This is a genomic window from Sabulibacter ruber (assembly GCF_017355955.1).
Classification (GTDB): domain Bacteria; phylum Bacteroidota; class Bacteroidia; order Cytophagales; family Hymenobacteraceae; genus Nibribacter; species Nibribacter ruber_A.
Genome location: NZ_JAFFID010000005.1, coordinates 1 through 57671 on the forward strand (window position 1 = coordinate 1; position 57671 = coordinate 57671).

General features: G+C 51.8%; 51 protein-coding genes (1 of these 51 running past the window's edge). 20 read left to right on the forward strand and 31 right to left on the reverse strand.

The features are described from left to right. Positions 1–269: 269 nt before the first annotated feature. Both JT719_RS20035 and JT719_RS20040 read right to left on the reverse strand, forming a co-directional pair. On the reverse strand, positions 270–683 hold the full coding sequence (locus JT719_RS20035) for a hypothetical protein (RefSeq protein ID WP_207435534.1): 414 nt from the start codon (positions 681–683) through the stop codon (positions 270–272). A gap of 109 nt (positions 684–792) precedes the next feature. Continuing rightward, positions 793–2031 carry an HD domain-containing protein gene (locus JT719_RS20040; RefSeq protein ID WP_207435535.1) on the reverse strand — a complete coding sequence of 413 codons (1239 nt, stop codon included), beginning with the start codon at positions 2029–2031 and terminating at the stop codon, positions 793–795. A gap of 134 nt (positions 2032–2165) precedes the next feature. Between JT719_RS20040 and porX the strand changes: the two genes are divergently transcribed. From porX to JT719_RS20055, 3 genes are read left to right on the forward strand one after another with little or no spacing between them, the layout of a single operon-like run. Continuing rightward, the gene (porX, locus tag JT719_RS20045) at positions 2166–3728 is read left to right on the forward strand and encodes a T9SS response regulator signal transducer PorX (RefSeq protein ID WP_207435536.1); all 1563 of its coding nucleotides are present in this window, start codon (positions 2166–2168) and stop codon (positions 3726–3728) included. After that, a complete protein-coding gene (tsaE, locus tag JT719_RS20050; RefSeq protein WP_207435537.1) occupies positions 3721–4200 on the forward strand; it encodes a tRNA (adenosine(37)-N6)-threonylcarbamoyltransferase complex ATPase subunit type 1 TsaE in 480 nt (159 codons plus the stop codon). The genes porX and tsaE overlap by 8 nt, the downstream gene beginning before the upstream one ends. Further along, positions 4166–5404, forward strand: coding sequence for an alanine dehydrogenase (locus tag JT719_RS20055; protein ID WP_242693403.1), 1239 nt, complete (start codon positions 4166–4168; stop codon positions 5402–5404). Before tsaE ends, JT719_RS20055 begins: the two co-directional genes overlap by 35 nt. Before the next feature lie 291 nt (positions 5405–5695). Here JT719_RS20055 and JT719_RS20060 read toward each other — a convergent pair whose 3' ends face one another. The 4 genes from JT719_RS20060 to JT719_RS20075 form a co-directional block, all read right to left on the reverse strand. Continuing rightward, a complete protein-coding gene (locus tag JT719_RS20060; protein ID WP_207435538.1) occupies positions 5696–6601 on the reverse strand; it encodes a flavin reductase family protein in 906 nt (301 codons plus the stop codon). 65 nt (positions 6602–6666) lie between these two features. Beyond that, the gene (gene fahA, locus JT719_RS20065; protein WP_207435539.1) at positions 6667–7944 is read right to left on the reverse strand and encodes a fumarylacetoacetase; all 1278 of its coding nucleotides are present in this window, start codon (positions 7942–7944) and stop codon (positions 6667–6669) included. Positions 7945–8457: 513 nt separating this feature from the next. Continuing rightward, a complete protein-coding gene (locus JT719_RS20070) occupies positions 8458–8727 on the reverse strand; it encodes a NifU family protein (protein ID WP_207435540.1) in 270 nt (89 codons plus the stop codon). A 4-nt stretch (positions 8728–8731) separates the two neighbouring features. Continuing rightward, positions 8732–9835: an Mrp/NBP35 family ATP-binding protein gene (locus JT719_RS20075; protein ID WP_207435541.1), complete on the reverse strand. Its 1104-nt coding sequence runs from the start codon at positions 9833–9835 to the stop codon at positions 8732–8734. A 175-nt stretch (positions 9836–10010) separates the two neighbouring features. On the opposite strand from JT719_RS20075, the gene JT719_RS20080 reads away from it, so the two are divergent. The 3 genes from JT719_RS20080 to JT719_RS20090 all read left to right on the forward strand — a co-directional run bounded on the left by JT719_RS20080 (position 10011) and on the right by JT719_RS20090 (position 11734). Then, positions 10011–10532 (forward strand): META domain-containing protein, encoded by a 522-nt coding sequence (locus JT719_RS20080; protein ID WP_207435542.1) that lies wholly within the window; start codon positions 10011–10013, stop codon positions 10530–10532. A 109-nt stretch (positions 10533–10641) separates the two neighbouring features. Further along, positions 10642–11121, forward strand: a complete 480-nt coding sequence (locus JT719_RS20085) for a hypothetical protein (protein ID WP_207435543.1) — start codon at positions 10642–10644, stop codon at positions 11119–11121. A 70-nt stretch (positions 11122–11191) separates the two neighbouring features. Continuing rightward, a complete protein-coding gene (locus JT719_RS20090) occupies positions 11192–11734 on the forward strand; it encodes an META domain-containing protein (RefSeq protein WP_207435544.1) in 543 nt (180 codons plus the stop codon). Positions 11735–11938: 204 nt separating this feature from the next. Here the strand turns inward: JT719_RS20090 and JT719_RS20095 are convergent, their stop codons facing one another. Together JT719_RS20095 and JT719_RS20100 are read right to left on the reverse strand one after the other, a co-directional pair. Beyond that, the gene (locus tag JT719_RS20095) at positions 11939–13390 is read right to left on the reverse strand and encodes a hypothetical protein (protein ID WP_207435545.1); all 1452 of its coding nucleotides are present in this window, start codon (positions 13388–13390) and stop codon (positions 11939–11941) included. Then, positions 13383–13958, reverse strand: coding sequence for a sigma-70 family RNA polymerase sigma factor (locus JT719_RS20100; protein WP_207435546.1), 576 nt, complete (start codon positions 13956–13958; stop codon positions 13383–13385). Before JT719_RS20100 ends, JT719_RS20095 begins: the two co-directional genes overlap by 8 nt. 379 nt (positions 13959–14337) lie before the next feature. Here JT719_RS20100 and JT719_RS20105 point away from each other — a divergent pair, with 379 nt between their 5' ends. The 4 genes from JT719_RS20105 to JT719_RS20120 all read left to right on the forward strand — a co-directional run bounded on the left by JT719_RS20105 (position 14338) and on the right by JT719_RS20120 (position 19658). After that, positions 14338–14844: a DUF6252 family protein gene (locus tag JT719_RS20105; protein WP_207435547.1), complete on the forward strand. Its 507-nt coding sequence runs from the start codon at positions 14338–14340 to the stop codon at positions 14842–14844. Between the two features lie 207 nt (positions 14845–15051). Then, a complete protein-coding gene (gene dnaG, locus JT719_RS20110) occupies positions 15052–17028 on the forward strand; it encodes a DNA primase (protein ID WP_207435548.1) in 1977 nt (658 codons plus the stop codon). Positions 17029–17485: 457 nt separating this feature from the next. Then, entirely contained in the window at positions 17486–18688 is a 1203-nt protein-coding gene (locus JT719_RS20115; protein WP_207435549.1) for a bifunctional 3,4-dihydroxy-2-butanone-4-phosphate synthase/GTP cyclohydrolase II, read from the forward strand. A gap of 316 nt (positions 18689–19004) precedes the next feature. Continuing rightward, complete coding sequence (locus JT719_RS20120; RefSeq protein ID WP_207435550.1) at positions 19005–19658, forward strand: hypothetical protein; 654 nt, start codon at positions 19005–19007, stop codon at positions 19656–19658. 123 nt (positions 19659–19781) lie between these two features. Here the strand turns inward: JT719_RS20120 and JT719_RS20125 are convergent, their stop codons facing one another. The 6 genes from JT719_RS20125 to JT719_RS20150 all read right to left on the reverse strand — a co-directional run bounded on the left by JT719_RS20125 (position 19782) and on the right by JT719_RS20150 (position 26476). After that, positions 19782–20555, reverse strand: a complete 774-nt coding sequence (locus JT719_RS20125; RefSeq protein WP_207435551.1) for an ABC transporter permease — start codon at positions 20553–20555, stop codon at positions 19782–19784. Further along, positions 20552–21454 (reverse strand): ABC transporter ATP-binding protein, encoded by a 903-nt coding sequence (locus JT719_RS20130; RefSeq protein WP_207435552.1) that lies wholly within the window; start codon positions 21452–21454, stop codon positions 20552–20554. Before JT719_RS20130 ends, JT719_RS20125 begins: the two co-directional genes overlap by 4 nt. 165 nt (positions 21455–21619) lie before the next feature. Beyond that, positions 21620–22972 carry a M56 family metallopeptidase gene (locus JT719_RS20135; protein WP_207435553.1) on the reverse strand — a complete coding sequence of 451 codons (1353 nt, stop codon included), beginning with the start codon at positions 22970–22972 and terminating at the stop codon, positions 21620–21622. 1 nt (position 22973) lies between these two features. Beyond that, positions 22974–23339 (reverse strand): BlaI/MecI/CopY family transcriptional regulator, encoded by a 366-nt coding sequence (locus JT719_RS20140; protein WP_207435554.1) that lies wholly within the window; start codon positions 23337–23339, stop codon positions 22974–22976. Between the two features lie 463 nt (positions 23340–23802). Beyond that, positions 23803–25557, reverse strand: a complete 1755-nt coding sequence (locus JT719_RS20145; RefSeq protein WP_207435555.1) for a M14 family metallopeptidase — start codon at positions 25555–25557, stop codon at positions 23803–23805. Between the two features lie 478 nt (positions 25558–26035). Further along, positions 26036–26476 carry a DoxX family protein gene (locus tag JT719_RS20150; RefSeq protein WP_207435556.1) on the reverse strand — a complete coding sequence of 147 codons (441 nt, stop codon included), beginning with the start codon at positions 26474–26476 and terminating at the stop codon, positions 26036–26038. 213 nt (positions 26477–26689) lie between these two features. Here JT719_RS20150 and JT719_RS20155 point away from each other — a divergent pair, with 213 nt between their 5' ends. Beyond that, a complete protein-coding gene (locus tag JT719_RS20155) occupies positions 26690–27511 on the forward strand; it encodes a pentapeptide repeat-containing protein (RefSeq protein WP_207435557.1) in 822 nt (273 codons plus the stop codon). Between the two features lie 132 nt (positions 27512–27643). Here the strand turns inward: JT719_RS20155 and JT719_RS20160 are convergent, their stop codons facing one another. Continuing rightward, the gene (locus tag JT719_RS20160) at positions 27644–28360 is read right to left on the reverse strand and encodes a hypothetical protein (protein WP_207435558.1); all 717 of its coding nucleotides are present in this window, start codon (positions 28358–28360) and stop codon (positions 27644–27646) included. A 131-nt stretch (positions 28361–28491) separates the two neighbouring features. Between JT719_RS20160 and surE the strand changes: the two genes are divergently transcribed. Beyond that, positions 28492–29325 (forward strand): 5'/3'-nucleotidase SurE, encoded by an 834-nt coding sequence (surE, locus tag JT719_RS20165; RefSeq protein ID WP_207435559.1) that lies wholly within the window; start codon positions 28492–28494, stop codon positions 29323–29325. Positions 29326–29411: 86 nt separating this feature from the next. Here surE and JT719_RS20170 read toward each other — a convergent pair whose 3' ends face one another. From JT719_RS20170 to JT719_RS20180, 3 genes are all read right to left on the reverse strand, one after another. After that, positions 29412–30137 carry a porin family protein gene (locus tag JT719_RS20170; protein ID WP_207435560.1) on the reverse strand — a complete coding sequence of 242 codons (726 nt, stop codon included), beginning with the start codon at positions 30135–30137 and terminating at the stop codon, positions 29412–29414. A gap of 158 nt (positions 30138–30295) precedes the next feature. Further along, on the reverse strand, positions 30296–30592 hold the full coding sequence (locus JT719_RS20175) for a hypothetical protein (RefSeq protein ID WP_207435561.1): 297 nt from the start codon (positions 30590–30592) through the stop codon (positions 30296–30298). A gap of 440 nt (positions 30593–31032) precedes the next feature. After that, entirely contained in the window at positions 31033–32700 is a 1668-nt protein-coding gene (locus JT719_RS20180) for a S8 family peptidase (protein WP_207435562.1), read from the reverse strand. A gap of 422 nt (positions 32701–33122) precedes the next feature. Here JT719_RS20180 and JT719_RS20185 point away from each other — a divergent pair, with 422 nt between their 5' ends. After that, positions 33123–34769 (forward strand): ABC-F family ATP-binding cassette domain-containing protein, encoded by a 1647-nt coding sequence (locus JT719_RS20185; RefSeq protein ID WP_207435563.1) that lies wholly within the window; start codon positions 33123–33125, stop codon positions 34767–34769. 254 nt (positions 34770–35023) lie between these two features. Here the strand turns inward: JT719_RS20185 and JT719_RS20190 are convergent, their stop codons facing one another. From JT719_RS20190 to JT719_RS20215, 6 genes are all read right to left on the reverse strand, one after another. Continuing rightward, positions 35024–35572, reverse strand: a complete 549-nt coding sequence (locus tag JT719_RS20190) for a transposase (protein WP_207435564.1) — start codon at positions 35570–35572, stop codon at positions 35024–35026. 214 nt (positions 35573–35786) lie between these two features. Next, on the reverse strand, positions 35787–36713 hold the full coding sequence (locus JT719_RS20195; protein ID WP_207435565.1) for a bestrophin family protein: 927 nt from the start codon (positions 36711–36713) through the stop codon (positions 35787–35789). Further along, the gene (locus tag JT719_RS20200; protein ID WP_207435566.1) at positions 36710–36988 is read right to left on the reverse strand and encodes a UBP-type zinc finger domain-containing protein; all 279 of its coding nucleotides are present in this window, start codon (positions 36986–36988) and stop codon (positions 36710–36712) included. The genes JT719_RS20195 and JT719_RS20200 overlap by 4 nt, the downstream gene beginning before the upstream one ends. Before the next feature lie 12 nt (positions 36989–37000). Further along, positions 37001–38662 carry an FAD-dependent oxidoreductase gene (locus JT719_RS20205; protein WP_207435567.1) on the reverse strand — a complete coding sequence of 554 codons (1662 nt, stop codon included), beginning with the start codon at positions 38660–38662 and terminating at the stop codon, positions 37001–37003. Between the two features lie 34 nt (positions 38663–38696). Continuing rightward, on the reverse strand, positions 38697–40088 hold the full coding sequence (locus tag JT719_RS20210; RefSeq protein WP_207435568.1) for an ATP-binding protein: 1392 nt from the start codon (positions 40086–40088) through the stop codon (positions 38697–38699). Between the two features lie 251 nt (positions 40089–40339). Then, positions 40340–43621: a VPS10 domain-containing protein gene (locus JT719_RS20215; protein WP_207435569.1), complete on the reverse strand. Its 3282-nt coding sequence runs from the start codon at positions 43619–43621 to the stop codon at positions 40340–40342. A 273-nt stretch (positions 43622–43894) separates the two neighbouring features. On the opposite strand from JT719_RS20215, the gene JT719_RS20220 reads away from it, so the two are divergent. From JT719_RS20220 to JT719_RS20240, 5 genes are all read left to right on the forward strand, one after another. Continuing rightward, entirely contained in the window at positions 43895–44890 is a 996-nt protein-coding gene (locus JT719_RS20220) for a DUF1028 domain-containing protein (protein WP_207435570.1), read from the forward strand. Between the two features lie 330 nt (positions 44891–45220). Beyond that, positions 45221–46606, forward strand: coding sequence for a M28 family peptidase (locus JT719_RS20225; protein ID WP_207435571.1), 1386 nt, complete (start codon positions 45221–45223; stop codon positions 46604–46606). Between the two features lie 412 nt (positions 46607–47018). Then, complete coding sequence (locus tag JT719_RS20230; protein ID WP_207435572.1) at positions 47019–47702, forward strand: hypothetical protein; 684 nt, start codon at positions 47019–47021, stop codon at positions 47700–47702. Positions 47703–47786: 84 nt separating this feature from the next. Then, entirely contained in the window at positions 47787–48806 is a 1020-nt protein-coding gene (locus JT719_RS20235) for a glycosyltransferase family 9 protein (protein ID WP_207435573.1), read from the forward strand. A 75-nt stretch (positions 48807–48881) separates the two neighbouring features. Then, complete coding sequence (locus JT719_RS20240) at positions 48882–49121, forward strand: glutaredoxin family protein (RefSeq protein ID WP_207435574.1); 240 nt, start codon at positions 48882–48884, stop codon at positions 49119–49121. Positions 49122–49821: 700 nt separating this feature from the next. On the opposite strand, the gene serS is transcribed toward JT719_RS20240, so the two are convergent. Next, positions 49822–51099 carry a serine--tRNA ligase gene (gene serS, locus JT719_RS20245; RefSeq protein ID WP_207435575.1) on the reverse strand — a complete coding sequence of 426 codons (1278 nt, stop codon included), beginning with the start codon at positions 51097–51099 and terminating at the stop codon, positions 49822–49824. Between the two features lie 276 nt (positions 51100–51375). Between serS and rho the strand changes: the two genes are divergently transcribed. Further along, positions 51376–53313: a transcription termination factor Rho gene (gene rho / locus JT719_RS20250; RefSeq protein ID WP_207435576.1), complete on the forward strand. Its 1938-nt coding sequence runs from the start codon at positions 51376–51378 to the stop codon at positions 53311–53313. Between the two features lie 380 nt (positions 53314–53693). Here the strand turns inward: rho and JT719_RS20255 are convergent, their stop codons facing one another. The 4 genes from JT719_RS20255 to JT719_RS20270 form a co-directional block, all read right to left on the reverse strand. Next, positions 53694–54290 (reverse strand): hypothetical protein, encoded by a 597-nt coding sequence (locus JT719_RS20255; RefSeq protein WP_207435577.1) that lies wholly within the window; start codon positions 54288–54290, stop codon positions 53694–53696. A 46-nt stretch (positions 54291–54336) separates the two neighbouring features. Beyond that, entirely contained in the window at positions 54337–55230 is an 894-nt protein-coding gene (locus JT719_RS20260) for a UbiA family prenyltransferase (RefSeq protein WP_207435578.1), read from the reverse strand. Positions 55231–55240: 10 nt separating this feature from the next. Then, the gene (locus JT719_RS20265; protein WP_207435579.1) at positions 55241–56023 is read right to left on the reverse strand and encodes a class I SAM-dependent methyltransferase; all 783 of its coding nucleotides are present in this window, start codon (positions 56021–56023) and stop codon (positions 55241–55243) included. A 151-nt stretch (positions 56024–56174) separates the two neighbouring features. Continuing rightward, positions 56175–56594, reverse strand: coding sequence for a lipocalin family protein (locus JT719_RS20270; protein WP_207435580.1), 420 nt, complete (start codon positions 56592–56594; stop codon positions 56175–56177). A 192-nt stretch (positions 56595–56786) separates the two neighbouring features. Here JT719_RS20270 and JT719_RS20275 point away from each other — a divergent pair, with 192 nt between their 5' ends. Further along, a complete protein-coding gene (locus JT719_RS20275; RefSeq protein ID WP_207435581.1) occupies positions 56787–57086 on the forward strand; it encodes a LysM peptidoglycan-binding domain-containing protein in 300 nt (99 codons plus the stop codon). A gap of 159 nt (positions 57087–57245) precedes the next feature. On the opposite strand, the gene JT719_RS20280 is transcribed toward JT719_RS20275, so the two are convergent. Continuing rightward, a complete protein-coding gene (locus tag JT719_RS20280; protein WP_207435582.1) occupies positions 57246–57509 on the reverse strand; it encodes a GNAT family N-acetyltransferase in 264 nt (87 codons plus the stop codon). Between the two features lie 61 nt (positions 57510–57570). Beyond that, positions 57571–57671 carry the 3' portion of an FMN-binding negative transcriptional regulator gene (locus tag JT719_RS20285; protein WP_207435583.1) on the reverse strand. The gene runs 508 nt beyond the window's last position, so 101 of the gene's 609 nt are visible here — the last part of the coding sequence; its start codon lies off the right edge, out of view; its stop codon occupies positions 57571–57573.

A 57671-nucleotide genomic window follows, 5' to 3' on the forward strand; every position in this document is an offset into this window, starting at 1 on the left:
ACGCGGGAGAGTAGGTCGCCGCCAACCCCCTTACAAGGACCCCGCCCTGGAAACAGCCGCGGGGTTCTTCCGTTTCCGGGAACAGGGGGCTAGGGGGAAATGGAACCTGCCTGAGGTTTGTCGGGGGACTGCTGGCTCTCGGCCTACCCTCTGCTGGACCGCCGTCTATATGGCGGCTAGCTATGTAAAATCCTGTATGATATGAAAGAAAAAGGCCCATTGGTAAGACGGGCCTTCGCTGGTTTTAGGTAAGGTATTTATAAGTGTAGTTAAACTTTCTCTTGTTGCCTTTCCTTCAACCAAGCCAATGCTTCTTGTTTGTTTGAAAATGAGCGTAGGTTTATTGGAAAAGCAATCTCTGTTTTAACTTCTTCCACCTTCTTTTCTCTGTTGAGATTAGTCGTTAGAATTCGTGCGAACTTCTGTAATCTCGTTTTGGACAGATTATATCCAAACTCCTTTAAAACATCTTTGTACTCTTCAGGTGGAATCTCAAGGGACGCTTTACTGGAATCAATCAATAGATATTTGATATCATAGCTTTTGATGTGGTCTACCAGAATTCTGAGTGCTTGCCTTATTTCAGGAATCAGAAATTCTTGTACATCCGGCCATTGTAAATAAAGAATGTCAGAGGCTGGATCATAGTCAAGGCTTATCAGTCCACTTTGGTATATAATCATATTGTTGTTCTGTATTTTCAAAGCTGCCTTTACAGCTTTCTAGGTTTGTTTTGGAAGTCTTTTGTCTAAAATAGGTTGAAAACGCAAGGTTGTATTAAGTGCATTTCGGTTACAAAGACATACGGGTGATTTCTTTAGGATAGCAGACGTAGTACTTCTCTACCTTTTTGCTTAGCGCCTGTATGTTCGGTAGGTCAGAAGCCATGGCTACATCTACCACTAAGCTTTGCTTTGTTAATACATTGATGTTTTCCCCGCCAGACTCGTAGGCATTGTTGCTTATTTTACCTTCCACTACTAAGTAGTTTGTTTCCTCGGGAGAAATATCAAAATATTCGTGCGCCAGTTCCTTTACTCCTTCTATAAAGTCCCGGTCAAATGGTTCTGGAGAAAGCATGATTTTGAAAAGCTTGCGCTCCAGCATACAGGTGGAGAGATAGCTTAATATCTTATCCGGGTGTTCTGCCCATGCTTTTATTCCGCTCCAAATGTCATAATCATCTAGAGAAACAAACCGCTTCAGAATAGTTGGATCCCGTTCAAAATCCAGAATTGACAGACTTTCACGAAGGAAGAACTGCAGGTTAGTACTGGCTGGCACATCCACTCCTCTTCTGGTGAGTTCACGGGCACGTTGCATGATTTTCATCACCATTTGCTCAGCACTGGTTACTGTCTTGTGCATGTAGACCTGCCAATACATCAATCGGCGGCTCACCAGGAAGTTCTCAATGGAGTAGATGCCTTTTTCCTCTACTACTAACTGGTCATCGGCCACGTTGAGCATCTTAAGCAAACGGTCAGCGCCTATTTTACCTTCTGAGACGCCAGTGTAAAAGCTGTCCCGGTTCAGGTAGTCCAAGCGGTCTACATCAAGCTGGCTGGATACCAGCTGGTGAAAAAAGTGGCGGTGGTAGTTATCTGTGAAAATGTCAATGGTTAGCTGCAATCGGCCATTGAATTCCTCGTTCAGCAACTCCATAATATGCAAGGAGATTTGCTCATGAGGTACCTGGTTGAAAATAGCTGTTTCCAGGGCATGGGAGAAAGGACCGTGGCCTACATCATGCAGCAGAATAGCAGCCATGGAGGCTTCGCATTCTTTATCGGTGATGAGGTTGTCCTTCCCGCTTAAGCTTTGCAGGGCTATGTTCATCAGGTGCATGGCCCCTAAGGCGTGATGAAACCGGGTGTGTAAGGCTCCTGGATACACAAATTCAGTAAGGCCCAACTGTTTAATCCGGCGCAACCGCTGAAAATAGGGATGCTGGATAATGTCAAACAGGAGGTCAGACGGAACTGTGATAAACCCGTAAACCGGGTCGTTGAAGATTTTTTTCTTATTCAAGATAACTTAGTGCTTCTTGTGTCCGTTGTCGGTTAATGACGAGGCGTGTATTATATAGTATTAACTATATTTTCGGAGATTTGTTTTCCTTTGGTACTGCCTTTACAACCCTAATTAAGAACTAATTTAGAGCCATGCAAAGATATACTATTTTGTGGGCGGACGACGAGATAGACCTTCTCAAGCCCCATATTCTCTTCTTAACGGAGAGAGGTTATGACATTACCCCTGTAAACAGCGGGGCAGATGCCATAGAGAAGGTGCAGGACCATACGTATGATATTGTCTTCCTGGATGAGAACATGCCCGGGGTAAGCGGCCTGGAAGCACTAAGCGAGATAAAGACCATTAGACCTACGTTGCCGGTAGTGATGATCACGAAAAGCGAGGAAGAACATATCATGGAAGAGGCCATTGGTTCCAAGATTGCCGATTACCTCATTAAGCCTATCAACCCCAACCAGATTTTGCTCTCCATTAAGAAAATACTGGAAAACCGCCGTCTGGTGGAAGAGAAAACCAATAGCTCCTATCAGCGCGATTTCCGCACGTTAGGGATGGCTTTTGGGGAGCGCCTGAGTTACCAGGAGTGGGCCGATGTTTATAAGAAGCTTGTTTTCTGGGAACTGGAGATTGCCGATACCGAAGGCAAGAGCATGGCCGATGTGATTAACATGCAGAAAGATGAGGCTAATACCAACTTTGCCAGATTCATAGAAGACAATTATGAAGAATGGGTGAACGATGAGGCCGATGAGATTCCTTTGATGTCGCACCGGTTGTTCAAGGATCGGGTGTTTCCTATGATGAAGGAAAGCAATCAGCCTATTTATTTTGTGCTGATTGATAACCTGCGTTATGATCAGTGGAAAGTGTTGGAGCCAATCATCACCGATTACTTCAACGTGGACCATGAGGAGATGTATTACTCCATTTTGCCTACCACCACTGCCTACGCGCGTAATGCCATCTTCTCTGGCATGCTACCCGCCGACATAGCCAAGCGCTATCCTAACCTGTGGGTGTCTGATGACGAGGAAGAGGGCAAGAACCTTCATGAAGAGGATTTTCTGCAGATTCAGTTCCAGCAGAACAAAATCAACGAAAAGTTCAGCTACAACAAAATCACCAACAACACCGCTGGTAAAGAACTGCTGTCAAAGTTTAATAACCTGGACAACAACAAACTGAATGTGATTGTCTACAATTTCGTAGACATGCTGTCACATGCCCGTACAGATATGCAGATGATTCGGGAGTTGGCCGCAGACGAGGCAGCCTACCGTTCGCTTACCCGTTCCTGGTTTATGCACTCGCCGCTGTTTGATACCCTTAAAGCCATTTCAGACAAAGGTGGGCGATTGATCATTACCACTGACCACGGTACGGTACGCGTAAAGAAACCGTTCAAGATTGTAGGGGACAGAAACACCAACACCAACCTGCGTTATAAGCACGGCAAAAACCTGGGCTTTACGGAGAAAGACGTGCTGGTATGCCGCAAGCCGGAGCGGTTCCATTTGCCCAAAAGCAACGTGTCTACGGCCTACGTGTTTGCCATGAACGATGACTTCTTTGCCTATCCTAACAACTACAATTATTACGTGAACCACTACAAAGACACTTTCCAGCACGGAGGGGTGTCTCTGGAAGAGTGTATTATTCCATTTGTAACGCTTTCATCTAAAAATGCCTGAGCAGGAAGCGCATCAGCACACCATTCAAATTTCCTCTAAAGCGGATTTACCCAAGGCCGCCGCTGAATTTTTATCATTTATCGGACAAAAAAAGATAATTTTGTTTGAGGGTGAGATGGCGGCCGGTAAAACCACCTTTATCAAGGCGATATGCGCCCAAAAAGGGGTGCAGGAGCCGGTAAGCAGCCCCACTTTTTCGCTCGTGAATGAGTACGAAACAGAAAGCGGGGAACTCATTTACCATTTTGATTTTTATAGGGTCGAAAATCAGGAAGAGGCCTTGGATATTGGGGCGCTGGAATATTTTGGTTCCGGCAATCTTTGCCTGATAGAATGGCCCTCAAAGGTGGCAGATCTGCTGCCCGAAGATGGAGTGGAGGTAGCTATTGAAACCGGTGAAACCGAGGAAGCGCGTATTATAAGATTGAGAGTATATGATGGAGGAATTGACGGAGAAGAACGCCGGGTTTGAAGCCCTGACCAAGGCAACGGCACGTAGCCTGATGCCTAAGGAGTCAATGCTGGCGGTGGAAACCCGTAAACGGAACCTATTTATTGGTATTCCTAAAGAGTCTTCTTTGCAAGAGAACCGGATAGGGCTAACCCCCGAAGCCGTAAAACAACTTACCGATAACGGTCATGAAGTCTGGATAGAATCTGGGGCCGGGGCCCCGTCCAAGTATTCAGACCATGAATTCTCTGAGGCCGGCGGGGTCATTGTCTACTCCACCAAAGAAGTGTATGAGGCCGATATTCTCCTCAAGATTGCGCCGCCTACCTATGATGAGATGGAGTACTTCAAGCCGGGGCAGACGCTTATCTCGGCCCTGCAGTTGGGAAGTCTTACCTCAGATTACATAAGTGCCCTGTGCCGCAAGAAAATCAACGCCATCTCTTTTGAGCTCCTAAAGGATAAATCAGACTCAAAACCGGTGGTGAGGGCCATGAGCGAGATTGCCGGGTCTACCGTCATGCTGATTGCCGCCGAGTACCTGAGCAGCAGCAATGAAGGGAAAGGTGTTATTCTGGGCGGTATCACCGGGGTTCCGCCATCCAAGGTAGTGATTATTGGCGCCGGTACCGTAGCCGAGTACGCCACCCGGGCCGCTCTGGGGCTTGGTGCCGAGGTTAAAGTATTTGACAACCATTTGTACAAACTGCGCCGCCTCAAGCAGAACGTGGGTACCCAATTGTTTACTTCCACGCTAGACCATACCATCCTGCACAAAGAAATACAGGACGCTGATGTGGTAATTGGCGCCGCCATTGCCGAGGAAGGGCAAGTGCCTTGCATGATCTCAGAGGACGTGGTTGCCAAAATGAACCCGGGCTCGGTGATCATTGACGTAAGTATTGACGAAGGCGGTTGCTTTGAAACCTCAGAGATGACTACCCATAAACGGCCTGTTTACCGCAAATATGATGTTATCCATTACTGCGTGCCCAACATTCCATCAAGGGTGCCCAGGACGGCTACAAATGCTTTAAGCAATATCTTTACCCCCATGTTCCTGGAGATCTCCAATTATGGTGGTGTGAACGAAGCACTCTTTACCCACGAGCACTACCGTAGCGGAGTCTACATCTACAAAGGCAGCCTCACCAACGCCGGCATTGCGAAGAAATTCAACATGCGCTACAAAGAACTGAGCCTGATGATTGCCGTCCGGAACTAAGAGGAAAGAGTAGCATTCCTGTTTGAGATTATATGATAGAGCCGTTTTGAGGCTGTTTCACTGAAAACAGCCTCAAAACGGCTCTTTTTATTTTAGCCCTGTGAGATTGAGTTCTTTACAATTAGCTGCTCTGTGTTAGGCTTGTCGCTATACCTAGATTACTTTTCTGTATTTACCCTTTAAAAGTTCTAATAAGCTTTCTACTACAATAGCGTGCTGTAACGCCTCAACAACTATATAAACCTAGAGAATTTTAATAGCTATTTCCTGAAAACAGCCCAAAATCAGGACTTAGCGCGGGAGTTCATCGGAAAGGAGCAACGCCTTCCAGGCTTCCTGTACCCGTCCTTCCTCCAGTAATTGTTTCGCTAGTAAATGGACTTGCCGTTCTCTTTCCAATGGATTGTGCTGGTGCTTGTGCACCAGATAGCGGAAGATTGGTTCCTGTGAAAAGGCCTGGATTTCTTCCTGCGTGGGTAAAACTTCTGTGTTGCCTAGCCGGGCAAGGTTGTTGCCGGTTAAAACCGAGCTGTGGCGGATAGCCTCCGGTAGTTGGTCAATGCCTAATGCCTGGCGCGAAGGTCTGGGAAGCTCAAAGAGGCTCTGGGGAATAGTCCGCTGGTACCAGTCTCCGCCCAAACGGGCTACAGAGTCTAGTTTAAAAGGATCAATGGTCTTTCCGGTGGCGCCTAATACTTCTTCCTGCACATGCAGAAGCAAAGCCTCACAAATAACTAAGTTGGCGGCTCCGCCTTTGTCGCCGATGGGTTTTACTTCCAGAACTTTGCATTCAAAAGCTACAGGCGCTTCAGACACTCTGGGAGGTTGTACCAAAGTAGAAGCAATAGGAGTGAGGCCCGCCTTGGTGAACTCGTTTATGCCCTTGTCATACTCCGCACTCGCCAGTGACATCTGTTCCACTAGGGCGTAATTACAGATATTGATGACCACTTCCCCTGTTTCCAGCACATTGTCCAGGGTATGTTTACCAGTGTTATCCCGTACCCTGCGGGAGGGCGAGAACACCAGCACGGGCGGATTGGACCCAAAGCAGTTGAAAAAGCTGAATGGACTCAGGTTTACGTTGCCCTCCTTGTCTACTGTACTGGCGAAAGCGATAGGGCGTGGGGCAATGGCCCCTAACATGAGGCTGTGGAACTCGGCGGTGGGAATCTCCTTGGGGTTGAAAGTTTTCATGGAGTTGGGTGAGGCATGGATTACGCAAGGCAATAAGAAACCTATTTCTGTTTCTTGCCTGATTTTTAGAAGGAAGGCAGAATCTCGGCCCGGACCTCGCCAAAGCCAATCCTGAGGCCGTTTCTTTGGGCAAAACCACGCATGGTGATAATGTCTCCGTCTTGCAGGAACTTGCGTGAGGCCCCACCAGGCAATGAGAGGGGCTTGGTGCCGCGCCAGGTCAGTTCCAGCATAGAACCATAGGAATCTGGCGTGGGGCCGCTGATGGTGCCCGAAGCGTACACATCGCCTATCTCAATATTACAGCCGTTCACGGTATGGTGCGCCAGTTGCTGGTTCATGTTCCAGTACATGTGCCTGAAATTGGAACGACAGATCAGCGCTTCCTGGGGTTGGTCAGGGGCTTGCAAGGTAACTTCCAGGGTAATGTCAAAGTTCTTGTCTCCGCTGAACTCCAGGTAAGGCAACACCCTTGGGTCCTGCACCGGACCGGCAACCCGAAAGGGCTCCAGTGCATCCAGAGTAACCACCCACGGCGAGATGGAAGACCCGAAGTTCTTGCCCAGAAAAGGGCCAAGCGGCACATATTCCCAGGCCTGGATATCCCGCGCCGACCAATCATTGAACAGCACCAACCCGAAGATGTATTCCTCGGCCTCCTCGGGCGTAAGGGACGTGCCCAGTTTGGTAGGTTGCCCCGTAATAAACGCCACTTCCAGTTCAAAGTCCAATTGCTGGGTTGGCCCAAAGATGGGAGCAGGGGCATCAGCGGGTTTCATCTGCCCCTTCGGCCTACGGATGGGCACACCAGACGGAACAATGGAGGAGGCTCGGCCATGGTACCCCACGGGCAAATGTTTCCAGTTAGGCAGAAGCGCGTTGTTAGGGTCCCGGAACATAGAACCTATATTGGTGGCGTGTTCCAGGCTGGAGTAGAAATCGGTGTAATTAGGTACTTTGACGGGTAGGAGCATCTGCACGTCTCTTTGCTTCAGCAGGCACTCGTTCATGAGCGCCCGGTTGTCCCTGATCTCGGGATTGTCATTGAGCAGCAGTTCAGAGATACGGTCGCGTACTTGGCGCCAGATGGTTCTGCCCAACGCCATGAAGTCATTGAGGTAATGCCGATGGAATACCGTGGGGTCCTCCAAGTCCAGCATGTCAAAGAGCCGGTGCTGCGTAAGCACGTACACATCCAGCACATAATCACCAATGGCCACGCCTACCCTGGGATCTCGGTCTGCCGCCTGGAAAACCCCAAACGGAAGGTTCTGTATCTGAAAATCGCTATCGGGGGAAATCTGAATCCAGGAGTGCAGAGAAGGGTCGTTGGCTTTAAGCATGGATAGACACGGGTAGGTTGCTAAACAAAGATAGAAACCTAAACGAGAATTGGAAGCGCTCCTGCGGGAGGAGCCAGTAGTTGAACTTACCTCTATTCTGCAGAAATGCGAGCAATGGCCGGGGTTTTCAGCCTGTTTTTAGGGATAGAGCATAGAAATAACTTCCAACCCCAATCTGCCTAAAACATTTTTACACGGCTGGCGCGAGTCTCCAGATTCGTGCCTACAGATGAAGGGTAGTCTCCAGACTACCCTTGCTGCCTTGCAGCGAAACCGCGCATTGCTGGTCATGCACTTGTTTCCGGCTCATGGTTCCCGGCGAGTCTGGAGACTCGCTTCATCCTACGTCACGAGACTTCAGTCTCGCGCCAGTGAAAAAATATTAAAGCGGTTGGGCTGCGTTGCAGAAGCTTTTCGCTTTATTTTCCGGTAAACGGGCCTAAAACAGAACACCCGCCGGCTGCAGAACTGTTTCTGTCGCCGGCGGGTGCAAAAAGTGAAATATCGGGGTTGTTATACGTCCATTGGGGTCAGGTTCACGGCTTCAATGCCTTTAATCTCTGGCACGGCGCGCATGATGGCTTGTTCAATGCCACCTTTGAACGTCATGGCAGACATAGGACAGGAGCCGCAGGCACCCACCAATTCCAGCTGTACAATTCTGTCCTCGGTGATGTCCAGCACTTTGACATCGCCGCCGTCGGTTCTAAGGTACGGGCGGATGGTGTCCAAGGCTTGTTCTACTTGGGGGAGTAAGATCTCGTTAAGTGCGTTATCTGCCATATTGTTACGCTTTAATTTCTACTACTTTGGTCTTAGACAGACTGGCATTGCGCACCGATACCTGGCGGGCAACTTCCTGGGCTACCTGGTCAAATGCCTCTGAGGCAGGAGAACCGGTCTGCAAAATCTGCGGCGTTCCCATGTCGCCACTCTCGCGGATGCTCTGTACCAACGGAATCTCGCCTATAAACGGCACTCCGTAACGCTCAGCCAACTCACGGCCACCGCCTTGCCCAAAGATATAATATTTATTCTCTGGAAGCTCGGCCGGGGTAAAGTACGCCATGTTTTCAATTAATCCCAGCACCGGTACGTTGATCTGCGGCTGCCGGAACATCTGCAAACCTTTCACGGCATCGGCAATGGCCACTTTCTGCGGCGTAGTCACAATGATGGATCCGGTAACGGGTACCGTCTGTACTAACGTCAGGTGAATGTCGCTGGTTCCCGGCGGAAGGTCAATGAGCAAATAATCAAGTTCGCCCCAGTCTACCTCCGTGATGAACTGCTTCAGTGCCGAGCTGGCCATAGGACCACGCCACACCACTGCGCTTTCAGAAGGAGCCAGGAACCCGATGGACATCAGCTTGATGCCGTACTTCTCAATAGGCTCAATGAGGTTACGTCCGTCTGGGGTGCGGTACACCGCCGGGCGCGCATCTTCCACGCCAAACATGGTAGGTACCGACGGGCCGGAGATATCGGCATCCACCAACCCCACTTTGGCACCCGACTGGGCCAAGGCCACCGCCAGGTTAGAGGTCACCGTAGACTTACCAACCCCGCCTTTGCCGGAGGCCACGGCAATGATGTTTTTCACCCCTTTCAGGATGTTAGCATTGTCTTGGCGGGCCGAGGTCACGCGCGAGGTCATGTTCACCGTCACGTTGGCATTAGGGTCTACCATGGTATGGATAGCCCGGATACACGCGTTCCGGATCAAATCTTTCAGGGGGCAGGCCGGGGTAGTCAGGATCACGGTGAACGAAACATCCAGCCCGTTTATTTGTACATCCTCCACCATGTTAAGCGTTACCAGGTCCTTGCCCAGGTCTGGTTCCTCCACATAGCTGAGGGCTTTTAATACGTCTTCTTGGGTAATAGCCATAGATAAAACAGCGCTAAATTCGCTAATACAAAGGTACAAACTATCTGTTTAACAAGCTACCAGAAGCCGTTTTAAGGCTGGTTTCCAAAAAGAAAGGTTAAATGAAAATTCTATTGGTTCATGCAACCTTTGGAGCGACTGGCGGGTCCTCTTGAGGAACGCACTCGTCTCACGTATGTCACTGCTGAAGCCTCACACCTTGTATCTTTTCTCTGTGTTGACCCTGCTGGGCATTGCTCTGTTTTCAAGCTGCTCAGATTCAGATGATGACGCTTCCTCCGGGCTTTTAGGTTCCTGGATGCTTTCTGAGATGGAGGGAGCGCCGGTTTCCGGGAACAATCTTTCCGCGGAGGTCCTGTGCGCCGATCTGGTGTTCACCCTGGAAGAAGTACCCTCGCACTCCAGCGAGCCGGGCAAGTACAGGCTGTCGGGCCACCTGCCGGTCAATTCCTATGATGGCAACTATGTCACCGTACCCCAGGATCTGTTCACCCGAAGCGGCGGACTCAACGTCTTTGCCCTGGGCAGCAGTGAGAAGCTGGGAAGCGAGCAGGAGATGGCGTTTGAAGCCCAGTACCTCAACGCCCTGCGCCAGGTAAACCAGTTTGAGGTAAAGGACGATGTACTAACCTTGTCTGACACCGATTCAGGGGTTGAACTGACCTACGTGCGGGGCGCCTCCAGTTGCGGCCGGTAAGTTTGGTTTTAGGCCTGTTTAGAGGAAATCAGGGCAAAAACGGGGTAGGTTTCTTCAGTCTCGCTATTTAACTTTTATAAAAGAATACACTCACATCAGACATCTATTTATGCGTAAAATCTTCGGCTTACTTCTGCTTTTGCTGTTCACTTTTTCTGCTTGTGAGGAAGAGGAGGCGTCGGTGCCGCTGGACGGTTACTACCTGGCGTTCGGGCACTTCTACGGCTTCTGCGAGGGAGAAAAGTGCGTGGAAATCTTCAAGCTGCAGGGCGACCGGCTCTTTGAGGACCTGAATGATAATTATCCCTCGTCGCAGCACCCTTATGACGGTAATTTCGTGCCGAGGTCAGACGCTGATTACCAGAAAGTGAAGGACTTGTACGCCAGCTTCCCTCAGCAATTATTGGAGGAGCCCTCGGGCGTGATCGGTTCCCCGGATGCCACGGACGGAGGCGGCATTTACCTGGAGATCTCGGTGAACGGGAAGAAGAAGTTTTTCCTCATTGACAAGCTCCGGCAGCGGGTGCCAGAATACCTGCATCCTTATTTGTTCAAGGTAGAAAACGCGGTGGCGCAGATCAGTAACTGACCAAAACGTGCAGAGAAACAGTGTGCTTGATCATTCAGATAAGTAAAAACGTTTACTAACCCATACTTCCATGATACCATTGAGTAGGTTCTCCCTCGCCAGGTTCATTCTCCTTTTCATTCCTTTCCTGCTGACGGCTTGCTGGGAGAAAGATGATCCAACACCTAAGCGGGAGACCCGGGACATTTACGGCTCCTGGATTCTGCAGTACATTGAACTGCCGCAGGAGAACGGGCAAGTTACCCGCGTAGACGGGCAGAACATCCGGCTTAATCTTGCCAATATCTCTACTTACCAGCAGTCCAATGAACCCTTTGCGTATGACCTGACCGGGACTCTGCCGGTAAACCAATACCACGGCCGCTACGCCACTACCGGTTCACCCATTGTGCCTACGGAGCCACAATCGTTGGTATTGGATGTAAAGGTGTTAGTAAGCACTAAAGTAGGGGGCCCGGAGCAGCAGATGCAGTTGGAGCATTTGTATCTGCGCGCCCTGGAAGAAGTCAGCTTAGCTACCATCAGTAAGAACAGCGAATTGGTGCTCACCTCCCGGTATCAAAGTGCGAAGCTGGTGTTTCTGCCCTCTGAGTTATGCTCTCTCCCAAAATAGGCTCATTCTCTCACTGATCATAGATGCGTGCTGTTTTGCGCTTGTTTCCTGAGAAATAGCTTGAAAACAGTACCTGACTAAAGCCAATCCAAAAGGATTGGCTTTTTTATTGTCCCACTTTCCAAACAAAGGCCGAAACTGAAACGGAATCTTCCTTGATGCCATCTTCTACTCTTACCTAAGTTCCGATGCAAGCCCTACAACCTATCGCCTCAAATCCAGCTTAATGGAAGCATTTACTCCCCATTTAGGCTGGGTATTTCCGTAGGTTGGGGTTCTGAACTGGTGCTGGTAGTAGGGGGCTATTTGGAGTACCATTCTTCTGTAAGTGTATTGCAGACCAATTCCATAAAACATGTTGTAGAACGTCATTGCCGGTATTTTTTGATGAAACGCCAGCGGCCTTTCTTTTCCCTGGTAAGTGCTTCTGAAAGCTGTTTTCCTGGTGACAGATAGATCCAGGTGAGTGCCTGCCGTGAGCAGAATGGCCAGATTATTTTTAACCGGGAAGTAGTAATTCACCTGGAGTGGTAACCTGATGATTTTGGTGGACAGGTTGATGTCATGAATGGAATCATATTTAACCTGGTGCACGGAATCATACCTCACGTAGTGGATACTATCAAGCCCAACGGAGTCATACCGGGTCACAAAGTAAAAGTCATGGCTGGAGACACTGCCCGGGTACTCGTTTTCAAAGCTTCGGGTTTTCTGTTGGTTGTACTCGCCAATGCCGCTATACCTTTCTTTTGTTGGCGCTGAAAAGTGAAGGCTCGCACCCAAGCTGAAGCGTTTGATCAGGAACACCTCGGCCTCAGGTCCGAAGGCAGCTTTTCGGTCCCCGTCCAGAGTGCCGCTTATTCCTAGTCTGCTGCGCAATGCCGTACGGGTTGGGCCACTTTGCTCAGAGCTTTCCTGCTTGGTAGCCGCCTGTGCTCCCAATGAATCCTGAACTACGGGGCTTTGTAATGAATCACTCCGCATTGACTGAGCTCCTTGGGGTACGACTTGTTCAGAAGAAAGCCTTGAGGTGGAGTCTGCGGCTGGTTGACCAGCTTTCTTACCAATTGAGTTAGCCTGCAAAGAGCTAGCCTGCACAGAATCATTTTGGGAAGCAGCAGTTCTAGACGCGTTTATCCCTGATTCTTTGCCGTTGCCTTTCCTGTCATTTGCCGGATTGGTTTTCAAGGCGGTTCCTGTTGCCACTTGTTCTGTTTGTCTGGCAAGGGAAGTTTCTGAGCCCGCTAGGCTTTCAGCACCAAGCCTGTTTTCTGAGTAAACGGAACCGGAGGAAGAGCTGGAGGTTAAATCTTGCTTCAGGGAAGAGCCTTCTGCCTTCAATGCCTTTTCTGGAGAAGGGTTAGAAAACGCAGACTTGGTCAATGAATCGGCTGGCTGGGTTGTAGTTTGAAGCGCGGCTATTTTCTCCTGCAACTGTTCGTTTTCGGCCTGTTTTTGGAAATAGAGGTACATAAAGGTGCAAAGCGCCACGGTGGCGGCTCCGCTGTAAAGCCAGCTGCCGTACTTTCTCAGAAAGAGAACGTACCAGGGCGCAGGCAGCAATTGCCTGAAGGTTTGCCAGGCCTCCTGCTGGTAAGGCGGCTGCAAAGACTCCAGCTTCTCTCGTATGTGTTTATCGAACCGCTCGTTAGACATGGCTTTTCCGGTATTCTGGATAATATAGTTTCACCCATTCCTGCAGCTTGGCGCGGGCCTTGGCCAGGTTAGATCTGGAGGTTCCTTCGTTGATCTGAAGCATTTCGGCTATTTCAGAGTGGTTGTACCCGTCCACCACAAAAAGAGAGAAAACCGTTCGGTAGGCGGGGGGGAGTTGCTGCACCAGGCGGAGGATTTCCTCGGCGGAGATGGTTTCCAGAAGGTCGTCTTCCTGCTCCAGCTCCGGGGCGTCTTCCAGATCAATGCGGGTGCCTTTGAGGTGATGCCGGCGGTAGTAGTCAATGCTGGTACGAACCACCACCGTTCTGAACCAAGCCTCAAAGGCTCTGGAGGAATCATACTGGGCCAGGTTTTCCAGGACTTTCAGGAAGCCATCGTTCACCATCTCCTCGGCCTGCTGCTGGCTGGCCGCATAACGCAGGCAAATGCTCTTCGCGAAACTATAGTAATGTTCATACAGTTTCTTCTGAGCGCTCTGCTTGCCTTTTCGGCAGCCATCCAGCGTTTCGGGCAGATTGAAGGTTTTGCTGTTTTTTCTGAAAAACACGCGATATATCTAATGTGAGAGGTTGTCCTAGGTAAGAGCGGTAAATAAGAGTTTTCCCCTATCCCATATGGAGCAGCATCTGCAAAACATTATTTTTCTGGACGGAAATGAAAGCTCAGATGGGGTAAGATGATCCAGTCCCACCTTCTCCTTTTAAGGATTACGCAGGCGCAAGTGGATTCCGCTGCCTCAAAAATTTATTTATTTTCCAGGCAACGGCGGTTTTTCAAGGAAGCGTAATGTTAGATAAAGCCCTAATCCAGAGAAAGTAACTGCAGTGTTTCTCTTCCTGGGCCAAGTGGTTGCCGGGTTAACCGCATAGACGTCGTGCCGAGGACCCAAAACCTGCTATCCTTTTAATTCATCTAACCATTTACACATGAAAACTCTGAGATTATTCTTTTGCCTTGTCATAACCGCCTTGTTTTTCTCCTGCCAGGAAGAGGACCCAGCGCCCAATACTCTGTTTGACACCCAGAAAGAAGCAATTACCTGGAAAGAAGAGAAACCCTCCGAAATCCGGCTGTTTAAAGGTGGCGGAATTGATTCGCTGTTTATCTCCGGCTATAACGAAAACGGAAGGATACACATGGGAGTACGGTTCTCGGGAGTGGGCACCTATACTTCCCCGGAGAAGTTCACGGCGTACTATAGCTTGAAGAACAGCCAGGGGCAGGTCATCAATACGTACTACACAGATCCCAAAGCCAATGGCTCAACCCTGGTGGTTACGGAGTGGAACCCGCAGACCAAGGCCATCAAAGGCACCTTTCAGGTAACTTTGGACAAAAAATACTCAAATGGCTCTGAGGAGGCTGCCCAATCTCCCAAAACTATAACGCTTACCGGCGGAGTGTTTGAAGGCACTGCCACCGAGGTGCAGTAACCTTGCTTTAGCTGTTTTAGCCCTCTTTTCTATAAAGCAGGTAAAAAACAGCGCCGTTTTCTTGAAAGCCAGCCTGAAAGGGTTGGCTTTTTTTGTATAACTTAGAGAGAGTTCCTGACCTTCTGCATACTGGCTTTCTCCTAAAAAGCAAGAAAGAACTATCACTCCCTTATCCCTATCTTTGTCTACCGCTTATTTGAGAGTACCATGGCCCTGATAAAGAAAGAAGTTGTTGATAAAATCATCCAGCAAGCCGACATAACGGAGGTGGTGGGCGATTTTGTGAGTCTGAAGCGCAAAGGCCAGAACCTGTGGGCGTGCTGTCCTTTCCACCATGAGAAATCGCCGTCGTTCAGCGTGGCGCCCAACAAAGGCATTTACAAGTGTTTCGGGTGCGGCAAGGCCGGCAACTCGGTGCAGTTCATCATGGACATTGAGGGCACCAGCTACGTGGAGGCGCTACGCTACCTGGCCAAGAAATACAGCATTGACCTGGAAGAGGACCAGAGCCCGGCGGCCATGCAGGCCCAGAACGAGCGCGACAGCCTCTACATCCTCTCAGATTTCGCGAAGCAGTATTTTGTCAACGCGCTGCACAAGAACGATGAAGGACAGAGCATAGGCATGCCGTACTTCAAGCAGCGCGGACTCTCAGCAGCCACCATCCAGAAGTTTGAGCTGGGCTACAGCCTTGATTCCTGGGATGATTTTACCAAGGCGGCGCTGGAGAAAGGCTACCAACTGAAGTACCTGGAGGAGACCGGCCTCACCATTGTGAAGCAGGAGGAAGGCAAGCAGTATGACCGCTTCCGGGGCCGGGTGATGTTCCCCATTCAGAACGTAAGTGGGCGTACCATCGGTTTCGGGGCGCGTACGCTCAAGTCCAACGACAAGAAATCACCTAAATACGTTAACTCGCCGGAGTCGCGCATCTACCACAAAAGTGATGTGCTCTACGGCATGTACCAGGCCAAGCAGGCCATCCGGCAGGAAGACGAATGTTACCTGGTGGAAGGTTACCTGGATGTGCTTTCCCTGCACCAGGGCGGCATTGAGAACGTGGTGGCCTCCTCGGGTACATCTTTGACCGAGAACCAGATCAAGCTCATCGGGCGGTACACCAAGAACATCACGGTACTGTATGACGGCGACCCTGCGGGGATTAAGGCTTCTTTGCGCGGCATCGACCTGATTCTGGAAGGCGGCCTGAACGTGAACGTGGTCCTGTTCCCCGATGGCGATGACCCCGATAGCTACATCCGCAAAGTAGGCGACACGGCTTTTAAAGCCTACCTCAAAGACCATAGCCGCGACTTTATCTCTTTCAAATCTGAGCTGTTCGCGCAGGAAGCCAAGGACAACCCAGTTAAGAAAGCCGAGGCCATTAGGGAGATGGTGGTGTCCATCGCCAAGATTCCCGATGCCATCAAGCGTTCGGTGTTCCTGAAGCAGTGCAGCATCCAGTTCGGGATTGACGAGCAGGTGCTCATCTCGGAGTACAACAAGATTGCCCTCACGGAGCAGAGGTCTTCCCGGCCAGCGCCAAGTCCGGCTCCGGCGTCCTACGCGCCCGGTTCTTTTGAGGAAATGGCGGCAGAAGCCGAAGCCGCGGCCGCAGCCGAGGCGGCCATGTACGAAGAGGAGGAAGCGCAAGACACCGGTGACAGTGACATGCTGCGCCGCCGTGAGCGCGAAGTGATCCGCTTTATCCTCAACTACGCCGACAAAGAGGTGGAGGAAGGCCTCACCACCAGCCAGTTCATGCTGGGCGAGCTGGAAGACATTGAGTTCAAAACGCCCATCTACAAGCGCCTCTTTGATTTGTGTCGCCTAAAACTGGAGCAGGGTTTTCTGCCCACCGCCTCGGAGTTCATGCAGCATGAGGACAAGGAAATCCGGACGGAGGTGGTAGACCTGCTCAGCGAAAAGTACGAACTGAGCAAAGGCTGGGCCTCCCACGAGATCATTGTGCCTCACGAAAGCGATCTGGTCACCTATGGCTCGGAACGCGAGGTGCTTCGGCTGAAATGGCGCAACGTGCAGCTCATGATCAAAGACCACATGGAGAGCCTGCAACACCTCACCGATGCCGCCGAGCTGGACAGAACCCTGCGCACCATCAAAGCCCTCAAAGATTTCGAGAAGCAGATCGCCGATATGCTGGGCATTGTGGTGAGCAGATAAAACAGCGGCAACTGAAATAATACCGCTTCATCTGAGCATCAATCCTACTCTTTTCCGTCCTGAAAGCATCTTGTGGGCGAACCAGAAAAGCAGTGGAATGACGCTCTTGCCGTTCGCTAGCAAGATTCTTTTCCCTCAGGCGTTTAGAGGCTGATTTCAGAAAATCGGCCTCTAAACGCCTTTTTCTTTGTTGCTACTACGGCGGTCTGTTCCGGTGGAAAACTGCTTATGGGCAAACCTTTCGCCACGCGTACAAAAAGGTGCGTCAGTGCGGTGATTTTCTCAGATTATGTCACCAAAAGCACGTAGAATTTGTTTAGAAGTAAGCAAGTATCCCAAGCGTTAGCGCCTTGTAGGAGCGGGAGAGAGCAAACCTGTCAAAAACCTCTATCTTTGCGCGCTCAAAGGCGAACGTTTGCCAAACTGGTTGGCTTGCCGCATAGTAGGAGAAAACACCATGTTAGATAAAATAGAAGACGCAATAGAAGATATCAGAGCCGGTAAAGTAGTGATTGTGGTAGACGATGACGACCGCGAGAACGAAGGCGATTTTATCTGCGCTGCGGAGAAAATAACTCCCGAAATCGTCAACTTTATGGCTACCCACGGCCGGGGCCTCATCTGCGCTCCGCTCACCGAGGAACGCTGCGATGAACTGGGCCTGGAACTGATGGTGGGCCGCAATACCGCGTTGCACGCCACGCCGTTCACCGTATCGGTGGATTTGCTGGGCCACGGCTGTACCACCGGTATCTCGGCCTCTGACCGGGCCAAAACCATCCTGGCCCTCGCCGATCCTAAAACCGATCCGGCCTCATTGGGCAAACCGGGCCACATCTTCCCGCTGCGCGCCCGCAAAGAAGGCGTGATCAGAAGAGCCGGCCACACCGAAGCCGCCGTTGACTTAGCCAAACTGGCCGGTTTGTCACCCGCCGGGGTGTTGGTGGAGATCATGAACGAAGACGGCACCATGGCCCGCATGCCCGATCTGGAGAAAGTAGCCGAGAAATTCAACCTCAAGCTCATCTCCATCAAAGACCTTATCAAGTACCGCCTGCAGAAAGAGAGCCTCATTGACCGCGAAATTGCCGTGGAACTGCCCACCGACTGGGGAAACTTTGACCTGTACGCCTACACCCAGCGCAGCAACAACGCCAAGCACCTGGCCCTGGTGAAAGGCACCTGGGAAGAAGATGAGCCCATTCTGGTGCGCGTGCACTCATCCTGCGTTACCGGCGACATCTTCGGGTCTTGCCGCTGCGACTGCGGACCACAGCTGCACAAAGCCATGGAAATGGTGGAGAAAGAAGGCAAAGGCGTAATTGTGTACATGAACCAGGAAGGCCGTGGCATTGGCCTCTTGAACAAACTGAAAGCCTACAAACTGCAGGAGCAAGGCCTGGACACCGTAGAAGCCAACCTGCAACTGGGCTTTGGCACCGATGAACGTGATTACGGCGTAGGAGCCCAAATTCTGCGCGACCTAGGCGTGACCAAAATGCGGTTGCTTTCCAACAACCCCCGTAAGAGAACCGGCCTCATTGGTTATGGTTTGCAGATTGTAGAGCAGGTACCCATTGAGATAGAGCCTAACACGCACAATCAAAAGTACTTAACTACTAAACGAGACAAGCTGGGCCACCTGATTTTGAAGAAATAAAAGCAAAAAGCGGAAGAGAAATCTTCCGCTTTTTGCTTTAAAGCAAGGTCTGTGTAGCATACGTAGTGTTTTCTTAATATTTTTAAAGTCCAAGTATGTATTAGAATACCATTATATCAGAACAAGTCTTATATTTAAGAGGACAACGCACGAAAATATCTTCTGTTTGCGTTTAAAGTATAGAAAATAAGACAACCTTCTCTGTTTATTCATGGTATATTTTTCCTAGAAGGGGATATTACTTTACTCAGAGAAATAGAATGATATGAAGATGATGGTAAGAAAAGCGTGTGGGCTTTTGGTTGTACTGTTCCTCTTGACAGTCAACACTTTTGCCCAGTCTACCGGCCTGGTAGACCAGTGGCCTCAAGGGCGGGTGTACTTAACTTCTGGAGATTCGGTTAGTGGCAAGATTACCTACCACCGGGCCGAGGACATGATTAAAATCAACAAACCAGATGGATCTGTGGTGGCGTACTCGCCGGTGGCGGTAAGAGGGTTTGAAGCCATTGACAATGACGGGCGGTACCGCCGGGTATTTGTCACGCAGCGCTGGAACCTGGGCAATGATTACAGCGATTTCCTGGCCCCGGCCTTCTTTGAGCAGATTGTGATTGGAAACTACGGCCTGCTCAAGCGCGAAACCATGACCCGCCGGGACATCAGCCGTGATCCTATGTACCGCAGCAACTACTACTACCCGTACGGCGGTTATCCTATGGGCGGACCCATGTACGTAGAGCAGCGCCTGGACAATTACTTTATTCTCATGCCCAGCGGCAAAGTGAAAGAACTCCGCAACGTGAAGAAAGACCTGGAAGTGATTTTCGGGAAGAAGGACAGGGTGATGAAAGATTACATCAAACAAAACAAACTCAAATACACCAGCCTGCCAGACCTGGCCAAGATTGTGAGTTATTTTGGAGCCATCTCCCAGCCCGAGGTAAAAACAACCTCCATGCAGCCATGAGAAACCTTTACTCAATCCACTCTGAATAAAGTGCCTTCGCCCATAAACAGAGCGCCCGCTGAATCTTGGTTCAGCGGGCGCTCTGCTTTTAGGGTGTTTTATGAAAAACGAGCCCGAAACAACCTACAAGTCCCGTGCCCGAAGCAAATAGTAAGAAAGAAAACAGAACAAACCTATGTACAGAACAGCCGGTATAGTGGCTTGTAGCGGGGAAAGCACCTCTGAAGTGCCTAACATCAACTGCTCTAGCTCCCGGTGCGGGTTAGGCGTGAGATTGCCCAATACCTTCATAGGAAAATATTTGTCAATCGCATCCGGGGTTTGCCAGTTGATCAGACGCTCCACCACCAAGGTATACGCCATGAACACCATTATAGCCAGGCCGGTTTTCCGTAGCAGGAAAGCAATCAGCATGGCCAAAGACATATAGCCTACCAACTGCAGCAGGTAGTACAGAATGTATTGGGCATCGGTGAACATGCCGGTGTTTTCTGCCCCTTTTCCGTAATACAGGCCAAAACCAATTCCCAGCAGCAGCACATACAACGCCAGCGCGATGGCCAGCAGCAGAATGACTGAATACTTGCCCTGCACCAGGGTAGCCCTTGAGAAGCCGTCAATCACTTGCTGCCGGAAAGTGCGGAACGCGTATTCATCTGACACCAGGATGATGATGAGAATGCCCGGAATGAGGTTCAGGAAACTGGACACGTAGGCAATGTGCTGCCAGAGCCTCGGGAACTGGTACAGCTCGGCCCCGGCGGCCTGTCCGTTGACCTGCACGTGCCCGCGGGCGTAGAAGAAGATGAAAAGCAAGCTGAGCTGCAGCACCAAAAGCACCCAGAACGTTGAGTAGGGCAGCAGTTTGCGAAGTTCTATGCGGAGAAGGGAGGTCATGCGTGTTCGGCTTTAATGATTTCTAAGAATTGGCTTTCCAGGCTCCGTTTCCGGACCACCAGTTGGCCCAATGCCACGCCCTGCGCAAAGAACGCCCGGTTCAGCTCTGAACTCTGGATGCCCTCCTGCAACGTGATCTGTACCTGCTGATTTACCTGGTGCGCCTGAGTCACAAACGGCAGCAGACGGGCAATTTGCAGAAGCTGCTCTACCGGAGCGCCGCCGTTAATGAAAATCAGGTCATTGGTGGCTAGGATAGAGGAAACCGGGCCCTGGGCTTTCAGTTTGCCGCTTCGGAGCACCGCCATGTGGGTGCAGACTTTCTCCACTTCGTCCAGCAGGTGACTGGCCAGCAGAATGGTTTTGCCCTGGGCCGCGATGTCCAGAATCAACTGACGTACCTCGGCAATTCCTTCGGGGTCCAGGCCGTTGGTGGGTTCGTCCAGCACCAGCACCTCGGGGTCACCCAACAGGGCCGCACCAATGGCCAGCCGTTGCTTCATCCCCAGAGAATACCCTTTGAACTTGTCGTTTCTGCGTTTGCCAAGGCCTACGGTTTCCAACGTTGCCGGAATGCGGGAGTGGTCCACGCCCTTCACATCGGCGGAAATGCGCAGGTTCTCTTCACCGGTGAGGTACGGATAAAAGTTGGGAGTTTCCAGCAGCGCGCCTATCCGCCGCTTAGTGCTTTTAGAGGCGGGTTGCCCAAACCACTGGAACGAGCCACCGCTGGGGTTGATCACGTCCAGCACAATGCCCAAAGTGGTGGTTTTGCCGCTGCCGTTGGGGCCCAGCAGACCATAAATGCTGCCTTGCGGAACGTTGATGCTCAATTGGTCCAAAGCCTGAACGGCCCCGTACCGTTTGCTCAGGCCCTGAATAGTTAAAATTTCTGCCAAAGGGGTGAAGGTTGAAAATGGTGTTCCGCAAAGCTAGAAGGATTTAAAAGAAATGCGAGGCTGCCCGGTTTCTTTTAACAGCAGAAAGCCCACCTTTTGGGGCGGGCTTTCTGCTTTGGGGCTGTTTTCCTGAAAATGGTCAGAAAACGAAGCCCATGCCATCTGTTACTTTTTTCTTTGGGTAGGAGGCGGAGGCGGCGGAAGCGTGCCAAATTTCTTCTCAAAGGCAGCCATGCCCTGCGCGGTCTGGTCAAAGGTCTCCACCTCGCCGGAAGTGTAGATGACGTGTAAGCTTCCTTCGTCCATGCTCAGGCCTTTTACGTTGGGGTTCCGGTCTTTAAAGGCCTGTGATAAACTGATGTTGGCCGGTGGCGGTGGCGGAGGTGGCGCTAAAGGAGCAGCCACGGCCGGAGGCGGCGGGGGAGGAGATACCGGCAAGCTGCCGTATTTCTTCTCAGTCTCGGCATTGCCCTGCGGAGTGCTGGGGTACTTTTCGGTTTGGCCAGATTTGAGGTACACAAACAGATTCTCCCGGTCCCAGCCTAAACCCTTCACCGTGGGGTTTCGCTTCAGGAAGTTCTGGTATTGTTCCTGCGGAGAAAGCTGCTTGGCTTGTGCCTGCTGAGGCTGGAGTTCCTCCAGTTCTGCGCTGGACCCCGGAATGCTCTGGCAGGCGAAAACCAGCGAGACAAGAACCGGAATGGCAGCCAGGAAGCGTAGTTGCTGTACCCTGGCCGAGGGGGCTTTATTCATCATCGTGATTCGGTGTTTAAGGGAGTGATAACTGAAAGAAGAAGACAACGTGAAAGGCGATGCCCCAGCCGTTTGTAGAAGCGAGTACTGGTACTGTTTCCGGTCAATGCCCGCTTGTAAGGTTTGCTGGTCTGTGAGGAACTCAAGATTCTGCTTCAGCGCCTTGCGCAAAAGCCACACCACCGGGTTAAACCAGTGAATCAGGGTGGTAATCTCCACCAGAAGAATGTCCAGGGTATGCCACTGCCGCACATGGGTGTGCTCGTGCTGCAGAATAGGAAGCCAGTCCTGCGGTGGGTGCTGCCGGGGATTGAAATAGATGGCGTTCCCAAACGAGAAAGGCGGCAGCTTGGCCTGTACATCGCGGTACCGAATGCCCTGGTAAGCCGAAGGCCTTGACCGCCGGTGGATGCGGTGCAAAGACACCAGTTGAACCAGGAACCTCAGTCCCATCACGCCCGCACCAAGCCAGAAAACAGCCACCAGGATCTGCCAGAAATCAACCGCCGCCTCAGCCGGAGCCAACTCATTGGGGACCTGCCAGGCGGATGAATACTGATACAGCACCTGGTAAATGCGCTGTTTTTCCTTAAACAGCCCAGAAACGTCAATGAAGGGAAGCAAGCTCACCAACAGGATTCCCGCCAAAAGGAACAGCCGGTTCAGCCAATGGAAGGTGGTCTGGCGTAAGGCCACCTGGTAGATCAGGTAAAGCAAAGCCAGGCCAATGTTTACCTGAAGGAGGTAGTGGAGCAAGGCCGGCATGTCATTCGGGTTTAGGGTTTTCAATCATCCGGATGATCTCCTTCAGTTCCTCGGGGCTGAGCTGCTTTTCCTTCACGAAGAACGCCACCAGCTCTTTGTAGGAGTTCTGGAAGTAGTTGCCCACAAAGCCTTTCATGAACTTCTTCTTGTACTCCTCGGCTTTGATGAGCGGCGCGTAGCGGTAGGTGTTGCCCAGTTTCTTGGCCTCTACAAAACCCTTCTTCTCCAGGTTTTTCACCGTGGAGGCTAGGGTGGTGTAAGGCGGTTTAGGTTCAGGGAGCTTCTCCAGGAAATCCTTGATAAACCCTCCGCCCGTTTCCCAGATCACCTGCATGGCCTCTTCTTCTTGTTGTGTCAGTTTCTCCATAGCTACATTTTTTACGACTGTTTCGTAATTCTACGAAATTTTCGTAATTAAGTATCATCCAAGGAGAAATATTTTTCATTTGAAAAGAAGAAGCCTCTTTCTGAGGTGGAAAGAGGCTTCTTGTTTTGAAATAAACAGCAAGTTTTCTCTTAGAATTAATGATCAGTCATCACCACCATTCTTTAACATTTTTTGTCATCCTGAAAGGATCTTGTGGGCGAACGGTAATAGTGGCTGTTCTTTGTCTTTCTAGTTCGCCACCAAGATCTTTCCAAGATGACAGAAGGGGGGAAGGGCTTTGACCGAGGGGGAACGGTAATGGCAAAAAAGCCAAGGCTATTCTAGCTTGCTCACAAGATCCTTCCAGGATGACAGAAGGGGAAGAAGTAAGGGCAAAAGAAAGAGCCCTAAAACCATTTAGGGTTTTAGGGCTCTTTAAAAAAAATCGGCTTAAAACAAGACGCTATAGTATTGGCAACGCCCCGCCTGTCCAGCGGGCTACTGGGTAGCGCAGGTGGGTGTTCTCGTAGTGCGGCGTGTTGCGGTACACGAAGTTGAGCTGGGCCTGGGCGCTTTTGGCCAACGATGGATCTTTGGCTTTGGCTTCTTCCAGGGCGGCTTTCAGTTTAGGGTCTTTCTTGAGGTACTCCGCCGCCAAGTCCTCAAACACGTAGGCCGAGAAATGTTCTTTCTGGCCCAGCATGGAGTCAAAAAAGTTCCAGGCAAAGTAGGAGTCCGGGGCTTGGGGTTCCAGGGTCTCTACCAGGAAACGGTTGCTCACCTGGTTCAGGTACACCACATAATCACCTGCGAAGTACTGGATGGGCTGCTGGGTTTTGCGCACCTGCACATCAGTGTGAAGGTAGTGGCCCTCGTAAGGACGCTGCCCGGTCTTGTAATCGGTGATGTAGTAGGTCTCGGGGGTGAGGACGGTGTCTTTGCTCAGGCGTTTCAGTTCCACCTGGTTCTGCTGCAGCCGGTCAATGACCTCGGTCCAGGCCTGCGGAATGATATAGGCCACGGGCTTGGACACGGTGAGCGTGGGCCGGAAGGTATCAAAGAACTTCACGGGGCGGGTGAACGGCGCTTTGCGGTCATAGTACAGGCGCTCCAGGCCGGAGACCTCGCTGGCTTTGTAGTTGGCCTCGAAGCCTTTAAAGTTGATGGTCTCTACTTGCGTGGTATCGGGTTCCCAGTTCAAGACAAACTCCTGCTGGGTAAGCAAAGCGGCGCGGTCCTGCTGACGGGCAGCCTGGATGGTCTTGCCGTTTTGGGCCACGTAGCCCAGAAACTCCAGCATGAGGTCATAGGTGGAAGCCACCCGCTTGTCAAAGGACTTCAGCATGTGCGTCTCGGGGATAAAGCCTAGGGTCTGGAAGAGCGTGGTGTAGCCGCTGGCGTAGCGGGGCAAATCGGCGAAGCCGAAGATACCGGTTTCGGGCGTCTCACCGCGGGAGTTCACGTAGGGCACCAGCGGCCACTTGCGCTTCTCCATGCCTTTGTAGAGCGCCGGAATCATCTGCTGTTTCAAAAGCGTGCCCAAAGCGCCGCCCAATTTGTTGTGCTGCGTGGGGATGAGCGTCATGGTGTACTGGTAATCGGCGCCGTTGCTGGTGTGGTTGTCCACGAACACCTCGGGGTCCCAGGTCCGGAAGATGGTGGCGAAGGTCTTGGCGTTTTTGGAGTCTTCCTTGATGAAATCGCGGTTCAGGTCCAGGTTGCGGGCGTTGCCCCGGAAACCGTAGCTCTCGGGTCCGTTCTGGTTTGTGCGGGTGTGGCTGTTGCGGTTCAGGGCGCCACCCACGTTGTAAATAGGAATGATCACTAGTACCACGTTGTCCAGCTGTTTCCGCAGTTTCTTGTTTTGCACCAGGTCGCGGGTGAGCATCATGGTGGCGTCAATGCCCTCGGGCTCGCCCGGATGGATGCCGTTCTGCACCAGCAGCACCGTCTTGCCCTTCCGGTGAATGGACTCCGGATCAAAATCGCCATCGGTAGACACCACCACGGTGTGCAGCGGTTTGCCTACATCGGTCATGCCCACGGGCGTCATCTTGATCTCATGATAGGCCTCGTCCAGGCGCTGGTAGTAGTCAATGCACTCGTAGTAAGTGGCGGTCTGGTTGCGGTTGCTTTTCTCGTAAGGGGTTCGCCAATCGGGGGCCGCGGGTCCGGCGGAAAGCAGCCCTCCAATCAGGGTAAGCAAGGGAAGAAACATGATGCGGTTTGGTGTTGAATGAAGGGGTAATGTTAGTTATTCTGTGGGGAAATGAAAAGGAAAGGTTGATGCGGATGCAGAATGCTTGTGCATGCAGTTTGCTGTTGCTGGCGATTTGACCGCTGATCCAGTTACTCATGAACTTGATTGTTTCATAGCTACCCTCCGTGCGCTCACGGCCGCGGGGCCCCGTCTTCCGCGCTCGCGCTGTACCAGCTTCCTTTGCTCCTTTCAGTCGCAATGCCTGCGGCACCGGAACCTGCTAAGGCGCTCGCCCGAAAGACTGGAAATAGAGAAAGCGGCAGAAGCAGAAGCTGTGGCGGTGATGGTGGAACCGTAGAGACAAGGCACTGCCTTGTCTCCTGCACGCATTGCCTTTCCATGGTTCAAGTCTGTGACTTGGACCTACCATGATGGCAGTTTGAAAAGCCGTGCGGCGGTTACTTGCCAATTATCTCTGCTGTTTTGGGGCTGGTTTTCAGATTCTAGGGGCAAAATCTCGGGTACCGAAGAAGGCCTGGTCCAGGCTGTAGCGGCCGGGGCCGATGAAAAATAAACTCAGGAACAAAATGGCGGCTTCCAGGGCGTGGGAGAAGGTGTTGAAATCGTCGCCGTCTGAGATGTGTTTGAGGGTGGCTACGGTCATGGTGCTTAGCAAGAGCAAGGTCATGGGGCGGAAGAACAAGCCTAGCAGCAGGCACAGACCGCCGAATGTTTCGGCGAAGGAGGCCAGGAAGCCGAAGAACATGGCTCCAAAGGTAATCCCGAAGGTCTCCATGGCACCTCCCACCAGAGCCCACATCTCGGGACCGCCGGTAATCTTTGGCCATCCGTGCAGAAAGAACGAAATCCCGATGCCGATGCGGAGTAACAAAAGTCCTTCGTGCTGATAGCGGTAGGTGTTGTTCAGGTAAGCCATGGGCAGGGTTGAGGTGGTTTTCAGGGTCCTTTTCAGAAAATACGAAAAAAACGGGCACAGTTGTTCTGGCTCAAGCAACCAATGCTTTGGTACGCTGTCTTTTACTCAGATCATAGAGGATAGGCTTTCTCTGGACAGCAGCGGTCTGCCCGTAAGGTAGTCTTTGTGCTGGTTTCTGCCTTATTTCTGAACGACCACTTAACCCATCAACTTATGAAAAAAACATTTTCCCTTTTGTTGCTTCTGTGGCTGGTATTGCCTGCTTTGGTTTGGGCCCAGAATACCGTGCCTGCGGCCGATGTAATAGCCAGAATAAACCGTGGGGAAGCGGTAAAGTATGAGAACGCCACCATCACCGGCGATCTGGATCTGACCCAACTGCAAAACAAAACCCTGAAACAGCACCACGATGCAAAGGAAAAGCGGGGCCACAAAGAGTACGTGAGCACCGTTACCGCGCCAATATCTTTCGTGAACTGCACGTTCCAGGGAAATGTGCTGGCGTATTACAACTCAAATGACAAAAACGCCGACGGCCAACCCGACCTGGGAGAAAAGGTCACCGAGGGCGATGTGTACAATACCAACTTTGACAAAGACGTGCGTTTTGAGAATTGCGTGTTTGAGCAGCGCAGTGCCTTTAAATACACAGAGTTTAAGCAAGAAGCGTCTTTTGCCGGCACCACTTTCCGGAAGGAGGCTTTCTTCAAGTACAGCAAATTTGCCCAGGGACCCGATTTCAGTAAAGCGAAGTTCAACCAGCAAGCCAACTTCAAATATGTGAAGTTCCCCGAGAAAGTGAGTTTCAACGGCGCCACGTTCCAGGAGGAGGCTAATTTCAAGTACGCCTCGTTCAGCGGCGGGGCCGATTTTCAGAAGGCAACTTTCAATGGACTGGCCAACCTTAAGTATGCTACGCTCAGTGATCCTGTGCAATGGAAAGGCGCCTCGTTCAACGGTGGCCAGGACCTGAAATACACATCACTGAACAAAAGCTCGTTCTCTTCCGCCGCTTTGAAAAAGATGACCGAGTAATAGCGGTTTCAAGGCTGTTTTGTTCAAAATAGCCTTAAAATAGAAGCATCACTTCAAACAAAACAGGCGCGCCGTGTTCATGGGCGCGCCTGTTTTGTTTAAAACTTGTACGGCGTTCTGGTTAAACCTTGTTTAGTACAGCATCACCCCGGATACCAGCGTGGAGTTAGGGATGTCATCTACTTTCAACTTGGCCCAACGCTGGGCAGGGATTCCGCGCATGTCCAGCACAAAGCTCATTTTCTCGGTCTCAGAAATGGCCACGAAATTGCTTTCGCCGGGGCTCACGCGGGTAATGTTGAAGCTCTTTTTCACATCCCCGAAGGTGCTGCCAATGCCCACGCCAGTCTGGCTCTTGAACGCCGAGTTCAGTACCGTAATACGCGATACTTTGCAGGCATTGCCGGTGCATTCCTGCTCCACGCGCAGATCGGGCCGGCGGCGTTCGCCCAGCACTTCGTAAGCGGTGGTAGTGGTGCCTTCCAGCGTATGGTCAATGGTGCGGAGTTTGGTTTCGCCGTAGGCCTTCTTCATTTCCTCTATGGGCATGCCAATTCTCACCATTCCGGCCTGTCCGCTCTGTAGCGTGAGGTTGAACAGCGGGTTGTTGGAAGAGGGTGGCGTAGAAGCCGTGGACGGAGCGCCCGGCAGCGGCTCTTCTGACATAGGTTCAGAGGCGGCAGGAGCAGAGCCGTCTGGGCTGGCGGGGCCGGCCTCGGTGGCATCCGTAGATACATCGCCGGCGGCTTCTTCCATCTGGGCCTGGTTGGCGTCGTTTGCGTTGGAGGCATCTTGTTTGCAGGCGGCCATGGCCAGCAGCGCGCCCAACAAAAGGGTAGTCTTTTTCATCTCCATAAATGTGTTAGCAGGGCATAGGTACTGTTTCTTGGGGCATAACGCAAGCCCTTTGCCTAAGTTGTCTGTTTCAATTTGGCGATGGCGCGTATACAAACTAATTTGGCCTCAAACTTAGCGTAACTATGAAGAAGAAGCCCTTGATTTTAGTGTCAAATGACGATGGTATCACCGCCCCCGGTATCCATACCCTGGTGAAGGTGATGCAGAAAATAGGAGAGGTGGTGGTAGTGGCACCAGATGGGCCTCAGTCTGGTATGGGGCACGCCATCACCATCGGCAATACCCTCCGCCTGGACAGATCGCTGGCTTTCGATGACGTTGAATCCTATGAATGCTCCGGCACCCCCGCCGATTGCGTGAAGCTGGCCAAGCACCACGTGCTCAAAAACCGCAAGCCTGATCTGGTAGTGAGCGGCATTAACCACGGCTCCAACTCCAGCATCAGCGTGCTGTACTCGGGCACCATGTCGGCAGCCATTGAGGCGGCCATTGAAGGTTTGCCCGCCATCGGGTTCTCTCTCTGCGATTACGGCCACGAGATTGACTTCTCCCATACCGAGGATTACGTGGAACTGATCACCCGCCAGGCCCTGGAGCACGGCATTCCGGCCGGAGTGGCCCTGAACGTGAACTTCCCCAAGAAATCTGACCAACCCATTGCGGGCGTAAAAGTTTGCCGCCAAGCCCGCGCCAAGTGGGAGGAAGAGTTTGATGAACGCCTGGATCCGCGCGGAAGAAGCTATTTCTGGCTCACTGGCAATTTCGTGAACTATGACAAAGGCGAAGACACCGATGAAGCCGCCCTGGCCCAGAACTACGTCTCGGTGGTGCCTTGCCAGTTTGATATGACCGCCCACCACACCATCAGCCTGCTGAACAACGAGTGGAACCTGAACCCCGAGGTGCAGCCCGCCCCCAGCTCCAAAACCGTGGAAAGCGGCCGGTCTGAGGGATAACTTGTTTTGAGCCTGATTTCACCAAAAGACCCCGGAAACGATTTGCGTTTCCGGGCTCTTTTGGTGAAATCAGTTAGAAAAGTGAATTAGAATATAGAAGCATTTATTGGGATAGCATAGCCTATCGTGAACCGTAGCACATTGCTCTTTTGATCAGCTTTCAAAGGAATCTCAACTAGTACTGGTGTCTCGCTAGGAGGAGCCATGTTGAGGGTTAGGGTTTGTTCTTTATACAAGGGTGTCAAGCCTAAACTGTACCGAGCATCTACCTGTAGGGTGCCAATTCCTACTCGTCTTCCCACGCCCACACCTGCTTGCGCGCTTACTTCCAATCTATTGTTATTATTGAAATCATGCTTACTCTCAACGTCTCCTGAAGTTTGCTTTCCGGCCAGAGCATAGCCAAGGGCAGGCCCCACATGAACATTTCCTTGCCATTGACCAAAATTCTTAGTCGCCTTAAAGAGAAGAGGTAGCTCTACATAGTGCATGGTTCTACTGGTTTTGTTAAACCATACTTCTGCTTCAAAAGGGTAGGTGAAAGTAGTGTAAGCCTGTGAAGTGTACTTTTTTTGCAGGCACAGAATCTCGGGTTGTACAGACAGCCATGGTAGGCGGGAAAGCGGTAGGTTAAGGGCTACTCCTCCCACCAAACCGAACTCGGTAAATTCCCTGATTTTATTTCCAAAGGTATTCTCCGATTTATACTTGGTGAAGCTAACTCCGGCTTTAGGAATCAAGGTTGCCTGCGCCTGCGCGGCGCCAATGGTTAAAAAGAGATAGAAAAGGAAGGCGGTAATTTTTTTGTTCATGAAAAGGGAAGTAAAGATTGTATAGAATGAGTGGCAAAGTTGATGAAACTAACCCGAAGAATATAGAGGTTAGGGGTTCACTAAATGAATTGACCCTTCTTCCATAAATAAAAAAGCCTCTCTGTGGTAGCAGAGAGGCTTTTTGTATAGTGAGGTAATTAGTTCAGGGCTTGGATTTTAGCTTTGTCCAGATTCTCAATGGGGCCGTAGTGGGCTTTCTTGATGGTGATGCCGGCAACCTTCAGCTGAACCTCCACCGGAGCCAGTTTTTTTGTAAAATCAGAAGAAACTACTTTGCCGTAGAACTCTTTTGCTTCTTTAGAGGCACCTTTCTCAAAGGAGTGAGTAGACAACTTTTTAGTGACAGGCAAGCCTGGGATAATCTGGTACGTAGTACAGGTTACCTCATAAGAAGGCAAAAAGGGTTTAATTGCCTTTTTGATCAAGTTTTTCATGTAAAAGTTATATAATAGTATAGGTTTAGCGTGAAGTAGACAAATATAGACTTTCTTTAGTCAAAATAAAGTAGTGCAATTCTTGTTTATTCTTATTACCTTCTCTGGCAATTTCTACTTCAAAAGATTGGGTTTCAGGCGTGTACTACTGATGCGTAGAAAGCCTGAATAGCAGTAAAGTGACAATCTTGTTTTGCCTCTTTCTTGGGAAAAAGACACGATAAACCGTAATCTTTCAAGTGCGCACCAGAGCCTTGTAGAAATAAACCCTTCAGAGAAGATTGAGCAAACAACTTCTAATGGTAGAAGAAGGCAATGTTGATAAAATTGAAGCAGGAATTTATGTTTTAAGGCTAAATGCGAAGAAGTAACCCCAAAACGAAGAATCCCGCTGATACTGGATCAGCGGGATTTTTACATGGATCTTAGCTCAGGCAAGCTTAGCTTTTTGTTTTCTTCTGGTTTACGGTTTTCTCGGCCAGAACCAGTGCGTTGTAGGCGTTCACAATACCGCCGGTAGCCGATAAATCAGTGAATTTGATTTTCTTCCGGGCCGCCGGATCGTCGCTAGGAGAGTAGGCGGTTTCCTTGGGGTACACCGTAGCCGATTTCAAGATCACGTCTTTCAATTCTGCCGCTGTTAACTCTGGGTAATAAGACCACACCAAGGCAGCCACACCGCTCACTACCGGGCTGGAGAAGCTGGTACCGTCCATCTTGTTGTACTTGTTTTCCGGGGCCAGGGAAACAATGTCCACGCCAGGGGCGAACAGGTCTACCGTCTGCTTGCCATAGTTGGAGAACACGCCCACCAAGTCTTTGCCCAGGTTTCTGGAGGTAGCACCCACTTCAATCCAGGTTTTGATCTGGGTTCCGTCTTCCAGTACCCGGCTAGGATAGTGGGTTACCTGGTCGTTGTTGGTGGCTTCGTTTCCGGCGGCGTGTACCAGCAACACGTTTTTAGACTCAGCGTATTTCACGGCCTCGTCTACAAACTTCTTCTGCGGCGAATACCCTTTCCCGAAACTCATGTTGATGATGTTGGCACCGTTGTCTACCGCGTACCGAATAGCCAGGGCAATGTCTTTGTCCCGCTCGTCGCCTTCTGGTACGGCTCTGATGGCCATGATCTTGATGTCCTCGGCAATACCGTCAATGCCCAGGCTGTTTCCGCGCAGACCCGCAATAAGACCCGCCACAGGGGTGCCGTGGTTCGGCCGGGGGCCAATCACGTCGTTGTTGCCGTATTTATTGTCAGTGATCACCTCTGGGTTGTCTGAGACAATGGTTCTGGGGTTGAACGCCAGGTTCAGGTGCTTGTCCAGGTAGGTGTCTACGTGCTCCTTGAATTTGTAGAAGCTCTCGGGGCTTAGTCCACGGCTGGCGGTGCTGAGGGTCCACTCGCGGGCGCGCATCACGTTCTGATCCGGCGTGGAAATGCGTTTCACATCTTCCAGCGTGTAGGATTTGGTTTTCAGGTGATCGGCCAGAATGCTCTGGCAGGCGAGCATAGTCTTTTCAAAAGTGGTCAGCGTCTCGCGGGTTTTCTGGTATTTGGCTACCTCCCCGTCGTACTTCTGTTTAATGGCCAGGTACGTTTTGTACTCGGGCTGCTGGGCCAACGGAACCTGCTCAATAGAGTTAAAGCTCTGGTAGGTTGGGGCCAGTTTTCTGAGCATACGCACGTATTCATACGTCTCGTAGCGGATGTTTTCGCCTTTGGCGTTGCCCAGGAAACCCCAGCCGTGCACATCGTCTACGTACCCGTTGTTGTCATCGTCCTGGCCATTGCCGGCTATCTCGTCCTCATTGGTCCAGATCTTACCCTTCAGGTCCTCGTGGTAAATGTCAATGCCGGAGTCAATCACGGCTACCACCACGGTTTTCTTGGGTTTCTTGTTAGCCAGCAGTTCTTTGTAGGCTTTATTCACTGCCGTACCCTGAATTTTGTCTTTCAGGGGGTCCTGGTTCTGCCAGTTCACCAGGCTCTGTTCAAATGCTGTTACTGACGGAACCGGATCATCCTGCGCCAAAGCAGGAAACACCGATGCGCCGGTCAGTAATATTCCTAAAGTTGCTCTTATAAAATTCTTCTGAGGTGTTTTCATATCACGTTATTTTAGCAAATACCACGCCCATTTTTTGCATGCTGGCAGATTTGCTGATGGGGGAAATGTCTTTCTTTTCCTGAAAAGGTACAAACTTTTCAGAAACCCAGCGCGGTTTTCGCTCCTGTTTCAAAAGACTGTTCTGTTTTCCACTTGTTTTCTTGAAAACAGCCCCCAAACGGGAATGGGTTCCTGTTTAGGCAGAGGATGCCCTTGTCCTGTGAATTTTCTGTGGGGTATGAATTTTCTGAAGGTGTTTCTGTGTTCAGGGGAGAGCAGGAAAGCAGTTAGACGGAAAGGTTCGCAATCAGACTTACTTCTGACAGGCTCTTGCGAAAAGAGCTTCTCCTGGCGCGCTGAAAAAGGCAGCCCGAAACAGGAGAATAATCTTCTATCTTTGTGTTCTCAATCTACTACATACCATGATTTCAGTTGATTCGGTCTCCGTTGAGTTCAACGGCGCGGCTCTGTTCAGTAACGTAACCTTTAACATCAATGAAACCGACCGGATCGCCCTCATGGGCAAGAACGGGGCCGGTAAATCTACCCTGCTCAAGATCATTGCGGGGGTAAACAAACCTACCAAAGGCAAGGTATCGGCACCCAAAGACGCGGTGATCGCCTACCTGCCGCAGCACCTGCTCACCAAAGACGAGAGCACCGTATTTGAGGAGGCGTCCAAAGCCTTCGGGAACATCCTGGAGATGAAAACCCGCATGGACGAGCTCAACACCCAGCTGGAAACCCGCACCGACTACGAGTCTGACGAGTACATGAAGCTCATTGAGGACGTGTCTGAGCTGAGCGAGAAATACTACTCCATTGAGGAAATCAACTTTGATGCCGAGGTAGAGAAAACTTTGTTAGGTCTGGGCTTCCTGCGTTCTGATTTCACCCGCAACACCAGCGAGTTCTCCGGCGGATGGCGCATGCGCATTGAGCTGGCCAAAATCCTGTTGCAGAAACCAGACTTAATCCTGCTGGATGAGCCTACCAACCACCTGGACATTGAATCGGTGCAGTGGCTGGAGGATTTCCTCATCAACAACGCCAAGGCCGTGATCGTGATTTCCCACGACAAAACCTTCGTGGACAACATCACCAACCGTACCATTGAGGTGACCATGGGCCGTATCTACGACTACAAGGTGCCGTACACCCAATACCTGCAACTGCGCAAAGAGCGCCGGGAGCAGCAGCAGCGCCAGTACGATGACCAGCAGAAAGAAATCGCCGACATTACCGCGTTTATTGAGCGTTTTAAAGGAACTTACTCTAAAACGCTGCAGGTGCAGTCGCGCGTGAAGATGCTGGAGAAAATGGAGCTGATTGAGGTAGATGAAGTAGATACCTCGGCCCTTAGCCTAAAATTTCCGCCGGCGCCCCGTTCCGGCAATTACCCGGTGATTGTAGAAGAACTTACCAAAAAATACGGCGACCACACTGTGTTTAAAGATGCGTCTCTGACCATTGAGCGCGGCGAGAAAGTGGCCTTTGTGGGCAAGAACGGCGAGGGTAAATCTACCCTCATCAAAGCCATCATGGGCGAGATTGACTACGAAGGTAAACTGCAACTGGGCCACAACTGCATGGTAGGCTACTTCGCGCAGAACCAGGCTTCTTTGCTGGACGAGGATCTGACCATTTTCCAGACCATCGACCAGATTGCCGTAGGTGAGGTGCGTACCAAGATCAAAGACATTCTGGGTGCCTTCATGTTCAGCGGCGATGCCGTGGAGAAGAAAGTGAAAATGCTTTCGGGCGGAGAGAAAACCCGTCTGGCCATGATCAAGTTGTTGTTGCAGCCGGTGAACCTCTTGATCCTCGATGAGCCTACGAACCACCTGGATATTAAAACCAAGGATATCCTGAAAGACGCGTTGAAAGCTTTTGACGGAACCTTGATCCTGGTGTCCCACGACCGTGACTTCCTGGACGGTCTGGCCGAGAAAGTATTTGAGTTCGGGAACAAGCGCATCAGAGAACACTTCGAGGACATCAACGGCTTCCTGCGCAACAAGAAAATGGAGAACCTGCGTGAAATTGAGCGCAAGGTGGTGACCAACTAATCACTGCTTGATATAGAAATGGGAACTCCCCATCTGCCATTTGGTGGGTGGGGAGTTTTTTGTTTCGGACATTTAAGGTAAAACGTAGCGGCGTTACACTGTAACGCCGTGGTTCCATGAAACGAGGAAGATTCACTCAACAAAGCCCTTTCTTCCTTGCTAAAAAGCCTTATCTGTTGCAATGTAAGGTTCTTGGCTCTGGAAGCTTCTTTCCTCCGTAGAACCACGTCGTTACAGTGTAACGACGCTACAGATTACTCCTTGAAAAATTGGTCTTCTTGCCAATTTGCGGGATTGGATAGAATGTAGTTCTCAATGAGTAGTAATTCACGACTGTTTCTAATGATGCGGTCATGGAAGCGAGGCTGCCAACTAAAGGGTTCTGTACTCACGCTTTTTATCATGTTGGTACAGGCAGCTTTGTAAGAACCTATGATTCTAGAAATAGAACCTGCTTTGGGAGACAATGCTGCCATAGCGTTCCTGCTATCTTTCAGCTCTCCGTCCGCCGCTACACTGTCGGCTTCCTGCGCCACCTCCTCCAACCCAATAATGCCATGCACATGGTTAGGCATTACCACAAACTCACCCAAAAATACATGGGGCCAATGATCCTCTAGCTCCAGCCAGTACGCATGGGCGATAAGCCCCTCATCAGACAACTTCATTTGGCCGTTCTTCACCTCCCCAAAGTATGGAAGGCGGTCTTTGGTACAGATCGTGATGAAGTACAAGCCTTCCCACCGGTAATCATAACCAGCAAGGCGGCGGGTTTTCTTACTAAAGGTGTCATACTTCGGCATAGGCTGCAGACCTAAAATCAACTATTTAGCCCAAACGGACCAAACACCTGAAAGGATACCATGCCCAAGCCTTTACCAAAGACGTCCTCGTAGCGTCGTTACACTGTAACGACGTTGGTGCTACGCAGCAATACCTTTCCACTTCAGAAACAGGCTCTATTCTCCTGTTACTAAATAAAAACCTCGTTTTAGATCCATTTTCACCAAAAAGCCTTCAAAACACCTTCTGATACAAATTCTTCTCCGGCTCATTTTCCACGTGCCGTACTTCCAGAATTTCAAACACATTCTTCCTGATAGTATGCGCGATGTCGCCGGTGGGCAGGTCGTTGCAATCCAGCCCGAAGGGGTCTTCAATTTCCTCGGCCATGAGCTGCACGCCTAGAAAAGCGAAGGCAATGAACATCACAAACAGAATGGCAAAGTACCCGAAATGCGGAATCAGGCCGAAGGGCAGAATGCCGGTGTACACCATGATGTACAGCTTGAGGTACACGTTATAAGAAAACGGAATGGGTGTTTTCCTGATGCGCTCACAGGCGCCGGTTACCTCCAGCAGGGCTTGCGTATGCACCTTCAGGTTCAGGTGGTCTTCGCCGGCTATGTCGCCGTTTCGGAAGCTCTGCTGAATGCGGTGCTGGATTTGCCAGGCCAGAAAACTTGGCAGGTGTGCTTTACTGGCGTATAGCTGGTGCTCTTCCGGCGAGAGGAAAATGAGGTCCTCCAGCTGCACGCCTTTCCGGAGGTGTTCTTTCAGGGTATAGCCGAAGTTGGCCAGGTGCACGGCCAGAAACCGACGGGTATCCAGGTCTTCATCGGGGAGGGCGGCGTGTGCCATCACCGCCAGGTTGCGGGTGTCATTTACTAGGCGGCCCCAGAGCTGGCGGCCTTCCCACCAACGGTCATAGGCGCTATTGGTCCGGAACACCAGCAGAATGGAAAGCACAATACCCAGCAGGGAAAATACGCTGCCATCAATTTTCCAGGGGGAAAGTTGCAGTACATCCAGGGTGAGAAAGGCAATGACGGCCGTGATAGCACCCATGATCAGCGTGTGCTGCATAATGCGTTTCATGGTGTAACTCACCCATAGGTGCCGTACGTCGCGCAGCCAGCTTTTATTTGCCTCATAGACAATCATAGGGCAGGCAGGGGCATAAAGAGTTCATCAGGATAACACCAGGCCCAGCTTTCGCCCGGCTCTGCTGAGGAGACCACCGGGTGACCTGTTTCCAGGAAGTGCTGCGTAGCGTGCCGGTTAGGCGAGGAGTCACAGCAATGCACTTGGCCGCAGGTTTGGCACAGGCGCAGGTGCACCCAGGCGCTGCCCATGGCCAGACACTGGTTGCACACCATTACAGTAGGTTTCAACAGTTTCTCCTTGGCAGGAAGGTGCGTACAATAGGTAGGTTCCATAGGGAGAGAGGCTTAGTTTTCGGCGAGGTATTCGTGCACGTATTTGATGGCCATGGCGCCTTCGCCCACCGCCGAGGCAACGCGGTTCATGGCTCCGGCCCGCACATCGCCGGCGGCAAAAATGCCGGGTACGCAGGTCTCCAGCAGGTACGGGTCGCGGGAAAGTTTCCAGCTTTTCTGGTAGGTGGGGTACTTGAGCAGGTCTTTGCCGGTCTCAATACAGCCTTTGGAATTCTTGATAATGTCCAGCTTGATCCAGTCAGTGAAGGGTTTGGAGCCAATGTAGATGAAAAGCGCATCGGCGGGTACCGTTTTCCGGGTGTTTTCCTGAATGTTGCTCAAAACCAGTTCCTGCAGTTTCTGGTCGCCGTGGGCTTCTACCACCTCGGTGTAGGGGAGGAGCTGGATGTTGGGCGTATCCTCCAGCTGCGTAATCAGGTACTGCGACATGGTGGAACTCAAATCTCCCTTCCGGATGAGGATATACACATTAGCCGCAAACTTAGAGAGGTGCAAAGCACCTTGGCCTGCGGAGTTGCCTCCACCCACCAGGTACACCTGCTTGCCTTTGAAAGCATGGGCTTCGGTCATGGCGGCGCCGTAGTAAATACCTGCCCCGGTGAATTCCTCTACGCCCTTGGCTTCTAGTTTGCGGTAATCTACCCCCGTGGTAATAATAAGGCTGCGGGAACAGATTTCGCTTCCGTTGGCCAGAGTCAGGATTTTGTACTGGTCTTTCAGCCGGATGTCAATCACCTCCTGCGGGGCCAGAAACTCGGTGCCCAGACGGGTGGCCTGCACAATGGCGCGGTGGGCCAGATCGCTGCCGCTTAACCCATTGGGGAAGCCCAGGTAATTCTCAATGCGTGAGCTGCTGCCCGCCTGTCCGCCGGGCGCGCGTTTGTCTATCAGGAGGGTTTTCAGGCCTTCTGAGGCACCGTAAACTGCCCCCGCCAGACCAGCCGGACCCGCACCTATCAAGACCACGTCATACAACAGGTTGTCAGCGTTAGCTTTCAGCCCCATTTTCTGGGCGAGGACCGGGATCTCTGGTTGGCAGAGAAAGGAGCCGTCCTCAAAGAAAACGGTGGGCAGCTGGCTATGCTCCAGGTTGTTCAGGCGTAGCAATTCCTGAGCGCTGGGGTGTTCTTCCACATCCTGCCACTGAAACGGAAACAAGTTAGCGGCCAGAAAATCCTTGAGATGGTGCGACTTGGGCGACCACTGATAGCCAATCACGCGCAGACCGGTCCACTCAGGAATGTAAGAGGCTTGCCACTCGTCCAGTAGATCGGTCATAACGGGGTACAGCCGTTCCTCTGGCGGGTCCCAGGGCTTAAGCAGGTAGTAGTGCAGGCCCACGGCATTAATGGCTTTGATGGCCGCTTCGGTGTCTGAGTAGGCGGTGAGCAGGACCCGTTTGGCGTCTGGGTAGAGGGTGAGGGCCTGTTCCAGAAAATCCACGCCCTGCATCTCAGGCATGCGTTGGTCAGAGATAAACAAGGCCACCGTCTCGTTCTGGTTTTTCAGGACCTTCAGGCTTTCCAGTGCTTCCTTCGCCGAGGTGGTGCCCAACACCTTGTACTCCTTCCGGTACTGCTGCCGAATGTCCCGCACCAGCGCTTTGAGTACCTGCGGATCATCGTCTACCGCGAAAATAATGGGTTGTTTCATGTGTATTTCCCAGGAAAATGTGAGAAAGTAGTATCTAATCCAGCGGAAGCTGAACCGTGAATTCTGTCTGCCCAGGCACAGATTTTACCGAAATGTCTGCCCCGTGGTGCTGAATGATCTTGCGCACAATGTCTAAGCCCAGGCCTGTTCCTTTGCCCACGGGTTTGGTGGTGAAGAAAGGGTCAAAGATGCGGCTCAGGGCCTCGGCGGGAATGCCGCTGCCATTGTCCTGTATCCTGACTTTCACCCAGTGCCTTTCTGCCCAGGCGGTAATGTCCAGCGTGCCGTCCGGGGGGAGGGCATCAATAGCGTTGTCTATGATATTGGTCCAGACCTGGTTGATCTCGCCGGGGAACACCCGTACCGGCGGCAAATCTGCCGGAAACGTTTGCGTGACTTTAATGCGTTTCTCCCGCAGCTTATGGCCCAGCATGGTTAAGGTGCTCTGGATGCCATCTTGCAGAGAAACCGATTGTTTGTCCTGGCCCTGATCCATGTGCGAGTACACTTTCACTGCCCGTACCAAATCAAAAATGCGCTGCGACGCGGTCTGGATGTCACAAATGGCGCGTTCGGTGCTGAGGGCGCTGGCTATCCATTCCAGCACCTCGTTGAGGTATTGCCCCTCCAGAATCTTGTCTAACCGGTCCAGTTCTTCCACGGCCAGGTTCGTGTCCACAAAGACCTCGGCCAGCGCGTACGGGTCTTCCAGGTTCCGTTCCTCCATCCACTCCAGTAGTTCCTCTTCCAGTTGGTCCCGCTCCAGCAGGCCCAAAGTGCAGGGAGTACAATTCTCTATTTTGGTGAAGGTAAAATCCACTACCTCGTCTACCTGCTCCGGCTTCAAGCGCATCATCATGACCCGCTTGAACTTCTGGGGCACGTTGTGGTGAATGCGCAGCAGTTCAGAAGAGCTCCGCACAATTGCCGCCGAGGGGTTATTGAGTTCGTGCGCCAGCCCCGCCGACAGCTTGCCCAACGCCATGAGTTTTTCATTGAGTTGCTGCTTCTGGGTAAAGTCACGCACGCGGTCGGTCATGAAGCTTACCAACACCTGCAGCAATTCTGGGTGGTTGCGCTCCAGTTCCAGAAAGTGACGTTTGTGCAGCGCCAACAGCAACGTAGGCTCTGTCGCCTCCGCATTGCCGGCCGAATGGGTAAGCCTGGAAAACGGCAGCACTCCGGTAATGTCGCCTTTCTTGTAAACCCCCACCGATTTGAGCTGTCCGTTTTGCTCCAGGCTGAGCTCCAGTTGTCCCTCCAGCAGCAGGTACATGTTCTCTGAAGGGTCTCCTTTCCTGAACAGAAACTGACCGGGAAGCAGCTCCAGCAGTTCGCCGGTTTCCACCCACCAGGTAAGCTGTTCCAGGGGTACCTGTTCAAATAACGTTAGCCCTTTTAACTCTGCTGCGGCGGTGGTTTTCATGGCTTTTCAGGTAAGGTTACGTGGGTTCAATATAATGAAAATCAGGAGATAAGCGGTGTTACGGGATTGTTAATTCGTGCCTTGGAATAGGGACGGTATAAAACAAGCGAGCCGCTTGCCTTAGGCAAGCGGCTCGTGTAGGAAGGAGGGTGAGAAAGATTTCTTCAGGAATAATAGTTGGAAGCTTAACCTGCACGTGTTCTGCCTACCTTCAAAGGGAGGACAAAAAAATGTAGGTTGCCTGAAACAGGTTACAGCGCCACCTTATACTCTTTCAACACCGGTACAGAGGTAGCCTGTACTTTTTGGCGGTACTGCGCCCAGGAAGTGGAAAAGAAGGTGTTCACCTGGTCAATGGCTTCTTTGGTCAACGTCTCGGCCTGCTCTATCAATTGCGTTTCCGTTGTGGTGACCGGTGCGTTGCGGGACAGGTAAGAACGGGCCTCATTCAGTTTAGACAGCGGGGTTAACTGATTCAATCGGCCGTACCCTTGGCGCGAAAGCGTTTTGCCCTGGATGAACTCACGGTGATTCTTGATGGAGTCCTGCATGGCGCGGGTGGCTTTTTGTAAATCCGCGGACTCTTTGCCGCTGGTCACACGCAGTTGGGCGGTCACGGCTTCGGCGGCCTCAGTAGCTTCCTGCAGACGGTCCAGTGCCTCGGTGAGTTGCTGAGTGCTTTTGTTCAGGCGTTCCTGCAATTGCCGGCGAGCCACCATGTGCTCTTTCTGGTACGGGATGCGCGGGTCTGCTTGCACTGTAAGCAGGGTAGAATCTTTGCTGCTGCCGTAGTGCATCACCACTTTGTATTGGCCCGGCATCACCTGACCTCCGGCTGGCTCGCCACCCCGCTGACTACGGTTGCCCCCGGGTTGCCGGATGCCGCGCTCGGTCAAGTTCCAGTTAGTGGTTTGGAAACCTAAGGTAGAATCGGGTTTCTGCCGCAGCGTACGGATGAGTCTGTTCTCAGCATCATAGATGCGAATGATCACCGAATCTGGTTGAGCAGAGGTGCGGGCAGTTGCTGTAGTGGCCGCGTTTTCTTTAGCGGGCATAGCAGTAGGCATGCTCTCACCGGTTTCTTTGTTCACCACCGTAGCCGGCATTTTCTTCTTTGAGGCTGCTTTCCTGGATGGTGCTGGAGTTGGGGTAGAAGCCTTCGGTTTGATGTAATAGCTCAGCGTGGCCCCGGTAGGACGGTTGGTGGCCTGGTACAGGTTATCGGCATCGGAGGCATACCCGGGAGCTGAGGCGTAAGAGGCCAGATACGCTTCTGACGGTTCAAATACCGCCAAAGGTTTGTCCAGGGCTTTACCGCCCGTGGCAGCCAGTTTACGTAACGGACGGATGTTGTCCAGCACGTACACGGCCCGGCCGAAGGTACCAAGGACCAGATCAGCTTCACGCTCCTGAATCACCATATCCATCACGGGTACTGCCGGTAATCCCTGGGTCCACTGGGTCCAGTCTTTGCCTTCGTTGAGACTCACCCACAAGCCGTGTTCAGTGCCGGCAAACATGAGTTTTGGTTCTTTCGGGTCCTGAATGAACGAGAGGGCATAGCCACGTACTTTCTTGTCGTCTACCAGACGCGTCCAGGTTTTGCCATAGTCTACAGTGCGGTAGATGTAGGGGCTGAAGTCCTTCCCAAAGCGGTAATGGTTGGCCACCACAAACGCCTCACCGGCGCGGTGGCGGGAAGCGGTGATCTGCGGAATCCAGGCCTCGGCGGGTAAACCGGGCAGGCGGTCGCGCAGGTTCGTCCAGGTTTTACCGCCGTCTCGGGTAAGCTGCACGTGCCCGTCATCGGTGCCTACCCAAATCACGCCTTTTTCCACGGCGCTAGGGGCCACGGTAAGGATGGTGTTGTGGTTCTCCGCCGAGGTAACATCCAGGCTCAAGCCGCCGCTATCGTGTTGTTTTTGCTGCTCGGGGTTGTTACGGGTAAGATCCGGGGAAATGGTCTGCCAGGTCAGGCCTTCATCAGTGGAATAGTGCAGGTACTGGCTGGCGTAGTACACGGCATCTTTGTTGAAAGGGTCCAGGGCAATGGCGGCGTTCCAGTTGAACCGGAGCTTGGTTTTAAGGTCCGGCGCAATGGGCTTGGAAAACGTGGTTTGCCCCGTTTGCTTGTCATAGCGGGCCAGGTTACCGCCCTGCGACATGGCGTAGCCGTAGCGGGCATCCTCGGGGTCTGGTACTACGTCAAAGCCGTCGCCGCCTAGTACCGTTTGCCAGTAGTAATTGCGCAAGCCACCGCGGGTGAAGGTGTAGGCCGGACCGGTCCAGGAGCCGTTGTCCTGCAGGCCGCCGTACACGTTGTAAGGCACCTCGTTGTCTACGTTGATGTGATAGAATTGCCCCAACGTCAGCATTTCAGGGAAACTCCAGGTCTTTCCCCGGTCTCGGCTGATGGCTACCCCGCCGTCATTACCGTCAATCAGCAGGTTGGGGTTATCAGGGTGAATCCAGAAGGCATGGTGATCGGCGTGCACTGCGTCCATGGAGGCCGTTACCCTGAAGCTTTTGCCGCCGTCTTCGCTCACCGCCACCGGCTGGTAGAGCATGTAAATGCGGTTCTCGTTTTTGGGGTCTACGTAAATCTCGTTGAAGTAGAAGGCTCGGTTGGTCACAATAGAAGGGTCTTCGGTGACCTTCGTCCATTTCTCGCCGCCGTCGTCTGAGCGGTACAGTCCGTTTTTGTTAGCTTCTACCAGGGCGTACATGCGGCTGGGCATGCTGCGGCTCTGCGCCAGGCCTAATCGCCCGAAGTCACCGGCCGGGAGTCCATCGGCAGCACCTTTCTTGCGCCAGGTTTTGCCACCGTCATACGTGATGTACAAGCCAGAACCCGGCCCGCCCGATTTGAAATCCCAGCCGGTACGGCGGTGTTCCCACATGGCTACCACCAGTTTGTTGGGGTTGCTGGCATCCATGAACATTTCGGCCACGCCAGACCGCTCATTGGTGAACAGAACCCGCTCCCAGGTCTGGCCGCCGTTGACTGTTTTGTACAGCCCGCGTTCCGGATGATCTCCGAAAGGCAAACCAATTACCCCGGCGTAGACCACGTCTGGGTTACTTGGGTCAATAGCGATGCGGTGGATGTTGAAGGTCTTGTCCAGGCCCATTTGTTTCCAGGTGCGGCCGCCGTCCAGGCTTTTGTAAATGCCGTTGCCCATGTTCACTGAGTTGCGCGGATTGCCCTCGCCAGTGCCCACCCATACCACGTTGGGGTTGCTCTGCTGAATAGCCACCGCGCCTATGTTGATATTGGGCTGCTCATCAAAGATGGGGGTGAAGGTAGTGCCGCCGTTCTCGCTTTTCCAGACGCCGCCCGAGGCCGAGCCTACGTAAATAATCTCGGGGTTGCTGACCACGGCATCAATGGCGGTGATGCGTCCGCTCATAACGCCGGGGCCAATGCTGCGGGCTTTCATCTGCCCGAACTGCGCCATGGGCACCGTTTGCGCCTGCGCCTGCCCTAAGGCCAGCAAAGACAGAAATAAAAGTTTGGGTAAAGTTTTCTTCATAAAGGGTGTTGGTTGTTTGTGTAGGTTGGTTTCAAGTTTCTAAATGTAAGCAAGAAACAGCAGGTTAAGAAAAAGGGGAGAAGCTTGATTTAGGTCTAGTTTCAGGAAATCAGCCTAAAAATGGCTGGCCGGGTTTTACCAGGAAATAAACTGCCCTAGCACATTGAAGCAGGCGAAACCTTAAGGTCATGCCAAACCTGCCTGGAGTCGTTGCCGCAATAAGCCTGTTCTCTTTTTTGCGTATCTTCACAAAACAAACTAGAAACAACCTTGATGAAAAAGCTTTTCTTTTTGCTGGGGCTTATAGGCTTAGCAGGTATAAACCAAGCGGGTGCGCAGGTGTACAAACCACAGGAGCCGCTGGCGCATACCTATTCCATTGTGGCCCGTGACCCTAAAACCGGCGAAATGGCCGTGGCGGTGCAAAGCCATTGGTTCTCGGTGGGCACCTCGGTGAGTTGGGGTGAGGCGGGCGTAGGGGTAGTGGCCACCCAGTCGTTTACCAATAAGTCTTTCGGTCTGCGGGGGCTGGCCTTGATGAAGCAGGGCAAATCGGCGGCGGAAACTTTGAAGCTCTTGCTGGCAAATGACCCCGGCCGCGAGGTGCGCCAGGTGGCCATTCTGGACGCCAAAGGCGGCGTGGCTACCCATACCGGTAAAAAGTGCATCATGTACGCCGGGCACATCACGGGCAAAGATTTCTCTGTGCAGGCCAATATGATGCTGAACGATCGGGTATGGCCCGCCATGGCCAAGGCTTTTGAGCAGAATTCTGGACTTCCTTTAGCCGAGCGCATGCTGGCCGTGCTGGATGCCGCCGAAGCCCAGGGCGGTGACATCCGCGGACGGCAGTCTGCTGCGCTGCTGGTGGTACCGGGCAAAAGCAAAAAAGAGCCCTGGAACGAGCGGACGGTTGACCTGCGGGTAGACGACCATGAAACTCCCCTGAGAGAACTGCGTCGCCTGCTGGTGGTGCACCGGGCCTATGAGCACATGAACAACGGTGATCTGGCCGTAGAGAAAAACAACATGGAACTGGCCATGCAGGAGTACAGCGCCGCCGAGCGCCTGCAGCCTAACAACCTGGAGATGCAGTACTGGCATGGCATCACGCTGGCCAACATCGGCAAAGTAGACGAGGCCATCAAAATCCTTGAGCCCGTGTTCAAAGCCGATCAGAACTGGCGTATCCTGACCGAGCGGCTTCCGCCCGTTGGCTTGCTCACCGTTTCTGCGGCAGACTTGAAGCGGATACTGGAGCTGAAGTAAACAGCATAGAACCATTTGTTAAGCCGCTTGCTTCGTTGCTTCTTCTGTTTAAGTGCTCTTTTAAGGAAAATAGGTGCAAACGGCCATTACGGTTCTTTTAGCGTTGTTCAGAATCGACCGCAAACGCCTTTGGAGAAGCACCTCGTTACAGTGTAACGAGGCTACATGACCAGGTAATCTGTAGCGACGTTACACTGTAAGGTCGTTTTGCTATTGTTTTCCCAATCCAGATGCCAAAAGCTCTCCCGTTTCAGCAGCTTTTATTTCGCTTTTAACTGGCTACATCGTAAATAGCCGGTTAGAAAAGCTATATCCTTACAAACAACCAACATGTTTCGCTCTCTTAAGAAAATTACCCTGGCTGCTGCTCTTTGCCTTCCTTTGGCAACCAGCGCGCAGAACCAGGATTCCCTCCACATCAGAAAAATCTATGACCTGGCGCTTACCAAAGGCCAGAGCTATGAGCAACTCCGGTACCTCACCAGTCGCATCGGGGCGCGGTTAAGCGGGTCGCCGCAGGCCGCTGCCGCCGTTGAATGGGCCCGGCAGGAAATGGAAAAAATGGGCCTGGACCGCGTATACCTACAGGAAGTGATGGTGCCCCATTGGGTGCGCGGCGACAAAGAATATGCCGCCATTGTGAACTCTAAAATCACGCCTACCCGCGAGGTGCAGGTGCTGGCGCTAGGCGGCTCAGTGGCCACGCCTGGCAACGGCCTTACCGCCGAGGTGGTGGAGGTAAATGGCATTGAGGAACTCAAGAAACTGGGCAAGAGAAAAGTGCAGGGCAAGATTGTCTTCTTCAACCGGGGCTTTGACCAGACGCACATTATCACCGGTCACGCCTACCGGGGTGCCGTTGACCAGCGCTCCAGCGGACCCTCAGAAGCGGGGCGCTTGGGGGCTGTGGGCGTGGTGGTACGTTCCATGGCCTCCAACAACGATGATTTTCCGCATACCGGCGGCCTGCGCTACGCCGAGGATGCCCCTAAGATCCCGGCCGTGGCCATCAGTACCAAAGGCGCTGATTTGTTGAGCAAATTGCTGAAAGAAGACGAGAAAATGCAGTTCCACCTGCGCATGAACCCGCAGTGGCTACCCGATGTGCTCAGCTACAACGTGATTGGCGAAATCAAAGGCAGTGAGAAACCCGACGAGATCATTGTGGTAGGTGGCCACCTGGACAGTTGGGACATCGGCGAAGGAGCCCATGACGACGGTACCGGCTGCGTGCAGTCTATGGAAGTGCTGCGCCTCATGAAAGAAATGGGCTACAAGCCCAAGCACACCATACGGGCCGTCATGTACATGAACGAAGAGAATGGTCTGCGCGGTGGCACCAAGTACGCCGAGGTTGCCAAAAAGCAAGGCGAGAAACACATTGCCGCCATTGAGTCAGATGCCGGCGGATTTACGCCCCGCGGTTTCGGCATAAGCACTACCACCGAAGCAGCCTTCCAGAAAGCTTTCGCCTGGAGACAACTGCTGGCCCCTTACGGCCTCCACGACATTGACCGCAACGGCGGCGGAGCCGACATCGGACCGCTGAAAGATGACCGGGTGGCGCTCATCGGCTTCCGGCCAGACTCCCAGCGCTACTTTGACATCCACCACACCGCCAACGACACCTTTGACAAAGTAAACCGCCGTGAACTGGAACTGGGCGGCGCCTCCATGGCGGCTCTGGTGTACCTGATTGATAAGTACGGGTTGTAAGATATTCTGCCTTTAGAAGGAAAGCCTGCAACGAGAGTTGCAGGCTTTTTTGATGGGTTTTCAGAAAACAGGGCTAAAACAGAAAGGAAATAAACCAGTTTACATTATTTAATTATGGCGCGGATTTACTTCCGTGACTTACAATTTTAGCAAGTCACAGAAGTAAATCCGCGCCATAGTAGGTCTCCGCTTCTGTCATCTTGGAAAGATCTTGGTTGCGGACGGCAGTAACGCCTAGTAGTCGCTTTCCTAGTTCGCCCACAAGATCCTTTCAGGATGACAAAAGGAATAGTTTGCTTGCTTTAATACTGAATTGAAAGCCTCAGGCGAAAGCTGCAGGCGCTTTTTGATGTGTTTTCCAGAAATATACCCTACAATGCTAAATCTGGCACAAGCGATGAAGGGCTGTTTTATGGAAAAGCAACAGGATCATCATCAAGAGTTGAAAGGCTGTAGAATCATTAATTGGTCACCTATGAAGTATTTGCTAAAACTATTTTTAGTCGCAGTTCTTGTATTTGCAGGAGTGCCTACCAATGCATGTAGCTGTTTGTCTACTAATGAAGAGAACTGGTTGCCAGTTGTTCAAAGGGAATTAAGTTTCTACCCTATAGTTTTTATTGGGGAGGTATTATTCCCCAGCAGCTATGAAGGTAAGTATTCTGTAAGGGTTGTAGATTCGTTTAAAGGCGAAGCCAAGGTTGATGCAATCATGTCTATTAGCACCTCTGGCGGTTGTTCCATGAAGCCAAGCGCAGGTCTAGGTATATTCTATGCCCAGTTAAACAAAGACGGAACGTTAGATATAAGCGAGTGCAGTATTTCAAGAAACTTAAACTTCTTGTCCAAAAATGATCCGCGCATAGTAGTAGAAAGTACTATTGGAAAACCGGTTGATCTGGATGAGGTGAAGGCAGCACGCCAGCCGCTCCTTCTCAAAAACTGGATGAACGAATACATCCTGCTCAACGCATATCGCAACAACCATCTAAAAGCAGAGGAACCTCAAACTAATAATCCAGACTACCTTAGCTACCTAGCGGTTGCGCTTTCGCTGATGGCCGTTTTGGTGGCCTTTTTCCGGAAACAGCGTTAAAACAGAATAGAAGCTACCACCGCATTCACCCGCGGGAAATCTCCCGCAAGAGCCGTACCTTTGCGAGTGCAAAACGGAGTTCGCTTGAAAAAAATCCTCATCATCAGGTTCTCGTCCATTGGCGATATAGTGTTAACAACGCCGGTCATCCGGTGCGTGAAAGAGCAGGTGCCCGGGGCCGAGGTGCATTTCTGTACCAAAGCCGCTTTCCGGAATATCGTGGCCAGCAACCCGTACGTGGACAAGGTGTTTTGCTTGGATAAGTCACTGAAAGACTTATTGCAGCAACTCAAAGCCGAGAACTATGATCTGGTGCTGGACCTGCACAACAACCTGCGCACCCGCATCCTGAAAACGCGTTTAGGTAAACCCAGCCGAAGCTTCAATAAGCTAAATTACCGCAAGTGGCTGTTAGTGAAGTTCAAGATCAACCGCATGCCCGATGTGCACATCGTGGACCGCTACCTGGAAACGGCTTCTCCGCTGGGCGTGATAAACGACGGCAAAGGACTGGATTATTTCATCCCGGAGAAAGACGAAGTTGACCTGAAAACACTGCCAGAAACGCACCAGAATGGTTACTACGCCATAGCCATTGGGGCGCAGCACTATACCAAACGTCTTCCGGTGGACCGTCTCATTGAACTCTGCGAGAAGATCAACGGACCTATCATTCTGTTGGGCGGGAAAGAAGATGCCGAAGTAGGGAAGATGATAGAGATGTATTTCACCTCAGAGCCCTACAAAGGGCAGATTTCCTCCAATCCAGCCAGCCCAAGAACCATCATCTACAACGCCTGCGGAAAGTACAACCTCAACGGTTCCGCCTCCTTGGTACGGCAAGCCCGGGCCGTGTTCAGCCACGACACCGGCCTCATGCACATTGCCGCTGCCTTCCAGAAGAAGATCTACAGCATCTGGGGGAACACGGTGCCCGCCTTCGGGATGTACCCCTACACCCAGGATTATGAGGTAATGGAGGTGAAGAATCTCTACTGCCGGCCCTGCTCCAAGATTGGCTACTCCAAGTGCCCCGAGCGCCATTTCCGCTGCATGCGCGAAATCAACTTCGATTTCCAGTTGCCTGTGCTGGAAGTAAGATAGTAGTCTACGCTACATAGGTTTTTAGCCTGTTTTCCCAGAAAAACGTACAAAACGGCGGACCTATCCTTTTGAGTTATGGCAGCAAAACCCCTTTTGTACGGCGCTGATTGGTGCAAGAAAACCATCGCCATCCAGGACTACTTCAAAACCCATGACGTACCCTACGATTACATCAACGTAGAACAGAGCGATGAAGCCATGCAGACCATCAAAGACATGAACCGCGGCAAAGTCCGGTTCCCCATGGTAGTGGTAGGAGAGCAGGCCCCCATGAAGAACCCTTCTCCCGAAGAATTAGACGCTGCTTTGGCTTAGCATCAGTGATGCCAGACACTAGAGACGGTTCATTGACAACTAAAGGCTGTTGTCTTCTCCTAATCCTTGTGTTTCGTTCTATTTGAGATATACCCCTCGCTCGCCTCTGGCGAGTGTGAGTTACCCAGCGGCCTCTGGCCGCGTTGTAAAAAGGCTTGATGGTAACGTACCTACTAGCGGCGAGACGCCGCCCGGTTTCTCACACTCGCCAGAGGCGAGCGAGGGAATGTTAGAGAATGACTGGAACGTGTTCAAGTCTTATGGCTCACGGCAGTTGCAAACTGCCATCATGGTAGGTCCAAGTCACAGACTTGAACCATGGAAAGGCAATGCGTGCAGGAGACAAGGCAGTGCCTTGTCTCTACGGTTCCACCATCACCGCCACAGCTTCTGCTTCTGCCGCTTTCTCTATTTCCAGTCTTTCGGGCGAGCGCCTTAGCAGGTTCCGGTGCCGCAGGCATTGCGACCGAAAGGGAGCAAAGGAAGCTGGTGCAGCGCGAGCGCGGAAGACGGGGCCCCGCGGCCGTGAGCGCACGAAGGGCAGCTATGAAACAACTAAGCTCATGAGCCATTGGATCAGCGGTCAAATCGCTAGCAACAACAGAATTCCTTCAAATAGAAAAGCGTTTTGAAGCCAACTCTTAAAAATCAGCTCCAAAACGCTTTAAACTAATTCTCAGAAGATACTTCTTGGAAAAGCTTACTTGGTAATCATCTCAAACCCAGTATAAGCATGTAACGCCTTGGGAATGCGGATGCCTTCCAGAGTCTGGTTATTCTCCAGGATAGCGGCTACAATACGCGGCAAGGCCAGGGCACTACCGTTGAGGGTATGCAATAACTGCGGTTTACCACCCTCGGTACGCTGACGCAGTTTCAAGCGGTTGGCTTGGTACGTTTCAAAGTTAGAAACAGAGCTTACCTCCAGCCAGCGGCCCTGGGCGGTAGAATACACTTCCATGTCATAGGTGAGGGCAGAGGTGAAGCCCATGTCGCCGCCGCAGAGGCGCAGTACGCGATAAGGCAGTTCCAGCTTCTGCAGCAGGCCCTGGATGTACTGGCTCATTTCCTCCAGCGCCGCATAAGACTTATCTGGCGACTGAATTTGAACAATCTCTACTTTGTCAAACTGGTGCAGGCGGTTAAGGCCGCGTACATCGGCACCCCAGGAACCGGCTTCGCGGCGGAAGCAGGGCGTGTACCCAACGTTTTTGATGGGCAGTTTGCCATCCGGGATAATCTCATCGCGGTACAGGTTGGTGATAGGTACCTCGGCAGTAGGAATCAGGTACAGGTTGTCGGCGGTGGCGTGGTACATCTGGCCTTCCTTGTCAGGTAACTGGCCGGTGCCATAGCCAGAGGCTTCGTTTACCACAATAGGCGGCTGTACCTCGGTGTAACCGGCTTTCAGGGCTTCCTCTAAAAAGAAGTTGATAAGGGCACGCTGCAAACGGGCTCCCTGACCTTTGTACACGGGGAAACCCGCCCCGGTTATTTTGTTGCCCAGTTCAAAATCAATGATGTCATATTGTTTGATCAGTTCCCAGTGCGGCTGGGCACCCTCGGGCAGGGTAGGGATAGTACCATGCTCCAGCACCACCTCGTTATCCTCGGCAGACCGGCCGGCCGGTACGCTGCTGTGCGGAATATTGGGCAATTTATAGAGTGCCTGCTGTACGGCCTGCTCCAGTTGCTGCACCTCGTCATCCAGAGACTTGGTGCGTTGTTTCAGCTCGGCGGTTTCGGCTTTCAGGGCTTCTGCTTGCTCTTTCTGGCCGTTTTTCATGAGGCCGCCTATTTCTTTGGCCAGGGAATTGGCCCGACCAAGCAGTTCGTCGCGCTCGGTTTGCAGGGAGCGGCGTTTCTGGTCCAGATCCAAGATATATTGTACTTCCTGGGCAGCGTTAGGAAAGTTTCTTTTCTGTAATCCGGCAAGAACAAGATCGGTTTGCTCGCGTAAAACGGGTATCTGTAACATGTTGCGTCTGGTTATGTGTACGCAAAAATAGAATATTTTGAATAGGCTGCGGCAACAGGCACTTTTTTGTAAGAATTTGTGTAACTTTATATATAAAAATTCTCGTATTGCTTGTAAAATAGAACGAGGCTGTCTAACATTGCAGACATTTTCTGAACAACCGCCATCCTGGTTCTTCATTTACTTCTTACACACCAAATTTTTTCCTGTTTTATCCGTCTGCCCGTTGCGCTCTGCAACTGATAAGCATATAAACTGAATTGCTAATTAATTCTTATGTACAACATTGACGAGTTGAAAGATTCTCTTCTTTCAGAGCTCAAAGAAATTGCTGAAAACCTTGGCGTGACCAACTTTAAGAAACTCAGCAAGCAAGATCTGATCTACAAAATCCTTGATCAGCAAGCGATTACCCCTGAAGAAAACCTCCCCAAGAAATATAAAAAAGCGTCCCGGAAGGCAGGCGACGATACAACTGCATTGGTAGCGGAAGCTCCAGAAGTTGCCGTTTCTGAAGCCCCGGCCCCAGTTATTGAAGCTCCTGCACCTGCGCCAGCCCCCGTTCTGGAGGCTCCGGCCCCTGCCCGCCCTGCCAGAACCGCTACAGAACGCCCGGCAAGAGCAGAACGTGCTGCTGCTTCTTCTGTGCGGGAAGAAAGACCACGCGTGCCACGTGCCCCCCGCGGGGAAGACGGCCGCGAGACCAGAGAAGCGCAGCCACGGCCAGAAACGCGCGAAACTCCTGAGAACCGCCCCGCTGAAACCCGTGCCCCGCGTGAGAGAATACAGCAACCGCGTGATTTTCAGCCGCGTGAGCCACGTGAGCAGAGAGATGCCGCTCCGCGTGAAAACCGCGAGCCAAGAGAGCAACGCGAGCCCAGGGAGTTCCAGGCCCGTGAGCCGCGCGAGAATGTAGCCAGAGAGCCCCGCGAGCAGCGTGAACCAAGAGAGAACGTAACCCGCGAACCACGTGAGAATGGAAACCGTGAGCCGCGTGAAAATAATCCAAACTGGCAGAACCGCCGCGATCAGAACCAAAACCAGAATCAGAACCGGCCGCAGCAACAGGCTAACGCCAATAACACCAACTTCAGAGAATTTGACGGCGTTATTGCCAACGAAGGCGTTCTGGAGCTGATGCAAGACGGTTACGGTTTCCTGCGCTCTGCCCATTACCACTACCTGGCCAGCCCAGATGATATCTATGTATCTCCGTCACAGATTAAGTTGTTTGGTCTGAAAACCGGTGATACCGTAAAAGGAACCGTTCGGGCGCCAAAAGAAGGCGAGAAATACTTCGCTCTGCTGAAAGTGGATTCTGTGAACGGCCGTACCACCGAGGAAATCCGCGACCGGATTCCGTTCCAGCATTTAACGCCTCTTTTCCCGGAAGAACGCCTGAAACTGACTACCAAGTCAAGCCAGTATTCTACCCGCATTATGGACCTGTTCGCTCCCATAGGGAAAGGTCAGCGTGGTTTGATCGTGGCTCAGCCTAAAACAGGTAAAACCGTTCTGTTGAAGGAAATTGCCAACGCCATCACTGAGAACCATCCGGAAGTTTACCTGATGATCCTCCTGATTGACGAGCGCCCTGAAGAGGTAACCGACATGGCCCGCAGCGTGAAAGCCGAGGTGATTGCCTCTACGTTTGACGAGCAAGCCGAGCGCCACGTGAAAATTTCCAGCATTGTGCTAGACAAAGCCAAGCGCATGGTAGAGTGCGGACACGATGTGGTAATTCTGTTAGATTCTATCACTCGTCTGGCCCGTGCTTATAACACCGTGGTTCCTTCTTCCGGTAAAATCCTATCGGGTGGGGTGGATGCCAACGCGCTGCACAAGCCTAAGCGTTTCTTCGGGGCGGCCCGTAACGTGGAGAACGGCGGCTCCCTGACCATCATCGCTACTGCCCTGATTGACACTGGGTCTAAAATGGACGAGGTGATCTTTGAAGAATTCAAAGGTACAGGTAACATGGAGCTTCAGCTGGACAGAAAGCTGGCCAACAAGCGCGTGTACCCAGCCATCGATGTTCCGGCTTCCGGTACTCGCCGCGAAGACCTGCTCATGGACCGCGACGAACTCAGCCGCGTTTGGATCCTGCGCAAGTTTATGTCAGACATGAACTCGGTAGAAGCCATGGAGTTCCTGAAAGACCGCATGAAAGGAACCAAAGACAACGAAGAGTTCCTGATCTCCATGAATGGCTAATTTTAGACGTTAGATTTTAGAAACTGGACATTAGATTTTCTGATGTCTGGATAAGAGGGCTCTGCAGTTTCCTGCGGAGCCCTCTCGTTTTTAGCCTCTTTTTCAGATTTCAGGCCTGAATCATGTGAAATCTTACCGGCGCGAGACTGTAGTCTCGTGACAAGGGATGAGGCGAGTCTCCAGGCTCGCTGGGAGCCATGAGCCGGGAAAAAGTGCATTATTTGCAATGCGCAGGCTCGCTGCGGGGCAGCGAGGGTAGTCAGGAGACTACCCGGCATCTGTAGGCACGAGTCAGAGACTCGCGCCAGCGTATGGGGTGGATTAAAATATTTTGGTACAACAATCAACAATCAACAATCAACAATCAACAATCCCTCAGATTACCCCCCGAAACTGCCGTAGCGCACTACTTTCTTTTGTTCAGGGTCGTAGACCAGCAGCCTTCCGTCTTCTTTGCCCAGTAAGTACTTGAACCCAATGGAGTTTGGATTGGACTGGATCCTGCGCCAGGTGGTTTCGTTCACGAAGGAGGTCTGGGCCGGGGAGTTAGGTGCAATGGCGGGAGAAACGAAGTCTGTAGGCTGTACAAACTCTTCCATGCGTTTCACAATGTAAGCCTCGCGGTCTGAGGTGGAAGCCGGAGATGCCCTCATTTCATACACCATGCTGGCCTCCAAATCAGCGGCGCTGAAATTCTCCTCGTAGATTTTGTGGCCCTCATAGGTGGTGATGGTGAACTGAACCTGACCTCCGGTTATAGAGTCGCCGTGAAGGGCCAGCCGGAAATAATCTGGCCTGTTCTCAGAGGAGAACATGTGGGTCCGTTGCACAATGTGCTGCACCTCTTTTCGGTCGTCAAATCGTTGATTTTTTGCCGAGCTGGCGCTGTTTTCTGGGATTGCAGGGGTGTTCTCCTTTGAAGAAGACTGGCAGCTGAACATAAACGCCAACGCTACCCACCAATATGTTTTTGCCATGTTTTCAGGGAAATAGCCCAAAATCGGTGTACGTGTGGCGTAGTGGTTAGTTCCCGTTGTTTGCCTGCCAGAAGTGCCAAAGTAAAATCAGCCCGAACGCGAAGCTCATGCTCAGGGAAGAGACTTTGTTCATGCGCATGGTGTTCTCAAAGTTGGCCGCCGCCGCGTTTTGCCGCACCTTCAGGAGCCACCGGGTGAAAACCAGCAGTACGGGAGTTGTGCCTACCAGAAACAGCAGGAAGTGCAAGGTTTCGTTTCTGAGCCAATAGGTGTAGAACAAAACCGCTGTGGCCAGTAGTAAACTGCAGGCCGCAAACAGGAAAGTGCCCCACAAACCCAGCATCAGACTGATGGTGCGGTCGCCGCGACGGGCATCTTCTTCGTGCTGGTACACCTGGGTGAGCGGGTAAGAACCGCACAGAAACAATGAGCTAACCAGTGCCAACAGCAGGTTGGTTTGGCTTAAAATGAGATCATCTGTCACGCCCATGCCTACCTGCACCATCACAAAGGTGAAGGCACCCTGAAAAATCACTACCACCAGCGTGCTGAGAATAGGGTATTTCTTGAGCCGGATTCCTTTATAGCTGTAGGCTTTGGACACCAGCAGATACACCAACACCATCAGAGTAAATTGCCAGGAGAGGAGCAAGGCCAGCAATACAGAAAGCACGTCAAACACCAGCACTAGCCAGTAAAGGCTCTCGGTTACTTTGGGTGGGTGTTTGAGGCCGCCAATGCTGCCTTCGTCCCGGTCATAATAGGAATTGTAGCCATTGCTGGCCGGGTACACCAACAGGTGCAGAATAAGGAACACCGCCGCGGCTTTCCAACCGCTCACTTCCGGCGCCGCGCTGAGGGCGAACCAGAAAATGGGCATCAGGAACAACGAAAACGGAATGCGGAGCAGGCGCCAGGCATCGGACCAGGAGGAATTCATGGCTTGTGGGTTACGAAGGATATCCAACTAAATACAATACTCCGTTGCCGCTCCAGTGTTTGGCCCGCCCAATATGCCAGGTGTAGTGCGGCGCGTTAAGGTCTGCCACCATGGCTTTCATGTGTTCTGGAGTGTACAGGCGCAGCAAAGAAACCGTACCGTCCCAAACCGTGCCGAGGGGGATGAGGGGAACCAAATAGGTGAAAAACAGCCTGCTCCACTTAAACGGCCTTATGAACGGGGTAATGAGCAGAATGAGCCAGGGAAAAACCAACCAGACCAGCAGCAGTTCATACCAGTTTTTACCGGCCCCTTCAAACACCCCAATGCCCTGGTTCTGGCGCACGGCATCGGCTAGGATGTCTTGGGCGGTTTTTGGCCTGAAATGGTGAAACGCCGAGAAAACCGTTCTAAACCCGGTTAGCGTGGGAGGTACCGCCGTGGCGTCCACAGAAGTGGGTTCAAACGTGAGGGCTCCGTGGCTTTGTTGCGCCAGGAACCGGTACGCCTCTACGTTGGGGAACTTGTCTGTGAGCGTGATGGAAAACTGTTTTCCGGCTTGTTTCTCCAGTTCTTCCCAAACCTGCAAAATGCCGCCGCCACCACCAGAGCAAAGATCCACCAGGTGGGTTTGCCGGGTATGGGCCAGGGCTTGGTGCAACAGGGGCACAATGTATTTGTACACTCCCAACAGGGTGATCATGAACCGAAGCACATCCATCATGCCTTCCCGCACCACGTGCGGAAACCAGGATTGGTCTTCCAGTTCAAACAGTTGCCAGCGAAATCTCAAGGTTTCTAGAGGTTTGGGTGCACGGGTTAATGTTACGCTTTTGAAATGTCAGGCGCAAATGAATTTCTGCCCGGTGCAGGGTACTGTAAAGGTGAAAAAAGAGCCCGCACAAAAACTTGTGCGGGCTTGTAAAAGAAAGGAGTGGTTGTCTTTACTCGGCTTTGAGGGTAAGCGTAGACCCGTCTGGGGCCTGAAGTTTCATGTTGTCGTCGGTCAGTTCGGCTACTTGGAAGTTCTCGCTCACGTTGTTGCCCTGGTAAGTGAGGCTCAGGTTTTTATTGGCCGCATCATAGGTCCAGGTTCCGTTGGCCGACTGGCTTTCTGAGGTCTGCGTGAAGTTGCCGTTGGCAAAAAACTGAATCTGCTCCTGTTTCTCTGCTGAGGTGAGTTTGTCTTTGTCGCCGGAGGCAGTGGTTTCTTTGCTGGCTTTCCAGATTTTGCTGTTCTGGCCAGAAATCATCTGGGCGTTTCCACCCCCTTCAGACTTTTTGCTGCAGCTAAAAGAAAAGGCGCTCAGCCAAACCATACACAGGATTGTGAGCAACCGATAAGCAGGAAGTGCAATTTTCATTTTCATAGTTTTTGGGTTTTGGTTCAGGTCTATAGGTATTTGCCGAGGGGCAAACCCGTTTTTCATACGTTGCTTTTTCTACACAGTTCTACAAAAAGAAACAAACCTATCTGGTAAGCACCCGTAATAATTACACTGAATGCCAATGGTATACACTGCAACGAATTATACTACCACGTAAAAAATACAACTATGGGATTATTTGATTTCTTAAAAAAAGGCGAGGAGAAGCCGGTTCAGAAACCAGCTCCGCAACCTGCCGCCAAACCCGTGGCGCAACCCGCCGCCGCCGCACCCCAACCTGCCGCTGCCCCGGCGCAGCCCGCTTTTGATACCTACACCGTGAAGAGCGGCGACTCACTTTCTAAAATCGCCAAGAACTTCTACGGAGATGCCCAGCAGTGGCACAAAATACACCAGGCTAACCTTGACAAGATCAAGAACCCAGATCTGATTGAAGTGGGTTGGCAACTGAAGATTCCAAAGGCTTAAGTAACCTCATTAGGTTTGTTTGTAGAGAGAAAAGAGTCTGGGCTGGAGTCCAGGCTCTTTTTCGTTTAGGGTCTTTTTTCTGGAAAAGGGCGCTAAAACAGAAAAGGTAACCATGTAGGTTACCTTTCCTGTTTTTCTTACAATACGTCTCCGCCAAGTTTAAAGCGGGTGCTGCTCCAAATATCTGGCTACGGCGGGGCAGGAGGCCCGCACCTGGTAGCCTTTGGAGGTGGCGTAGTCAATTCCGTGCTTAATCAGTTTGTTGGCGTAGCCTTTTCCGCGGTGTTCCTCTTCAATAAAGGTATGCTGAAAGTCCATGACTTCCGGTTCAGGCAGCCCGTAAGCCAACTCACCAATATCTTCTTGCTCCAACAGGGCAGTAAACTGCTGGGCTTCCTCGTCGTGGCGGATGTCTAGATTCATCGTATTTGTCTTTAGTGGTGCAGCCTTACTAGTAGAGGCCAATAGTAATACTGCTCCCTCTCTAAAAGGTTGAATCCATTAACTTTCCAACGGTAGAAATGGTAGAATCTTCCTGGGCTTTGAGGTACTCGGCAATGCGCTGCCGTTCTTCCAAGGCTTTGT

Bases quoted from the DNA above. Each gene is read 5' to 3' on its own strand.
- JT719_RS20035 (WP_207435534.1), bottom strand. From the start codon at position 683: ATGATTATATACCAAAGTGGACTGATAAGCCTTGACTATGATCCAGCC.
- porX (WP_207435536.1), top strand. From the start codon at position 2,166: ATGCAAAGATATACTATTTTGTGGGCGGACGACGAGATAGACCTTCTC.
- tsaE (WP_207435537.1), top strand. From the start codon at position 3,721: ATGCCTGAGCAGGAAGCGCATCAGCACACCATTCAAATTTCCTCTAAA.
- JT719_RS20055 (WP_242693403.1), top strand. From the start codon at position 4,166: ATGGAGGAATTGACGGAGAAGAACGCCGGGTTTGAAGCCCTGACCAAG.
- JT719_RS20060 (WP_207435538.1), bottom strand. From the start codon at position 6,601: ATGAAAACTTTCAACCCCAAGGAGATTCCCACCGCCGAGTTCCACAGC.
- fahA (WP_207435539.1), bottom strand. From the start codon at position 7,944: ATGCTTAAAGCCAACGACCCTTCTCTGCACTCCTGGATTCAGATTTCC.
- JT719_RS20070 (WP_207435540.1), bottom strand. From the start codon at position 8,727: ATGGCAGATAACGCACTTAACGAGATCTTACTCCCCCAAGTAGAACAA.
- JT719_RS20075 (WP_207435541.1), bottom strand. From the start codon at position 9,835: ATGGCTATTACCCAAGAAGACGTATTAAAAGCCCTCAGCTATGTGGAG.
- JT719_RS20080 (WP_207435542.1), top strand. From the start codon at position 10,011: ATGTCACTGCTGAAGCCTCACACCTTGTATCTTTTCTCTGTGTTGACC.
- JT719_RS20085 (WP_207435543.1), top strand. From the start codon at position 10,642: ATGCGTAAAATCTTCGGCTTACTTCTGCTTTTGCTGTTCACTTTTTCT.
- JT719_RS20090 (WP_207435544.1), top strand. From the start codon at position 11,192: ATGATACCATTGAGTAGGTTCTCCCTCGCCAGGTTCATTCTCCTTTTC.
- JT719_RS20095 (WP_207435545.1), bottom strand. From the start codon at position 13,390: ATGTCTAACGAGCGGTTCGATAAACACATACGAGAGAAGCTGGAGTCT.
- JT719_RS20105 (WP_207435547.1), top strand. From the start codon at position 14,338: ATGAAAACTCTGAGATTATTCTTTTGCCTTGTCATAACCGCCTTGTTT.
- dnaG (WP_207435548.1), top strand. From the start codon at position 15,052: ATGGCCCTGATAAAGAAAGAAGTTGTTGATAAAATCATCCAGCAAGCC.
- JT719_RS20115 (WP_207435549.1), top strand. From the start codon at position 17,486: ATGTTAGATAAAATAGAAGACGCAATAGAAGATATCAGAGCCGGTAAA.
- JT719_RS20125 (WP_207435551.1), bottom strand. From the start codon at position 20,555: ATGACCTCCCTTCTCCGCATAGAACTTCGCAAACTGCTGCCCTACTCA.
- JT719_RS20135 (WP_207435553.1), bottom strand. From the start codon at position 22,972: ATGCCGGCCTTGCTCCACTACCTCCTTCAGGTAAACATTGGCCTGGCT.
- JT719_RS20140 (WP_207435554.1), bottom strand. From the start codon at position 23,339: ATGGAGAAACTGACACAACAAGAAGAAGAGGCCATGCAGGTGATCTGG.
- JT719_RS20145 (WP_207435555.1), bottom strand. From the start codon at position 25,557: ATGTTTCTTCCCTTGCTTACCCTGATTGGAGGGCTGCTTTCCGCCGGA.
- JT719_RS20150 (WP_207435556.1), bottom strand. From the start codon at position 26,476: ATGGCTTACCTGAACAACACCTACCGCTATCAGCACGAAGGACTTTTG.
- JT719_RS20155 (WP_207435557.1), top strand. From the start codon at position 26,690: ATGAAAAAAACATTTTCCCTTTTGTTGCTTCTGTGGCTGGTATTGCCT.
- JT719_RS20160 (WP_207435558.1), bottom strand. From the start codon at position 28,360: ATGAAAAAGACTACCCTTTTGTTGGGCGCGCTGCTGGCCATGGCCGCC.
- surE (WP_207435559.1), top strand. From the start codon at position 28,492: ATGAAGAAGAAGCCCTTGATTTTAGTGTCAAATGACGATGGTATCACC.
- JT719_RS20170 (WP_207435560.1), bottom strand. From the start codon at position 30,137: ATGAACAAAAAAATTACCGCCTTCCTTTTCTATCTCTTTTTAACCATT.
- JT719_RS20175 (WP_207435561.1), bottom strand. From the start codon at position 30,592: ATGAAAAACTTGATCAAAAAGGCAATTAAACCCTTTTTGCCTTCTTAT.
- JT719_RS20180 (WP_207435562.1), bottom strand. From the start codon at position 32,700: ATGAAAACACCTCAGAAGAATTTTATAAGAGCAACTTTAGGAATATTA.
- JT719_RS20185 (WP_207435563.1), top strand. From the start codon at position 33,123: ATGATTTCAGTTGATTCGGTCTCCGTTGAGTTCAACGGCGCGGCTCTG.
- JT719_RS20190 (WP_207435564.1), bottom strand. From the start codon at position 35,572: ATGCCGAAGTATGACACCTTTAGTAAGAAAACCCGCCGCCTTGCTGGT.
- JT719_RS20195 (WP_207435565.1), bottom strand. From the start codon at position 36,713: ATGATTGTCTATGAGGCAAATAAAAGCTGGCTGCGCGACGTACGGCAC.
- JT719_RS20200 (WP_207435566.1), bottom strand. From the start codon at position 36,988: ATGGAACCTACCTATTGTACGCACCTTCCTGCCAAGGAGAAACTGTTG.
- JT719_RS20205 (WP_207435567.1), bottom strand. From the start codon at position 38,662: ATGAAACAACCCATTATTTTCGCGGTAGACGATGATCCGCAGGTACTC.
- JT719_RS20210 (WP_207435568.1), bottom strand. From the start codon at position 40,088: ATGAAAACCACCGCCGCAGCAGAGTTAAAAGGGCTAACGTTATTTGAA.
- JT719_RS20215 (WP_207435569.1), bottom strand. From the start codon at position 43,621: ATGAAGAAAACTTTACCCAAACTTTTATTTCTGTCTTTGCTGGCCTTA.
- JT719_RS20220 (WP_207435570.1), top strand. From the start codon at position 43,895: ATGAAAAAGCTTTTCTTTTTGCTGGGGCTTATAGGCTTAGCAGGTATA.
- JT719_RS20225 (WP_207435571.1), top strand. From the start codon at position 45,221: ATGTTTCGCTCTCTTAAGAAAATTACCCTGGCTGCTGCTCTTTGCCTT.
- JT719_RS20230 (WP_207435572.1), top strand. From the start codon at position 47,019: ATGGAAAAGCAACAGGATCATCATCAAGAGTTGAAAGGCTGTAGAATC.
- JT719_RS20240 (WP_207435574.1), top strand. From the start codon at position 48,882: ATGGCAGCAAAACCCCTTTTGTACGGCGCTGATTGGTGCAAGAAAACC.
- serS (WP_207435575.1), bottom strand. From the start codon at position 51,099: ATGTTACAGATACCCGTTTTACGCGAGCAAACCGATCTTGTTCTTGCC.
- rho (WP_207435576.1), top strand. From the start codon at position 51,376: ATGTACAACATTGACGAGTTGAAAGATTCTCTTCTTTCAGAGCTCAAA.
- JT719_RS20255 (WP_207435577.1), bottom strand. From the start codon at position 54,290: ATGGCAAAAACATATTGGTGGGTAGCGTTGGCGTTTATGTTCAGCTGC.
- JT719_RS20260 (WP_207435578.1), bottom strand. From the start codon at position 55,230: ATGAATTCCTCCTGGTCCGATGCCTGGCGCCTGCTCCGCATTCCGTTT.
- JT719_RS20270 (WP_207435580.1), bottom strand. From the start codon at position 56,594: ATGAAAATTGCACTTCCTGCTTATCGGTTGCTCACAATCCTGTGTATG.
- JT719_RS20275 (WP_207435581.1), top strand. From the start codon at position 56,787: ATGGGATTATTTGATTTCTTAAAAAAAGGCGAGGAGAAGCCGGTTCAG.
- JT719_RS20280 (WP_207435582.1), bottom strand. From the start codon at position 57,509: ATGAATCTAGACATCCGCCACGACGAGGAAGCCCAGCAGTTTACTGCC.